The following is a 57,136-nucleotide window of genomic DNA, read 5'->3' as shown; positions in this document are numbered from 1 at the left end:
CGTCGGTAGGGACTCGTATCGCCCTGTCGGGTGGGTGCCATCTCGGGTGAGTGCCGTGTCAGGTGAGCGCCATGGCCTCGAGCTTCATGGTGAAATGCGCGCCCGAGGTGACCGTCGGGTACTTGGCCGGATGCACGGAGTCGAGGCTGGTGATCTCGGCGTCGTGATTGGGCTGGTGGAAGAAGGCGATGGTGTAGCGGGTCTTGTCCCAGTCGCCGTCCGCGGGGTTCGCGACCCGGTGAACGGTGGACTTCCACGTGTCGTTTGTCCAGCGCTGCATGAGGTCTCCGATGTTGACCACGAAGGAGTCCGCCACGATCGGCGCGGCGTCCCACTCGGTCCCGTTCCAGACCTCCAGGCCATCCACCGACGGATCTCCATGCAGCAGTGTCAGACTGCCGAAGTCGGTGTGGGCGCCGCCGCGCAGCTGGCCGGGGAGCGGCTCTCGTGACATCGGCGGATAGTGATAGAGCGCGACCTGGCTGTCGTGTCGGTCGGTGAACGCGCGGAAGAAGTCTCGGGGCCGATCGAGGGCGAGTGCGAACACCTCCATGATGGTGTCGGCCAGCTGGTCCATTGCGCAGTAGTAGTTCGAGATGGTCTCTCTCAGCGCGGTATCGGGCTCTGATGCGCCCCACACCGGCGAGCGCCAATCGATGATGTCGACCCGACGTGCGGTGTATCCCTCGCGAAGGTCGGCCGGCGCGAGGTCTCCCTGCGACTGGCCCAGGGACATGTTGGCGAACTCCTCGTATCCCGAACCCCGACCGGGATTGCGGTACGAACGCTTCACATCGGTTGGGGAGTCGAAGAATTCGCGAGCGGCTGCAGTCGCGGCGGTGACGAGCTCGGTGGGTACGCCGTGTCCTGTGACGACCAGGAACCCGGTGTTCGTGCAAGCGGCCCGGACCTTGTCGACGACGCCTTGGGTGTCGGTGTTCGACCGAAATGGGGTCAGGTCGATGATCGGTACGGTGCGTGCCATACGGGGGCTCCTCTCGGACGCCGACGTCGCTGTGTCGGCAGGGTCGGTTCTGGAATGTGGTCCTGTGGCGATGTGAACGCTGTCGGCGGTGGTCGCCCGGCACGCGACAGCCAGTAAGCTGAGGAGAGCGGGCCAGTAAGATGCATATAAGCAGTCACCGACTGTTCACGGCAATCAGATTGAGCTTCATGTATTACGAAGAGGTTTCGCAGGTGTCAAAGTCGCGTGTTCACGGGGATCGGTTCGACGGTGTGGACGGACCGACTGCCGCACGGGATGATTCCGACCTGGCGCGCGCCATCGGGGCGCGGATCCGTGAGTTGCGCGTGGCGCAGGGGATGTCCATGCGCACCCTGGCTCCGCTCGCCGATCTGAAGCAGCCATTTCTGAGTCAGCTGGAACGTGGTGTGTCGTCGCCGTCGATGCTGAGTCTGTACAAGCTGGCAAAGGCCCTGGGGGTGGCGCCGGGCGACCTCCTCCCAGATGAGCCGGTTACGCCCGGCGCTGTGGTCTTTCGTTCTGGTGAGGGCCATCCCATCCACAGCGTCGATGGTGCGGTGTCGTCGGCAGGCCGTCTACTGTTCACCGATGCCGACCACGAACTGGAGATCTCGGAGTTCGACATCCTGCCGGAACAGAACAACTCCGAGTGGTTCGACCACATCGCCGAGGCGGCGACCTACGTGATGACCGGGGAGCTGCGGGTGGAGGTCGAGAACGGCGGGGAGTGGGTGTTGGGTCGCCGTGACGTGATTTTCTGTCGCGCCGGTTCGCGTTCGCGCTGGACTGCACTGGATCCCGCGGGCACGAGTCTGCTGCATGTGATAGCTCGTCGTCGTGAGCGCTGAGGTCGTCGGTTCTGTCGAGTCGTTGGTGCGGTGGGGCCTCTGCGTCGAGGGTCGTGAGCGCTGCGGGTGTGCCGGCAACAAGGTTTGACCCGAAGGAAACCTCCCTGTAACTCGACACCCGCAATCTGAATGCTGTCGGCAATAATCTGAATGCCGATGTGCATCGAGATCGGGAGGGCCCGGCCGATCGGTGTGCGACCAGCTACGTCCATGAGGCAACCTGTTGAACCCCGGTCGTGATCGACCGAGCGCATCTCGTACCGATCACACGCGTGCGGCATGAACGGGTCTTCCTGGCATTCGTCAATGAGGAAGAGATGAACCGACGAAACTTTCTGCGCGGCATCATGAACGCGGCCTGTGGCGTTGTCGCCCTCGGGACGGTCATGACTGTGGCCGCGTGCTCGACAACCGGTGGCACGGCTGCCCCGACCATGCAGCTGAACTGGGTCTACGACTTCGCGGCCGCCGGCCCTGTGCTGGCAGAGGTCGACAAGTACTTTGCGAAGACCGGTGCGGGCGACGTCCAACTGCAACCGGGTGGCAGCAACATCGCTCCCGACCCCATCGTCGCCAGCGGCAAAGCACTCGTCGGGGTGTCCTCGCCCGAGGTCACCGCGGCGGCGAACAAGGGTGGCGCGAACCTGAAGATCGTGGCCGCGACCCTGCAATCGAACCCGTACACCGTGCTGTCCCTGGCAGGCGACCCGATCCGCCGCCCCCAGGATCTGGTGGGTAAGACCATCGCGGTCGAGCCCACCGCCATGACGCCGTGGCGGGGATTCCTCGCGGTCAACGGGATCGATCCCGAATCGGTCAAAACCGTTCCGCCGAACTATGATCTGTCGTTGCTGACGACCGGAAAAGTGGATGGATACCTGGCGTTCGTGACCAACGATGAGGTCACGCTGAAGACCAAGGGCGTCGACTATGTCTCGATGCCGTTCGACAAGAACGGCTATCCGTCGGTGGGCGAGACGATCATGGTGGACGAGAGCAGCCTGACGTCGCGTCGTGATGAGGTCAAGAAACTCATCCACGCGGTGATCCTGGGATGGCAGGCAGCTGCGGCAGATCCGTCCGGTACGGCGTCGGTGATCGTCGACCACTACGGTGAGAGTCTGGGCTTGACCCTCGACGACCAAACGGCGAAGCTCCAGGCCATGGCCCCGCTCATCATTGTTCCGGGGACCACGAACAGGGTCCTGCAGGTCACCCCCGACCGTGCCTCGGCGACCGTGGAATCTCTTCGGAAGGCCGGCGTTCCGGTTGACGTCGACGGCCTGTTCGACCTGAGTATCGTCGACGAGATCTACGCGGAGAATCCGGAGATCGCGCAATGACCGCGATCCAGTCGCACGTCGACGCCGATGGGGCAGACCTCACGATGACCGAGGGGCTCCGATTCGATTCTGTGTCAAAGGAATACGGGCATGGTAAGAGAACGATGCAGGCGCTCGACGACGTCACGATCACGGTTCCGGATGGATCGTTCACAACACTGCTCGGTCCATCCGGGTGCGGCAAGTCCACCCTGCTGCGAATGGCTGCGGGGCTCGAACAGCCCACGGCCGGAACGGTCTCGGTGGGCGGCGAGTCCCCGGCTGCCCTCGCCAGGTCGGGGCGGCTCGGCGTCAGTTTCCAGGACGCGTCGCTGCTGCCCTGGCGCTCGGTGGAACGCAACGTCGCGCTTCCGCTCGAGCGCCGTCGCGACAAGTCGCACACCGCCAAACGTATAGCGGAGTTGCTCGATCTGGTCGGACTCGAGCAGTTCGCCGGAGCGCGGCCCTACGAGCTGTCCGGCGGGATGCAGCAGCGAGTGTCCATTGCTCGGGCCCTGGCCGCAGATCCGGACCTGCTCCTCCTCGACGAGCCCTTCGGCGCGCTGGACGAGTTCACTCGATTGCGTCTCAATCTCGAACTGCAACGTATCTGGGAAGGAAAGCGATTCACCACATTGTTGGTGACCCACTCGATCACGGAGGCGGTGATCCTCTCGACGCAGATCGTGGTCCTGTCGCCACGGCCGGGACGTATCGCAGAGACCATCGACGTCGACCTCCCGTGGCCGCGGACGGCCGAGACCATGGATACGCCGGAATTCAACGGCCATGCAAAGTACTTGCGTGATCTGCTGTTGGGACTGCATCGATGACCGTCGAGATCCCAGTTGCACGTATCCGGATCAGGCCGGTGCCCGCCGTCTCGGCGTCCTCGATCGTGAGTGTGCTGCTGCCAGTGGCGGTCGGCTGCCTTGGCTGGGCCCTCGCCTGCGCGGTGTTCGGCACCGCCACGGTTCCGAGCCCGTCGATGATCGTGACCCAGATCCGTGCCGACGGCGTGGCCTTCTACGCGACGAACCTGCAGTCCACGGCGACGTCGGCCGGCATCGGATACGCGATCGGTGTGGTCGTCGCGATCACCCTGGGGATCGTAGCCGGACGTGTCCGCATGCTCACCCGACCGTTGCTGAACACGGCAATGCTGGCGTACACGGTCCCCGTGGTGGCACTGTCGGTGGTGCTGACCACCATCTTCTCGGGACTCATCCCTCGGATCACCGTTGCTGCCGTGTACGTTCTCTTCACCACCACGTTGGCAACGGTCACCGGACTGGCCGCCGCCAGCCGATCCTCGGTCGAGGTGGCCGCGGTCGCCGGACTTGGCCCCATCAGCACATTTCGAAAGATCTATCTGCCCTCGGCCGTCCCCAACGTGGCCACGGGAATGGCACTCGCGGTCCCCGCGGCAGTACTCGGCGCAGTGATCGCCGAGATGATGGGCGGCACCACAGGCGTCGGAGTCGCGTTGGTGACCTCGCAGCGTGCCGGCCTCACCACGCGCACCTGGGCGATGGCCCTGGCGACTGCGGTCGCCGTCGGCGCGGTCTTCGCGCTCGCCCGATCCGTGTCGGACCGGGTCTCCGGTCGATCACCGAAGATCACCACACCTCTACGTCTTCCGGAGCCGACGATCGGCAGAAAGTGCGTGTCGCTGGGATTGTCGACCGGTGCCATTCTCGCGGTCTGGTACGGGGTCCTCGCCGGCCCCTTTGTCCCGGAGTTCATTCGGCGAACCCCGGCTGACATCATCGAATACTTCCGCACTGCAACGGATTCCACACGGACCACGCTGTGGGAGGAGACTGTGGCCACTCTGATGCACGCGGGACTCGGGTTCGTCATCGGCACCGTTGCCGCACTGGCCGTTGCTGTGCTGTTCACCGTGGTCGGCGGTACCCGATCAGCGCTGCTGCCACTGGCGGTGTTCGGGCAGGCGACGCCGTTCGTGGTGATCCTCCCGCTGGTCATCACCGTTCTGGGACGAGGGTCGGCCACGGCCGCGGTCGCCGCAGCCCTCGTCGGCTTCTTCCCGATGCTGATCACCCTCGACGCGGCGTTGTCCCGGACACCCCGAAGTGCTCTGGATCTGATGCAGGCCAACGGGTTCGGAGATGTGTCGTCGGTCCTGCGAACACGGATACCCTTCGCGGTTCCGGCGCTGATCTCCGCCGCGCGCATCGCGGTCCCGGCATCACTGGCAGGCGCTGTATTGGCCGAGTATCTGGCGTTGGACAACGGGCTCGGACACCTCATGGTGGAAGCCGGCACCGCCTTCGACTATGACCAGCTGTGGGCGGCGGTGGTCGTGCTGACCTGCTGTTCGCTGATCCTCGGCGGTATGTCGAGGGTCGTCGAGCGCATGGTGTGTCACCGGCTGGGACTGTCTGCAGCGGAGTTCTGACCGTCGGCTCGGCGGTGTCCTGGACGGCGGCTTCCCGCGTACCGATTCCGTTCCCGATTGGCGGCGCCGATGATCGGGAACGGAATGGGGAGCTCGAATTCTGCTCCTGTGTGGGTGCGGCCCGCCTACGACGTCAGTGCGAACAGGTTGATCTTGTACCCGGTGACCATCGGCGTCCAACCGATCAGGCGCATGACGTAGCGGTGTTTGGCCGGCCACGTCGCGGCGACAGCGGGTTGGGGTTGGGCGAAGATCCGGGACTGCTGAAGGTGTAATCCACAGTGTTCCAGCGTCGTCGGATCATCACACTCCCACTTCATCCGTGCCGAAACCGCTTTGAAGACCGGATTGCGGTCCTGCGACCGCATCATCAGTCGGCCACCGGTGTCGAGGGCGAGTGGGCTGTCGGGGAAGCGTCGGGCCCATGAGCGCAGCACGTCGAAGACCTCGGACTCCGAGAAGTACAGCAGCACTGCCTCACTGACCAGCATGAGGGGGCCGCCGCGTTCGGTGACCTGCTCGTGCCAGGACGGATCGAACAGCGAGGCGGCGATCATCGTGTAGCGGTCGGAATCGTCGAAAAACCTGCGGCGCAACGTCATCGTGTCATCGACGTCGAGATCGAACCACCGCAACCGGCCGTTGTCGAGACGGTCGAAACGGGTGGAGAGTCCGCAACCGAGGTCGACGACGGTGCCCTCGGGGTGCCGCTGGAGGAACTCGCGGATGTAACCGTCGAAGATCGATGCACGCAGCACGGAACCGCCGAGTGACGGTCCGCGGAACTTGGTGAAGTCGTAGTCGATGGAGTCGACCAGCTCGACCGCTTTGGTGTCCTTGAGGACGCCTCCACCGGACTCGGCAGCGTCGCGGGCGCGGCCGTAGAGGGGGATGAGGAGCGTTTCCTGGATCTCACCGAGTTCGGGTGCGGCCATACCGGCAGAGCCTAACTTAGGTTGACCTAATTCGAAAGGGGGGACGTGGGCCGCCGGGGGTGATGCGGGGAGGCGTCGTTGCCGAGCCCGGCCGGATCGTCGCAGGTCTGGCAGATCTGGTGATGGTCGACTGATCCGCTTCTGCGCGACGAAATCACTGGACAAGCCGACCAGATGCCCATACCGTGGGCACGCCCGCACAACAACGAGCACGGAGAGGAGGTGGCGCACATGATCGTCGAAACGACGCGTCGAGATGGCAACGAATTCGGTTGTCGGCGTGAGCTGTCGACGTATCGACTGTCGCCTGACCATCGTCCCGTCCGCGGAATGTCCCGCGGCCGCGCCACCCGAGAGGTACCGATTCCGATCGGCTGATCTCACCGAGGGTCGATCCTCGACGGGTGGCTGGTTCCCTGCCATCGTCTCGAGGAGTGATCATGACCGTCTTCGTCACCAACGCCGGACTCCAGATCCTGGCGCGCGTCACCTGGCGTCGCGCCGCGATCCTGCTGACCACCGATGTCGCCCGCAACATGGAGGGCACACCGCTTGTGCGGGTGGTGCATTCACCCACGCTGACGCTCCCGATCCATCGGGTCGTCGCGATCAAGCACAACGCGTACCGGCCGTATGCCGGCAAGACGATGGAGTCACACGCGTCCAGCCAGACGATCCTGCGGCGTGACCAGTGGATCTGCGCCTACTGCGAGGGTCCGGCCGACACCGTCGACCACATCGTTCCGCAATCGCGGGGTGGTGCCAGCACATTCGGCAACCAGGTCGCCGCCTGCCGCTCCTGCAACGGGTTCAAGGCCGACCGCACCCCGCGCGAGGCCGGGATGGCGATGCGGCACGCGCCGTTCGTCCACGATCCGTGGGCAGCCGATCAGAAAGAGGTATGGGAACTGTTCGCCCTCGGGGCGCGCACCCCATGAGGTGAGCGGGATCGGCCCGCCGCAGACGGAAGGAGTTGTGGGATGACCGCATTCGACCTCCGTCCGTTGCCTGTCCCGCTCACCGCGCTGCTGCTGCCGACCCTCGACGTCGACTGGACACAGGCCCGCTGTGCGGCGCCCGGTGAGAACCCCGACGACTGGTTCCCGTTCCCCACAGACGATTCCGGCTATGCGGAGAGGGAGTGTGCCTCGTGCCCGATTCATGAGGAATGCCTGATGTGGGGCCGCAGCAACCGGATGACCGGTATCTGGGGCGGCGTGCGGTTGCAGAACGGCCGGGGGTGACGGGCGTGGGGAGCCCGTCACTCCCGCCAGCGCAGGAGTTCGAGGGCCACCGCGACGTCGACCATGTTCTCGGCGAGAGGTCGGGGGAGCAGCTCGTCGGCTCGGGCGAGTCGTCGGATGATGGTGTTGCGGTGCGTGTACAGCAGTTCGGCGGTGCGTGAGGTGTTGCACTGCACCGAGATCCACGTGTGGATGGTGGTGCGCAGATCGTCGTCGGCGGTGGCGAGATCACCGAGGATGTCATCGACGAACTCCTCGGTGGCGGCTGAGTCGCGGATCAGCAGTGAGACCAGGCGGATGTCGTCGTAGGTGACGAGTTGTCGGCGTCGGACGCCGAGCTGCGCGTGCAGTCGTTGGGTCGCGACGGCCTGGAAATGCGCCGAGCGGAACCCGTCGACGCCGTCGCCGGACCGTCCGAGTGACACCCGGACCTCGGGCAGGTCGCCGAGGTCGGGCGTACCCACGTCATGCGTGGGCAGCCAGATCCACCACGATGTCGCGCTGGCCGCGACGGTGAGCCGGGTGGTCACACGGGCCGAGCGGGCCAGGACGTCGCAGGCCGCCTCCAGCATCTCCGTCGCGTCGGGGACCATGCTCCACACCACCGCGGCGACCTGCGGACCGGACAGCCGGTACCCGAGTTGCGCCTCAGCGCGGGCGTGCGGGATGGGCGCCCCCTCGAGGACCAGCGAGACGGCCTGCCGGCGTTCGGCGTGGCTGCCTCGGGTGAGTTCTTCACGTTCGGCGCGCATCCGTTCGGACATGGCGTTGACGGTGTCGTCGATGAACGTCGAGATCGACAGCGACGACACGTCGAGGAGTTCGCGAAGTATCACCGGGTCGTCGGTGAGGTGGAAGGCGATGTCCATCCAGCGGCGCCAGGCCACCGCCTGTGTGGTCCGGAAAGCGTCGAGGGATGCCTCGTCGAGGCCGCGTCGAACCAGGTCACGGGCGCCGGTCAGGATCTCCGCGGTGATGGCGATGGGGACGCGCTCGCCCGGGTGGGCGGCGGTGTAGGTGGCCCAGCGCATCACGTTGGCCATGTTGGTGCGGCGGATGCCGTCGGCGAGCACGGGGTCCTCGGCCACTGCCCGGATGCGGTCGCCGCTGAGGGACGCCTCGTGGATCTCCTTGACCCAGTCGGCGGGCGGATCGAGGATGAGTTCGGCGCCGCGGCGGATCAGGTCGCGCACGGCAGGCGACGTCGTCGGCCAGGGAGTGGTCATATGGGGCAGACTGTAACAGCGAATCGTCTCATTGTGGGCAGAGTGCACATGGTGTGATGGGCGCAACAGTGGCATTCTGGAACCTGACAACGCCGGATGTCATATTCGGCCGAATTCCGAGGAGACATCAGTGACCGAAACCGCCACCACCGTCGATGCACTGGACGTGCTGATCGTCGGCGCCGGGATCTCCGGGATCGGAGCAGCCCACTATCTGACCACCCAGCTGCCGGGGACATCGTTCGCGATCCTGGAGGGCCGCGACCGTATGGGCGGCACCTGGAACCTCTTCAAGTACCCGGGGATCCGGTCTGACTCCGACCTGCACACCTTCGGGTTCGCGTTCAAGCCGTGGACCGACAAGCAGTCGATCGCCGACGCCTCGCGCATCCTGGACTATCTGCAGGAGGCGATCGGCGAGGACGGCATCGGCGACAAGATCCGGTACCAGCACAAGGTGATCTCGGCGAACTGGTCGTCGGCGGAGTGCCGCTGGACCGTTGACGTCGAGCGCGGCGACACCGGCGAGACCACGCAGATCAAGGCGCGCTGGCTGTTCTCCGGTGCCGGCTACTACAACTACGACGAGGGCTACACCCCCGAGTTCGAGGGCCGCGACCGTTTCACCGGGCAGGTCATCCATCCTCAGCACTGGCCCGAGGATCTCGACTACGCCGGCAAGAAGGTGGTGGTGATCGGATCCGGTGCCACCGCGGTCACGTTGCTGCCGGCGATGGCCGAGAAGGCCGACCACGTCACCATGCTGCAGCGCACACCGAGCTACATCCTGCCGCTGCCCAAGCACGATCCGGTGGCCAACATCGGTCGCGCCGTGCTCGGCGACGAGCGCGGCTACGCGCTCGCACGGTGGAAGAACATCCTGCAGCAGCGCGTGCTGTTCGAGGCGTGCCAGCGATTCCCGAAGACCGCTCGTCGGGTCATCCGCGGTGTCAACAAGAAGCTGCTGCCGGAGGGCTTCGACGTCGACACCCACTTCAACCCGCCGTACAACCCGTGGGATCAGCGTCTGTGCGCCGTGCCCGACGGCGACCTGTTCCGCACCATCCGGCAGGGCAAGGCGTCGGTGGTGACGGACCGGATCAAGACCTTCACCGAGAAGGGCATCCTGCTCGAGAGCGGCCAGGAACTCGAAGCCGACATCATCGTCACCGCAACGGGTCTCAACCTCCAGCTGTTCGGCGGGGTGAAACTCAACCTCGACGGTGAGCCGATCGCGATCAACGAGTCGATCGTCTACCGCGGCTTCATGCTCAGCGGTATCCCGAACTTTGCGTTGGCCATCGGGTACACCAACTCGTCGTGGACGCTGAAGGTCGGCCTGCTGTGCGAGCACTTCGTCCGGCTGCTCGCCTACATGGATGCGCGTGGCTACCCGGCGGTGCGGCCGATTGCCGACTCCACCATGGAGACCCGCCCGCTCCTCGACTTTGGCGCCGGCTACGTCCAGCGCTCGATGGATTGGCTTCCGCGGCAGGGTGTTTCCGAGCCGTGGTCGATGTCGATGAGCTACTATAAGGACCGCAAGTCGTTCGCCATGGACGTTGCCGACCCGAACCTCGAGTTCACCAAGCAGCTGCCTGCCGCCGACGTGCAGGAGAAGGCGGACGCCGTCTCCGCATAGGCAAAGAAGTGGTTGCGTTCTGGTCCGGAAGCCGAGCCGAAACGCAACCACTTCTCGGCCATGTCACGGCGGCATCTTGTCGATAGTCGCCCGAGTGAACTCGAGGGCCTTGGCGCAGAGGGTGGGGAGGGGTGGGGTAGGTCTGTTCAGGTCGGAATACGAGCTCGTGATGTTTGCGTTTCCTGATCGAACAAAGGTGGTGCACACGTCAGGGCCTAACGATCCGATCGCGACTGTCCGCCCGCGGAATTGCTGATCTGGGAACCAATAGAATGTAGTAGCTAACCTCTCCTTATACTCGGTTATAGGAGGTGCGTTGCCGACTGATTGCGAAATTGAAGGTGTACGGGAGGGGCCGAAATACCATCGACAACCGCGCGCGGTCTGGAAGTTTGCCACCGCAACATCGCGAACTGTGCTGGGCAGGGCACCGAATGAGCTTACTGTGGTCTCGGCCACGGCCGTGCAGGGCTCGTACTCTGTGCCGTCATTGTTCGTATTCCAGCGATTTGGAAAGGTTGTTTGGAATGGAAGAAAATTCCCTTGGGTGTCGGTCTGTCGGATCGGAGGAGTTGGCGTCGGCTGGGCTAAAGTGGCAGAGATGGATTCCTGTGAAACTGCGGTTCCATATACTTCGCAGCCCGATAGGAGGACTGGAATAAAAGCAGAAACTGCAAATAGGGCCGGACCGGACTTACCCTTGGAGGATCGCACCATTGTTCTTGTCTGCAGTTTCGAGTGTAGTGTCGGCATCTTGACAATCGCTACTCAAACGCATGAGCTCGTTTGACTTATTCGATATTGAGAGTCGCCAGTGGCTGGTGATTTGCATGGCCTTGATGTGCATCTCCCTGCCTTCGACGCACTCGCCGAAGTAATTGTTGATAGCCACGTCGCTAATCAGATCTGCTGCGGCTCGCAACTGGTCCGCCCCCTCGGCCGCAACACTCGCTCGCCACCTCCACTCGGGCGACGTGAACCTCACAACTCCGCCACCGTCCGTACTGCCGTCGAGCGGCGCGGTGCCCCCTGGCCCGAGTGGACCGCCTTCGTGGTCCATGGGCACGGTGTTGCCCGGCAACGACAAGAAATCGGTCACCTTTTCCCCCTGGTGCTCCCCGTAAGTGTGAGCATCGTAACTGCAGATGAGTGTGTTCGGCAGCACAAGGAGGCAACTTGTGGATGGTGGGATGGACGACGTGACTGAATCAGACGCCGGTGGTCCGATCGTTGCCTTTGATATCGGCGGGTCCAAGACGCATGCGATGCGCGCGTCGGCGTCGAGCGTCGTCTCCGAGGTGATCGTGGGGAGCGCGAACATCTCGTCCATGGGCGACGGCGAAGCCGGCAAGCAACTCGACCAGGCCATCGCAGGGATGGGCGGGGCCGGCGGGGTGGACGTGGTGGTGGCGGGCTCGGCGGGGATCGACGCACCGTCGGCCGCCGCGCGATTGGAGCGGTTGCTGGCCGAACGGTTCACCACTGCGCAGATCCGCGTCGTCAACGACACCCAGCTGATCCTCGGCGCCGCCGGCCTCGACGACGGGATCGCGCTGATCTCCGGGACCGGCGCCGTCGCGTGGGGACGTCGCGGCGAGGCAACCGGACGGGCCGGCGGCTGGGGTCACCTCCTCGGCGACGAGGGCAGCGGCTACTGGGTGGCCCGCGAAGCCATCCGGCTCACGCTCGCCGACCACGACGCCGGTCGCCCACAATCCGAGTTGGCCGGTCTGCTGCTGGCCGAATGCGACCTCGGCGCCGTGGTCGACTTCCTCGACGCCTTCTACACCCGGACTCCCCGATACTGGGCGCAACGCGCACACCTGGTGTTCGAGCAGGCAGCAGCCGGTGAACCACGCTGTACCGACATCGTCGACAGGTCCTCCGATGCGCTGGCCGGGCTGGTCATCCGTGTCGCGCAGATCCTCGACATCGACGGCCCCGTGGTGTGTGGCGGAGGCCAAGTCGTCCATCAGGACATGCTGCAGAGCCGCCTTCGGGAACGGCTCGCGGCGGCAGGCATCAGCGACGTGCGAGCGCTCGGGGCCGAACCCGTTCAGGGCGCGGTGCGGCTGGGCCGGGCGATCCTCGGCCGGTCCGGAGCATGACGATGACCCGGCCGGTCACGGTGTCGGCGGCGTGCGTGGTCAGCGGCGGCCAGGTACTACGGCCGGGATGGTTCACGATCGTCGACGGCCACATCGGAGACGTGGGCGCAGGATCACCGCCGACTCCGGCCGACCACGACTACCCGCGGCACACCGTGGTTCCCGGGTTCGTCGACATGCACGTGCACGGAGGCGGCGGGGCCTCGTTCACCGACGGCCCGCACCAGGTGGTCGACTTCCACCGGGCCCGGGGCACGACGACGCTGGTCGCGAGTCTGGTGAGCGCACCGATCCCGACCCTCCTCGACCAGATCCGGGAGCTACGCACCCACGTCGTCGACGGGACCGTGGCGGGTATCCACCTGGAAGGGCCATGGTTGGCCGCCGAACGGTGCGGCGCACATGATCCGGACGTGCTGGTCGCGCCGTCCGCGAACGCGGTGGACGACTTGCTCGCCGCCGGGGGAGGGGCAATCCGAATGGTCACGCTCGCACCCGAACTCGACGGCGCGCTCGCGGCGATCGCCCGCCTGGTGGCAGCCGGGGTGGTGGTGGGGGTAGGGCGCACCGATGCCACCTACGAGCAGACCGCCGCGGCGATCGAGGCAGGCGCGACGGTGGCCACGCACCTGTTCAATGCGATGCCGTCACTCCACCACCGCGAACCCGGGCCGGTGTTGGCATTGCTCGACGACGCCCGGGTGACGGTGGAACTCATCGCCGACGGTGTGCATGTGCGGCCCGAGATGGTGGCGCATGTGGTGCGCGTCGTCGGAGCGGAACGGGTTGCGCTCGTCACTGATGCGATGTCGGCGGCAGGGATGGCCGACGGTGACTATCGTCTGGGGCCGGTGGATGTCGAGGTGTCGGGCGGGGTGGCACGAGTTCAGGGCTCCGACGTGATTGCCGGGAGTACTGCGACGCCGGCCGGTGTATTTCGACGTGCGGCAGGTGGATTCGGATGTGGTGGCGGGGCGACCGATACGTCGTTGGTCGCTGCGGTGGAGATGTGTGCGCGAACACCGGCGCGCGCGTTGGGCATCAATGGGGTCGGAGATCTTCTGCCTGGATATCGGGCGGATTGTGTTGTGCTGGATGAGGATTTGATGGTTCGGCGGGTGGTACGCGGCGGAGTGTGAACCTTCGTCCTGCTCGACCATCGGTGTGGGGTTGTTGCGGATGGTGTTGTGGTGGAGGAGGTTTCGACTCGGGTCCTCGCCCTTCGGGCTCGGTCCCGGCTCAACCATCGTTCGTGGTGCGGAGGTCTTGGCCGCGAGTCGGATCAGTGAGTGGTGTTGTGGTGGAGGAGGTTTCGACTCGGGTCCTCGCCCTTCGGGCTCGGTCCCGGCTCAACCATCGTGGATCGGGTATCGCTTTGCGAGGACGTGTGCTCGACCATCGTTGGTGGCGTGTGGCTTTAGGAGGATGCCTACTCAGCCATCGTTGGTCGGTATCGCTTTGTGGGGATGCGTGCTCGACCAGGGGTGACATGGCGAATGCCGGCCGGGTTGTGCCCGTCAGATGACGAGGCGGGTGCCCACGTGTGTGGGCACCCGCCTTGTCTCACCTACCGGAAGATCAGGATGCCGGCGTCGTGGTGGTGGTCGTATCGAGGGTCGTTTCCTCCGTGGTGGTCTCGGTGGTCGTCTCCTCGGTGGTGGTCTCCGTCGTCGTGGTGGTCTCCGGAGTGGTGGTCTCCACCGTCGTCTCGGTGGTGGTGGTCGACGTGGTGGTCGTGGCCAGTGTCTGCCAGGTGGCGGAGGTGACCTCGACCGTCGTCGAACTGCTGCCCTCGGTGAGCGTCAACTTCCACACACCGTCGGAACCGGTGTAGGAGCTGACCGAGGATTGCGACAGCGAACTCTGCGACACCGAACGGGATGCACTGTCGCTACAGGTCAGCGACACCGATCCGGTGCTCTCCTCCGACGGTGCACGGCAGGTCACCGAACGGGAGCCGCTGGTGAAGCTGAAGCTACCGATCGAATCACCGCTGCCGGAGAACACCGTCGGCGACGCCTGCGCCGACGAGGAACTGCTCGCGGACGTGCTGCTGTCGGACGGGCTCGAGGCATCCGAGCTGACCGGATTGCTGCCCTCGACAGGAGCACCGGCAGAGGCGGACGGGTCGGAAGAGTCGGACGAGTTCTCACTCTCGGCGAGGGGCACGTTGTTGCGGGCCTCGGCCTCCTGCTCCACCTGCGGGGCCACCTCGGGCGAACCGGCCCGGGCCAGACCATTGGTCTGCGCCTCGGAGTCGTCATCGACCTGCAGGGGCACGTTGAGTGCGGCCGGGGTCGGCAGCGCCTCGGTGAGCGGCGCCTGACCGGACAGGTCGAGCAGCCCGCCGACGGTCCGCTCGAACAGCTGGCGGGTGTCGAGGTTGACCAGGGTCAGCGAGGTCTGGTTGGCCGGTGCCTGCGCCGGTGCCTGGTTGATGACGGTGGTCGTGTTGTTCACGACGGTCACGTTCTGTGTGTTGTAGGCGACCCGGGTGATGTAGTTGACCTGGTAGCCGGGCCACGGCTGCCCACGGGTGCGGAACCCGCCGACCGGTGCAGCCGATGGCGGCGCCAACGGATTGCCGCACGCGCACCGCACGCGCGGGACACCCGCGCCGTCGACGAGGACCGCGGTCCCCGCCTGCAACACGTCCTGGTACGCGTGGGCCGAACCGCCCTGATACGAGTAGTTGGTGACCCATGTGTCGGCGGTCAGCACCACCGGGGTGAGGGTGTCCAGGTAGTACGGGATGGCGCCGGTGCTGATCCCGAACACACTGGCCCACGCCCGCGCCTGCGACGGATTGTTGGCCAGGTAGTTGCCGAGCGCCGCGGTGTCGCAGGTGTTGGAACCGCCGGCGTAGAGGCCGGGGGTGGTGCCGCTGACCACCCGGGTGCCCTGATCGGGGGCGCCGGTCTGCGAACTCAACCGCAGGCCGTTGTCCAGCGGCTTGTTCGACAACGACGCATTGGGGGTGAACGGGTTCTCGCCCGCCGATTCGGCCGAGGTGAGCGAGAGGAACGGCAGATCGAAGCCGTCCTTCTTGGTCTTCAGCACGATCACCACCACCGATGCGAACACCAGCGCCAGCACCGCGACGATCGCGGCGAGGATCAGCGTGAGGTTCCGCCGGTTGCGGGGCTGGTGCTCCGGGGGCAGCGCGCCGAACGGCACGGACGGCGGCGGGTAGGACGGCGGCCCGGGTGGGTTATAGGACATGGGGATCTCGGCTCCTGCGGCTGATCGGCGGGTCTTCCCGAGCCCCAAGTATCGGGAGCGTCGTCATGCGCGATCAAGCACGGGCCACGAATTCAGCCGTCCAACAGAGAAATCCACCCGAACGGACGACACCGGGGTAACGAACACCGCGACCACCACGATCTACCATGGCAAACTCTCGCCACGCGTCCCGGAGCGTCAGCCGACAACCGGAAACTATCCGGCGCGCAGGGCCGACATCGTCGTCTGCCCGTCGAGCGCCTCCCGGATGATATCGGCATGTCCACTGTGGTGGGCGATCTCGCGCAGCAGGTGCAGCGCCATCTTCCGTACCGACCACCACTCGCGCTCGGGCTGCCAGGGCGCGGTCGCCTGGGGGATCAACTCGTCGAGGCTGCCCACCTCGAGGATCACCTTGTCGAACTCCTCGGACGACTTCTCGAAGGCGGTGACCCAGTCGGCCAGGGTCTCGCCGTCGAGCAACTCGTAGGCACCACCCATCCGAGAGGGGTCGAAGACCGCGTTCTCGTCGCGCTCGACGATGATCGTCGCATTGTCCGCCTGCACCTGGGCCACATGCTTGACCAGGCCACCCAGAGTGAGCTCACTGACCGTGCTGCGCCGCCGCGCCTGCTCGTCATCGAGGCCGCGGACGGTGATCAGGAACATCGCCCGCTGGTCGGTGAGCAGCGTCAGCAGGTCGGCCTTCTCGCCGGTGACATCGGTCGGGAGGGTGACGTGGGTGTAGGTGCCGGCCATGGGGATTCCCTTTCCTCTGTGACTGTGCACCCAGACTAAGGATCGATGAGGACAGATTCGGTCCGCAATCGTCCGTCGAACACCGGCGACTCGGGTTCGAGACAATAAATGAAAAAGTTGCTACCGTGCATATGCCGCTCGGTATGGGCCGACGGCAACACTCACCCAGGGGGAATCTGATGAACATTCGACGCATGGTGATGATCGGCGCAGCCACGCTGGGTCTGGGCGTCGCCGGACTCGTCGCGGCGCCGGCCGCGCAGGCGTTCACCGTGGCACCGGCACCGGGTGGGGGATCGGTGACCCTCGATCGCGGCGAGGCCGCAGCCGTCGGTAATGCGAATGTCGCCGGCCTCGTCGACGGTGTGCTGCCGGGATACCGCGCCGACGACGGCGAATCGATCGGTCGTGGCCTCGATCGCTACGCCGACTGGGCCGCGCGCACCCCGAACAGTGCGGTGCGGGTGACCGTCACCGGTGTGCCCGCCGACCCGAGTGTCGGCCTGACCGCACTGCGCGGTCGCTGACCCGGGCAGTCGGCGCCGGTCGACGCAGTCGGTCGGCCGGCGCCGGCGCCGTTTCGGTGGTGACGCCCCGGGACTACTGCCGGCGCAGGATGAATCGCTGGATCTTGCCGCTCGGGGTCTTCGGCAGGGCATCGACGAAGTGCACCGTGCGCGGGTAGGCGTGCGCGGCGAATCCGGTCTTGACCAGCTGCTGCAGCTCGGCTTCGAGGGCGTCGTCCCCGACCACCCCGTCGGCGACCACCACGAAGGCCTCCAGGACCTCTCCGCGCAGGTCGTCGGGCCGGCCGACGACGGCCACGTCGACCACCGACGGGTGCGTGATCAGCACGCTCTCCACGTCGAACGGTCCGATCCGGTAGCCGGCCATGATGATCACGTCGTCGTCGCGGGCGGAGAAGTAGAAGTTGCCGTCGTCGTCGACGCGGCCGGTGTCGCCGGTGAGGTACCAGCGCCGGTCCTCGGTGAACCGGGCCGCGGTCTTCTCCGGCGCATCGAGATATCCGGCGAACCACATCAGCGGGCTGGCGGGGACGTCGATCGCGATCTGGCCGTCGACGATCCCGGCCGCGAAGCCCGGCATCGGCTGCCCCATCGAACTGGGGATCAGCGGGCGGCGCACCTCGTCGGCCCAGTGGTTGTTGATGAACATGCCGTGCTCGGTCTGGCCGTAGTGGTCGCGCACCTCGGTTCCCAATGCCTGCTTGGCCCAGTCGATCACGTCCGGGGTCAGCGGCTCGCCGGCCGACGACGCACGCCGCAGACCGAATCCGTCGACGGCGCTGCTCTTGCTCAGCGACCGGTACACGGTGGGGGCGGCGGCGAAGTTGGTGACGCCCAGCTCGGTGAGCACCTTGGCGGTGGTCTCCGGTGTGAAACCGGCCTGCAGCAGGACATTCGGGCGACCGATCGCCAGCGGCCCGAGGATGCCGTAGTACAGCCCGTACGCCCACCCCGGATCGGCGGCGTTCCAGAACACGTCGTCGGCGGAGACGTCGAGGCCGTAACGCATGTAGGTGACGAACGACGCCAGCGCCTTCACCGGCACCGGCACACCCTTCGGCGCGCCGGTGGTGCCGCTGGTGAACAGCAGGATCAGTGCGCCGTCGCCGCCGACGGCCACCGACCGGTCGATCGGGTCACTTTGTGCGACAAGCGAATCGAACTGCTCACCGGCGACGACGGTGGTGAGGCCGTCGATCGGCTCGAGCTTGGCGGCCTGACTGGGTTCGGTCACCACGACGGTGGCGTCACCGCCGCGCAACCGCATCTCGATGGCCGGGGTGGCGAACGCGGTGAACAGCGGGATGTACACCGCGCCGAGGCGTGCCAGCGCCAGCAGGGTGACCACCAGTTCGGTGCGCTTGCCCATCAGCACACCCACCCGCGAGCCGCGCTCCACACCGAGACCGGCGAGTGCGGTGGCCAGCCGCCGCGACTGGGCGGCGAGCTCCCCGTAGGTGACATTCGTGGTGGTCAGCTCGTCGCCGTCGACACCCACCGTCACGAAGGCGACGCTGTCGGGGTCATGACGGTCGACGAGCAGTGTGGCCGCATCGGCCTCCGGGCTGCCGAAGATCTCGAGCCACGCCTGGACGTCGGCGTCGGCGCCGTGCTGGGCGGGAGCGGTCTGTGTCATGGTCGCACCTATGTCTCACGAGTAAGCTGAATCACATTCGACGACCATTCTGGACCCGTCATGTGACCTGTGGCACCCCCCAAAGAGGGGGAAGCGGGCGAACCGGGAGAATGGCGGGGAACAGGAAGGAGCCGGCGATGACCGAATCCCTGGCCGCGCCGGTCACCGACGCCCTGCTCCGCGTGCAACGCTCCAGCGGTGTCTCGCTCGCCTTTGCCGGGATGGTGCAGAACGGCCGCGGCGTGCGGCTCAGCCGGTTCGTCGGACCGACGGTCGGGGCGCTCGACGGGGTCGCGGTGGAACTCGGCCACGGACTCGGCGGCAAGGTGGTCACGCTCAACCGGCCGATGGTGGTCGACGACTACCTGCGCACCCCGCGGATCACCCACCGGTACAACTCGGTGATCGCCGCCGAGGGACTCCGGGCGATGGCCGCGACACCCGTCGTCGTCGACCGCGCACCGATCGCGGTGCTGTATCTGGCCGTGCACACCGACGACCCGATCGGTGACCGTGCCCTCGACGCCCTCGCCGTCGAATCCCGGGCGCTCGAGCAGCGGATCGTCGCGTCGCGGGCGAGTGTCGCCGCGGCCGGTGCGGACGCCGACGCCGATTCCCTGCGTATCCGCCTGACCGAGGCCTATGCGCAGCTGCGCGACCTCGCCCGGTCGGTCGACGACGAGGCGCTGGCCACCCAGATCACCCAGATCACCCGGACACTGCTCGACGACGAGGCCCAGGCCACCGCCGTCGCCGTGGAACTGACCCGCCGCGAACAGGATGTACTGGCCTTGGCCGCGCTCGGCTACACCAATGCGCGGATCGCGGAGAACCTCGGGATCGGGGTGCACACCGCGAAGGGCTACATGAAGGACGTGCTGCGCAAACTCGGCGCGGCCGGTCGGCTCGAGGCGGTCGTGATCGCGCGGCGCGCCGGGCTGCTGCCCTGACGTCTGCGCTGCTCCGGGCGGTTTCTGGGGTCGGGCGGACCGACTACTGTGCGAGGCGTTCGGTGTAGACGAGTTTCGCCAGCTCCACCCGATTGCGGACGCGGGTGATGGTGAAGATGCGACTCACATACTTCTTCACCGAGTCCACCTCGATGCGCAGCGCGGCCGCGATCTCCTCGTTGGTCAGGCCGTCGGCGAGCAGTTCGGCCAGTTCCTGCTGACGTGGAGACAGCCGTTCACGCCACGACAGGACGGGACCGCCGGGGAGGGTCTTGGCGAACGTCGAGAGCTGCCCGGCGAGCAGCCCCAGCGCGCGGACCTGCTGCGGCGGGACCTCACGGCCGGCCGAGTCGAAGATCCCGATCAGCGCATGCGCGTCGTCGGCCAGACCCAGATGCATCACCGCGGCGCTGTGCAGTTGGCGCCGGTAGAGGAACCGATCCATGTACTCGACGGCGGTGGACGGCAGGCTGCGCAGCTGCGTGTGCGTGATGGCACGTGCGGTGCTCAGTGCGGCAAACGACTCCGGTGCCGAGAACATGTCGGTGCGGTACCAGCCGGAGTGGTACTCGTCGAGGATCGGGGTGATCCGGCCGGTCACCACCGGGTCGGGGTCGGCGAAGGCGTTCCGGAAGGTGTGCCCGGCCAGGAACGTGGTGTTGGGGAAGCCGTAGTGGGTGTGCAGCGCATCCATCAGCAGATGCTTGAACCGCGTGAGGTCGCGGGCCTGCGCACAGTGATCGAGAACGGCGAAGACGCGCTCGTACTCGACGCCGGGCAGCGGTTCGGCGGTCGCCGGTGTCATCGGCCGCCTCCCTCCTGTCGTCACAGCTGGTAGGGACTGTGATCTGGATCATGGTGTGTACTCCATAGAACTCACCCGGCCCCGCGCGCGCAAGGTTGGCCGACGTTGCATCGGCCGGCAGTCCGCCAAAACTGTCCACTTTGGTGCACTGTGGCACCGGTCACACCGGATCTAGTGTCGATGACATTCCACCGATCACCCGATGACCAGGAGAAATGCACGATGAGCAGGCTTCGCTTCGGCTACTTCATGGCCCCCTTCCACGTTCCCGGCCGCAACCCCACCGCCGCCCTCGAGCGGGACCTCGAGATGGCCGAACTCCTGGATCGCCTCGGCTACGACGAGGTCTGGTACGGCGAGCACCACTCCGCGGGCAGCGAGATCATCGCCTCGCCGGAGATCATGATCGCCGCCGCCGCCCAGCGTGCCCCGCGGATTCACTTCGGCACCGGCGTCACCTCGCTCTCGTACCACAACCCGCTGTGGGCGGCCGACCGCATCATGCAGCTCGACCACCTCACCCGCGGCCGCACCATCTTCGGTATCGGTCCCGGATCACTGCCCACCGACTCGGCGATGATCGGCCTCGACCCCACCGAGACCCGCGAACTGCTCAGCGACAACCTCGACATCGTCGTCAGGCTGCTGCGCGGGGAGACCGTCAGCGCCAAGACCCGCACGCACGAACTGTTCGACGCCAAGCTGCAACTCGCGCCGTACTCACCGGGCGGGGTGCCGATCGCGCTCGCCGCGGTCGCCTCACCGACCGGTCCGCGTCTGGCCGGCAAGTACGGTCTGGGTCTGATCTCGCTGGGCGCGACGCTGTCGGCGGACGGCTTCGACGCGCTGGCCCTGCACTGGAACGTGATGGAGGAGCGGGCTGCGGCCAACGACACCACCGTCGACCGGTCGCAGTGGCGTCTGGCCGGACCGTTCCACCTCGCCGAGACCGAGGAGCAGGCCCGCAAGCAGGTCGCCTACGGCATCGAGGAGTGGTTCGACTACTTCCAGCACGTCGCGGCGTTCCCGCAGATGGCGGTGTCGGGCAGTCGCCTCGACGAGATGATCGACTTCATCAACACCTCCGGTGTCGGCGTGATCGGCACTCCCGAACAGGCCCGCGCACAGGTGCAGCGCCTGTGGGATCAGTCCGGTGGCTTCGGCTGCATGCTGCAGATGGGCCACGACTGGGCCAACCCCGAGGACACCAAGCGCTCCGCGCAGCTGTTCGCCGACGAGGTCTTCCCGCACTTCCAGGAGCAGGCACAGCCGACCCTGGATGCGGCGGCCGCGGCCCGTGCGGTGCGCGAAGGACATGCCAAGAAGCAGCTGGAGGCCGTCGACCACATGACGCGCAAGTACCAGCAGGAAGTCTCTGCAAAGGCCTGAAACGATGAGTTCTCCTCTCGCACAATCGGATACCCTCGCCACCGCATTCCGTGAGGCGATGTCCAACGTGTGTGCCCCGGTCGCCGTCATCACCACCTTCGACGGCGACCGGCCGCACGGCACCACCGTCAGCGCATTCATGTCGCTGTCGGTGGGGCCGCCGATGGTGGCGGTCGCGTTGGACCACGGCTCGGATGTGCTGCGCCTGATCCGCGATCACGGCAGGTTCGGGGTCAACGTGCTGGGTTCGGCACAGTCGGAACTGGCCCTGAACTTCGCCCGCAAAGGCGACGACAAGTTCGCCGCGGTACCGTGGCGCGCCCGCGCCGGACTGCCGTCCCTCGACGGCACCACCGGCTGGGTGGCCTGTGTCGCAGCAGATTTCGTGTCCGGCGGTGATCACACCGTGGTCTTCGGCGAGGTCGCCGACGTCGCCCACGACACCGTCGAACCGCTCACCTATCACCGTCGGACCTTCGGAACGAATCGAGCACACCCATGATCGTCGTCATCGAATCGGGGACGGCCCGCGTCTCCGAACCCCACGACTACACCCGGATCGGCCTCGCCGACAACATCGCCCCGACCGATGCTGCTGCGGCACTGGCCCATTCCGGCCTCGGTGGCGTCGACGGCGATCAGGTGCGACTGCACATCCCGTCCCTCGCCCGTGCCCTGCGGTCGGCGAACGCGTACTCCGAGCGGTGGTTCGGGTCGCTGATCGGTTGCGCAGCGGTATGGGGCTGGTTGCGCTCCGGCGACGACCTGGTGCGTGCTGCCACCGATTGAGGCGAGAACCCCGCGCGTGCTGGGCGGCCAGACCGCCGTGCGGTGTGCGTCGGGTCCGGCCATCGGGTGACAGTCGGCCGGCGGCAGGTGTGATCGGAACTGCCGGGCATCGGCGTCGGACACCGTCATACTTGTCCAGATGCACCCCAGGGAGCCCCGATGACGCCTGTTCTCGATTCGACTCGGTCGAGCGCGTTCCCCGGAACCGCCGTGTGGCCGATCCGGACCGCTGCCGACAGGGTCACACCGTCACCGCGCGCGGCAGATGCCCCCGGCGAGGGGCGATGAAGCTCTCGCAGACACAGGCGAGGCAGCGGCTCGACGCTCATGACCATGCGGTGCTGGCGACGGTACATCCGCGGCGCGGGGTGGATGCGGTCCCGGTGGTCTATGCCGTGGACGGCGAGTACCTGGGGATCCCGGTCGACCGGGTCAAACCCAAATCGTCGACCCGACTCCAGCGGGAGCGCAACCTGGAGGCCGATCCCCGGGCGACCCTGCTCGTCGAGCAGTGGGACGCCCACGACTGGTCCCGGTTGTGGTGGGTGCGGGCCGAACTGCGTTGGGCCGGACCCGACCACTCTCGCGCCGATGCCCTCGGCGCCGCACTGGCCCGCCGATATCCCCAATACGCCGACCAGCCGTTCGCCGCGGTCCTGGTCTTTCACGTCGAGGCGGTGACCGGCTGGAGCGGCAGCGGCCCCTGAACGCGCCCACAGTGGATCGCTCCGTGGAAAGCGTTGGGGGCAGACGGTGTCGGCGGGTCGGCTGCTGGGTGCTCCGCGCATGTCGTCGATGGCACCGGGACCCTACTGCCGGCGCGGATCTGGGCCAGGTTCGACGTCGAACACCGGGCGGACGTGCCATCACAGGAGTCTGCGACCACCTCGCCCGACGGTTCCTCGCCACGACTGCCGCCATCCGGCACGCGACCGCACCGCAGGCCAGAGCACACGCTCATCGACCTTCTGAGACCACTGGCCCAGGCATCGGTCATTTAGGCTGGGAGCCACACAACAGGCGGCGCGGGAGGATGCGGAGGGTATGGGCAAGAAGGACGGCGGCAAGAAGTCAGCGGTGAAAGCGGCCGGCCCGAAAGGCGCGGGGTCGAAAGAGACCGGGATGAAGGACATCGGCGCCACCCCGGCCGGGGCCACCGAGATCGGGCCGAAGAAGGCCGCCGAAAAGAAGGGCGGCGCCAAATCCGGCGGCGGGAAGCGCGATGCCGTCAAGGATGCGCGCACGGCCACTGTCGAGGCCGTCCCGAGGACCGTGGCGAAGAAGGACGCAGGCCCCAAGGCGGCGCCGGCCGTGACGGCCGATGTCACACTCGGAAAGAAGGATGCCGCGGTCAAGCGGCTCGAGTCCGAGATCGGACGCCTCGCCGACGAGCTCGCCCAGGTCGAGCGGGCTGCGCGCAAACGGGTCAAGAAGGCCGAGAACGACGTCGCCGCATTGCGGAACGAAGTGCGCAAGCTGCTCGGCCGGATCCCCGGGGTGGGAGACAGGCTCGACGAGCCGTCCGCCGACGAACGCCCTGCCGACGAGTTGTCGGTGGCCGGCGATGCGCCCGCGGAGAACACCGTTCCGGTGCCTCTCACGGGTTCGGAGAAACCCGAGACCCGTACGCCTGAGATCGAGAAGGCGGATTCGCAGAAGTCGGGGGCCGAGACGGCGAGAACCACGCCCGCTGTGGATGCCGTTCCCGAGCCGACCATTGCTGAGGCGGTCATGGTCGAGTCGGCCGTGATCGAATCGACGGGGCCGGGGACGACCGGGCCCGAATTGCCCGTGAAGCCTGCCAAGCCCGCGAAACCCGTTGCCGTATTCGATCCCGTGGAGATTCCCACCGAGACCACTCCGGAGGAATCGCCGGCGCGCAAGGCCACCGCGTCGTGGCCCACGAGCGCGCCGCCTGCGACTGTCCCCACGAAGAACTCCGCACCGATGAAGAGCCCTGTGCCGGTGGAGAAGTCGGCGTCGGTGGAGAAGTCCGGGCCGGCAAAGAAGCCCGGGCCGGTGGAGAAGTCGGCGCCGGTGAAGAAGAGCGCACCGGCAAAGAAGTCCGCCCCGGTGGACAAGAGCACCCCGGCGGCGTCGAAAACCGCTCCGGCACACAGGGTCGCACCCGCGCCGGCGCGTGGCGGACCGACGGTCGCGCAGCTGCGCGCCGAGGCAAAGGGCAAGGGCATCAGGGGCTATTCGTCGATGACCAAGGCGCAACTGCTCGCCGCCCTGGCCTGAGCGCCGCCTGAACCCGCGGGTGGACCGATCTGGTGTCAGACTCCGGAGATGCTGTAGCTGTGCATCTTTCGGTACAGCGAACTGCGTGACAAACCCAGCGCCGCTGCCGCGCGGACACGGTTGCCGTCGTATTCGGTGAGTGCGGCGACGATCGCGTCGCGCTCGGCGGACTCCAGCGTGGTGAGCGTGCGGGTGGTGTTGGACCGGCAGAAACCCGGAAGGTCCTCGGGCTGGATCTCGCCGACGGGGCGCCGGCGTAACGCCTCGCTCAACGCCTGCCGCAACTGAGTGATGTTGCCGGGCCAGCCGTAGCTCGCGATCACCCGCATCGCCTTGGGGCTCAGGCGCGTGATTCTCTGTGGTGAAACATCTTTCACGATCTGCGCGACGATCGACTCCAGATCCGCGCTGCGCAGACGCAACGGTGGCACCGTCACCGAGCGGTCGAGCCGATCGAGCAGGACGGCTGCTGGAGAGTCGGCCGCGGTGTCACCCGATCCCATTGTCACCGCCACCCGGTATCCGGCGGTGAGGGCGTCGTCGACCATGCCGCACAGGGTGGCCGCGGTGTCGGTTCCGACCTGATCCGGTCGCCGGACCACCAGCAGCGCCGGACCGTCGACGGTGGGGTCCGGCGACACCACCTGCTCACCGCGCCCCAATCGTGGGGCGTCGACGACGACCACCGGCGTGTCGCCGTGGACCTCACGGAACGCCTCGGCGATCAGCGACAGCCGGCCAGATCCCGGTTCACCGAGGGCGAGCAGTCCGTCACCGGATTCGAAGGCCTCGACGGCCTCGGCTCGGGCGGTTCGCCACGCCGGGCTGCGTGTCGTGGCCGCCGACCGGGTGTCGCGCTCTCGCTTAGACTCGGGTGCTGAGATGTCCGGAATCGACAGTGGTGCAGTCGAACCCGGGATCACGATCTCGTCCTCGTCGAGCAGGAGCACCATCCCCACGGTATCGCCGTTACAGGTGATCCCGGTGGAACGCAGCCGGATTCGGCGTCCGTCATCGAGCGTCAGATGGCGTGCGGCACGCTCGGAACGGGTCATCAGGAACTGCGCGAACTCGGCAACGGTGTTCTGCTGGTCAGGCGAGAGAAGCTCGCGTGCAGCCTCGTTGACCATCGTGGTGTCGGCGCCGCGCATACCGTGCGTCCCACTGCCGACCGCCATCACCGGCTGGTGGGGCCGGGCGTCGGCGCGCAGATAGGTCTCGAACAGTGCTCGGGTGGCCTGGCTGCGGTCGAGCAGGAGATTGCGCCCGATCTCCCCGGCGGCCGAGCGGATCAGGGCATCCATCAACGGATTCCACGTGTCGGCGAGCATGCTCGCGTCCAAGACGCCCACGACACGTCCGCTCACCGGATCGAAGACCGGGGCACCCGTGCAGGCGAACTGGATGAGCTTCTGGTTGAAGTGTTCACAGCCGATCACCCGGACCGGGGCGCCGACCTCGAAGACCGTGCCGACCCCGTTGGTGCCCACACCGCTCTCCACGAAGCAGAACCCGCGCTGGAAGTCGACACGGTCGAGGACCCGTCCCACTGCGGCCGAACAGTCCCGGCGGTCGACGATCCGGGCCTTGGCGTCGGTGAGGGCGATCGTCACCGGGACATCGCTCATGTCCTCGGTGAGCCGCTCGATCACCGGTTGCGCACAGCGCGCCAGGCGGGAGTCGAAGTCGATGTCGTCGTGGTAGTCGACGTGGTAGCGGTCGGCGTTGACCCCGGCATCGTGGCTGCGTTCCCACGATGCGGCCACCACATCGTCGACCCCGGCGGCACCGGCCGGGCCGTACTCCAGGAAGTCCGCGCGGGCTGCGGCGATGCGGAGCTGGCGCTCGCGCAGGTCGGTCATCGTCGCGGGCCTCCTTTCTCGGGCGCCGGTGGATATGTGACATACGGCAGAGGTGTGACATGGGACACATAGCCGATTATGCAGCGATTTCGGCGGAAACGACACTGTGCGGAGGGTCAGGTGTGGTGTCCCAAAATGGGACACCGGGACCTCCTGGGACAGCGCCGAGAATTCTCCGCAGTGAGCGCCGTCACACCACGGCGCCATCACCAACACAGCGTCACCACAACCCAGGAGGTCATCATGGCAACCACCACACTCGACGCCGCGGTCATCGGAACGGGCGTCGCCGGCCTGTACCAGCTCCACATGCTGCGCGAACAGGGACTCGACGTCCGCGCCTACGACAAGGCGTCGGGCGTCGGCGGCACCTGGTACTGGAACCGCTATCCGGGCGCACGCTTCGATTCCGAGGCGTACATCTACCAGTACCTGTTCAACGAGGAACTCTACAAGGGGTGGAGCTGGAGTCAGCGATTCCCCGGCCAGCCGGAGATCGAACAGTGGCTCAACTACGTCGCCGACTCGCTCGACCTGCGCCGTGACATCTCGCTGGAGACCGAGATCGTCAGCGCCGTCTTCGACGAAGACGCCAACCGCTGGACGCTGACCACCGCCGACGGCGACACGATCGACGCGCAGTTCCTGATCACATGCTGCGGCATGCTGTCGGCACCGATGCACGACCTGTTCCCGGGCCAGGGTGACTTCGACGGTCAGCTGGTGCACACCGCGCGGTGGCCCAAAGAAGGTATCGACTTCGCCGGTAAGAGGGTCGGCGTGATCGGCAACGGCGCCACCGGTATCCAGGTGATCCAGTCGATCGCCGCGGAGGTCGACGAGCTCACCGTGTTCATCCGCACCCCGCAGTACGCACTGCCGATGAAGAACCCGAGTTACGGTCAGACGGAAGTCGATTGGTACAAGTCCAGGTTCGGCGAACTCAAGGAGACCCTGCCGACCACGTTCACCGGGTTCGAGTACGACTTCACCGACGCCTGGGCCGACCTGACACCCGAGCAGCGTCGGGCGAAGCTCGAGGCCGACTACGACAACGGCTCGCTGAAGCTGTGGTTGGCATCGTTCGCGGAGATCTTCGCCGACGAGGAGATCAGCGAAGAGGTGTCGGAGTTCGTCCGCGAGAAGATGCGGGCGCGGCTGCAGGACCCCGACCTGTGCGAGCTGCTGATCCCCACCGACTACGGCTTCGGTACCCACCGTGTGCCGCTGGAGACCAACTACCTCGAGGTGTACCACCGCGACAACGTGACCGCGGTTCCGGTGCGCGACAACCCGATCGCCCGCATCGTCGAGAACGGCATCATCCTCGCCGACGGCACCCTGCACGAGCTCGACGTGATCATCATGGCCACCGGATTCGACGCCGGTACGGGTGCGCTCACCCGGATCGACATCCGCGGTCGAGGTGGCCGCTCGCTCAAGGAGGACTGGTCGCGTGACATCCGCACCACCATGGGCCTGATGGTGCACGGTTATCCCAACATGCTGACCACCGCGGTGCCGCTCGCACCGTCGGCGGCGCTGTGCAACATGACCACCTGCCTGCAGCAGCAGACCGAGTGGATCAACGAGGCCATCCGGTACATGGGCGAACACGGCAAGACCGTCATCGAGCCGACCGCCGCGGGTGAGGACGCCTGGGTGGCACACCATGACGAACTCGCCGATGCCAACCTCATCTCGCGCACCAACTCCTGGTACGTCGGGTCGAATGTGCCCGGCAAGCCGCGCCGGGTGCTGTCCTACGTCGGCGGCGTGGGCGCCTACCGCGAGGCCACGCTCGAGGCGGCGGCGGCCGGCTACAAGGGGTTCTCGCTGACCTGATCGGACTATGATCCACATCACATTCTCGAAAGGATGAAACCGATGACCAGCACTTTCTCTCGTCTCGACACGTCCGCCTTCGGTGCCGCGGCCGATCAGATCCTCGAATCCGCGGTCGGCGGCGACGCCCCGGTGCCCGGTGTGGTCGCCGCGGTCACCGACCGCCACGAGACGATCTACGCCCATGCGGCCGGTGTCCGCCGGCTCGGCGGTGCGGCCGCGCTGACCGTCGACGACGTGTTCGCGATCTTCTCCACCACCAAGGCGATCACGGCGACCGCCGTCCTGCAGCTCGTCGAAGAGGGGTTGCTCGACCTCGACCGCCCGGCCGGTGACTACGCACCGGAGATCGGCACCCTCAAGGTGATCGAGGGTTTCGACGACGCGGGCGAACCGATCCTGCGTGCACCGCGATCGGTGCCGACGACTCGTCAACTCCTCACCCACACGGGTGGATTCGGCTACGACTTCTTCGACGCGGTCTATGCGCGGCTGGCGGAGGAGAAGGGGCAGCCGAGTGTCATCAGCGCCACCAAGGCCGCGTTGATGACCCCGCTGCTGTTCGACCCGGGCGAGAAGTGGCAGTACGGAACCAACATCGACTGGGCCGGCCAGGTGGTGGAGGCGGTGCGCGGCAAGCGACTCGGCGAGGTGTTCGCCGAACGCATCTTCGCGCCCCTGGGTATCGAGAACATGAGTTTCATCCTGCGCGAGGACTTCCGGACACGACTCGCAGAGATCCATGCGCGCAATGCCGACGGATCGCTGACGCCGATGGACCTCGAACTGCCGTCGCCGCCCGAGGTGGACTTCGGCGGTCACGGTCTGTACGGAACCGTCGGCGACTACCTGAAGTTCATCCGCATGTGGCTGAACGACGGTGCGGGAGAACATGGTCGCGTGTTGCGCGCCGACACTGTCGAGATGGCGGTGCAGAACCATCTCGGCGATCTGCCGGTGACCATGCTGCCCGGAGTGATCCCGTCGTTGTCGAACGACGCGGAATTCTTTCCCGGGCAGTCGAAGTCGTGGTCTCTGCCGTTCATGATCAACAATGAGCAGGCGCCCACCGGGCGTCCCGCCGGCGCACTGGGCTGGGCCGGCCTCGCCAATCTCTTCTACTGGATCGACCGGGCGAACGGTTACGGCGGGTACTGGGCCACCCAGATCCTGCCCTTCGGTGACCCGACGTCGTTCACCAAGTACATGGAGTTCGAGACGGCGTTCTACCAGAATCTGAATGGCTGATCGTCCGGTGGAACACACAGTGATCCGATGGATCTCGAAAGGAGCCGGATTCTGACATGTCCGGATCGATGAAGACCTTCACCATGCTCGACATCGGCAAGACCGCGGTGATCGAGAAGCCCATACCCACCCCCGGGCCCACCGAGGCGCTGGTCAAGACGACCGCCTCGCTGATCTGCACCTCCGACGTCCACACGGTCAAGGGTGCGTTGCCGGTGGAGAACGGCCGCACCCTGGGACACGAGTCGGTGGGGGTGATCGCCGCGCTCGGATCCGCGGTCACCGGATTCACCGAGGGGCAGCGGGTGGCCGTCAACGCGGTCACCCCGTGCTTCGAATGTTCCTACTGTCAGCGAGGATTCACCAGCCAGTGTGGTGGACTGCTCGGTGGCTACAAGTACACCGCCCAGGTGGACGGGAACATGGCCGAGTATTTCCTGGTGCCTGCGGCGACGGGCAATCTCGCGCCGATCCCCGACGACCTGGCCGACGAGGCGGCGGTCTATGCGTGCGACATGCTCAGCACCGGGATCATGGGTGCCGAGCATGCGCAGATAGAGATCGGTGACACCGTCGTCGTCTTCGCGCAGGGAGCGGTGGGGCTGTGTGCCACCATCGGCGCGCGGTTGCTCGGCGCAGGCCGGATCATCACCGTCGAATCCCGGCCGGAGCGGCAGGCCCTGTCGCGGCAGTACGGCGCCGACGACGTCGTAGACTTCACCGAGGGTGATCCGGTGGAGCAGATCATGGATCTGACCGGCGGTGTCGGCGCCGATGCGGCGATCGAGGCGCTGGGATTCCCGCAGACCTTCGAGGCCGCGCTGGCGTGTCTGAAGGCCGGTGGGACGCTGTCCAACATCGGGTATCACGGGGAGAATCCGGCACCGTTGCAGCTGGATCTGATGGCCTTCGGACTCGGCATGGGAGACAAGACCATCCGCACCGGTCTGTGTACCGGCGGCAGCGATCGGATGCGGCGGCTGTTCACGCTGATGACCACCGGCAAGGTCGATCCGGCCGCGATGACCACGCATCGCTTCGGATTCGACGACGTCGAGCACGCGTTCACGATGATGGCCGACAAGCAGGACGACATCATCAAACCGCTGATCACGTTCTGATCCGTCACGCGCGACCCGCCCACCGCACTCTCGTGCGGTGGGTGAGTTGTGTTGTTACGAATTGTGTTGGAGCGCAGTCGTTTACGTCGTCGAGGCTCATTTGGAAGCCGGGGTTGTGTGCTTCCCGGAAACTGGGGGAAGGTGCGCTTCCCCGAAACCAGGGGAAGGTGAGTTTCCCCGAGGTTCGGGACCTTCCCCGTGTTGTGGCCAGGGGAAGGTGGTGAAACCAGGGGAAGGGCCACTTTCCCCTAGTTTCGGGACCGGGAGCCGGGACCGGGAGCAGGAGCCGGGAGCCGGGGGCCGGGAGCTGGGAACGCGGCCGGGGGCCGGGAGCGGGGACGCGGGCGTGGGCGGTGCGGTGAAGGCGGGGAAGGTCCACCTTCCCCTGGTTTCTGGAGCCGGGGCGACGGCGCGGCCCGACGGCGCGGCTCGCCTGCCCCTCGACGCTAGGGTGGGGCGGTGGACGTTCGGTTGGAACAGTTGCGGCAGGTGATCGACGGGCCGCTGCCGGAGATCGCGGTCCGCTTCTCCCGCTTCCTCGCCCCGGACTGGCCCCATCGCGCGCTGGTGATCTTCACCCGCGAGTGCACCGGCCGACCCCGCAAGGTGGCCGGCGACAGGGAGATCGTCGACCGGGTGACCATTGCCGAACTCGACGCCGTCAGGGAGACCGTCGGCAGCGGCGAGGTGGTGACCGCGACCGTCGAGATCGGCGGCGCCGCCCACACCGTCCGGGCCGTCCGCGACGAGACCGACACCCTGCTCGTCGTCGTCGCGAAACCCTCACGCGCGACCACCCCGCCGTCCGACGAGGTGCTGCGTGCGTGGTTCGCGATCGTGGCCACCTCCATCCGCCAGCAGGTGGCGCAGGCCAGCCCGGACTACCTCGCCGAGTCGCGGGCGGCGTCGAGCGAACGGGCCCGCACCATCGCCCAGCTCACCGAGACCCACGAGGACACGCTCGCGTCGATCCTCGGCACCTTGCGGTCGCGCGACCTCGACGATCGGACAGCTCGGGCCGCGGCCGCCGAGACCGCGTCGTCGGCGTTGATCGCGCTGCGCTCGGTGGGCGCCTCCGACCGGGAACTGGCCACCGAGGTGCCGACCGCGGCCTTCGCACGGCTGCAGGCCGAACTCGAACCGGTGCTGCGGCACCTGCCGGGCGAGGTGGACTATGTGCGGCCCGAACCCGACGGGCGCGCACTGCCCGGCGAGATCGCCCATGGGGCGCGGGCCATCGTGCGTGCGGTGGCGGTGGCCTTCGCGGCCCAGCCGGCCGTCTCACGACTACGGATCGCATGGGGATTCGACGGCACCGACCTCGTCGTCGACATCCGCGATCATGGCGCCGGGGTACTCGACGGCGCCGCGCTGACCAGGCAATTGGCCGGGCGGTTGCAGACCCTCGACGGCCGGCTCGAGGTGGAGAGCCTGCCGGGCTGGGGGAGTCGGGTGTGCGCGCGGCTGCCCCTCGAGGCCCCCGAGGAACGGCCCGACGAGAACCTGCTGTCCACCCTCAACCCCCGCGAACTCGAGGTCCTCGGACACCTCGCGCTGGGGCGGCGCAACAAACAGATCGCCGGGGATCTCGGTGTCAGCGAGAGCACCATCAAATTCCATGTGACCGCGATCCTGCAGAAACTGCGGGTCTCCAACCGTGGTGAGGCCGGACTGCTCGCGGCAAAGGCCGGGATCACCGCCGCATAGCGAGCAGCCTCGGCCGGCACGTGACGCGCGGCCCCGGAAGGCACGTGATGAGCGGCCCCGGACATCACTCGATGAGCGGCCCCCGCCGCGGGCCTGTACTTTCGGCTAGGCAGAACCATCCATTCGGATGGATGCATGAATTCGGCGGGCCCACGAGACTGGGACGCGTACCGGACTGTCGTGCGACAGTCCAGAGTTGTCACCGAGAGGATTGAGAAGCGGATATGTCGCAGCAGACGGTCAAGGGAGTCATCTCGCGGAGCAAGGGTGCGCCGACCGAAGTCGTCGACGTCGTCATCCCCGAGCCCGGTCCTCGCGATGTGATCGTGAAGATCCAGGCGTGCGGCGTCTGCCACACCGACCTCGCCTACAAGCAGGGTGGAATCAACGACGAGTACCCGTTCCTCCTCGGCCACGAGGCGTCGGGCATCGTCGAGACCGTCGGGTCCGACGTCACCCACGTCGCGGCGGGCGACTTCGTCGTCCTCAACTGGCGTGCGGTGTGTGGCGAGTGCCGGGCCTGCAAGCGTGGCCGCCCGTGGTACTGCTTCGACACCTTCAACGCCAGCAAGCCGATGACGCTCACCGACGGCACCGAGCTCACCCCGGCGCTGGGTATCGGCGCCTTTGCCGAGAAGACCCTGATCCACGAATTGCAGTGCACCAAGGTCAATCCCGAGACCGACCCGGCCGTCGCCGGCCTGCTCGGCTGTGGTGTGATGGCCGGCCTGGGTGCCGCGATGAACACCGGCAACGTCGGCCGCGGCGACTCGGTGGCCGTGATCGGCTGTGGCGGTGTCGGTGACGCCGCGATCGCCGGCGCCAAGCTGGCCGGGGCCACCACGATCATCGCGATCGACCGTGACCCGGCAAAGCTGGAGTGGGCCCAGGATCTCGGTGCCACCCACACCATCAACGGTGCCGAGGTGGACGATGTGATCACCGCGGTGCAGGACCTCACCGACGGCAACGGTGCCGACGTCGTCGTCGACGCGGTGGGTCGTCCGGAGACCTACAAGCAGGCCTTCTACGCCCGTGACCTCGCCGGTGTCGTCGTGCTGGTGGGTGTGCCCACCCCGGAGATGACCCTGGAGATGCCGCTGGTCGACTTCTTCTCCCGCGGCGGCGCGCTGAAGTCGTCCTGGTACGGCGACTGCCTGCCCGAGCGCGACTTCCCGATGCTGATCGACCTGTACGAGCAGGGTCGTCTGCCGCTGGACAAGTTCGTCACCGAGCGCGTCGGCCTCACCGACGTGGAAGCCGCCTTCGAGGCGATGGAGGCCGGCAAGGTGCTGCGTTCGGTCGTCGAGGTGAAGGCGTGAGCGACCTGCGGATCGAGAACGTCGTCACGTCCGGCACGTTCTCGCTCGACGGCGGCACGTGGGACGTCGACAACAACGTTTGGCTGGTCGGCAACGACGACGAGGTGGTGATCGTCGACGCCGCGCACTCGGCCGCGCCGATCCTCGCCGCCGTCGGCGACCGCACCGTCACCGCGATCGTGCTGACCCACGGACACAACGACCACATCACCGTGGCGCCCGAACTGTCGAAGGCCACCGGGGCGCCGGTGCTGCTGCACCCGGGTGACGACATGCTGTGGCAGGAGACCCATCCCGGCGTCGAGCACGGCGACCTGGCCGACGGCCAGCAGATCGCGGTGGCCGGCACGACCCTGACGGTGATCAACACCCCCGGCCACTCGCCGGGATCATCGGTCATCCACGTGCCAGAGGCCGGCGTGCTGTTCAGCGGCGACACCCTGTTCCAGGGCGGGCCGGGTGCCACCGGACGCTCGTTCTCGAGCTTCCCGACGATCATCGAGTCGATCCGCGACAAGATCTTCGCGCTCGACCCGGAGACCAAGGTCTACACCGGGCACGGCGACGGCACCACCATCGCCACCGAGGCCCCGCATCTCGAGGAATGGATCAAACGCGGCCACTGAAATGCCCTTCCGAACGGACATATCGGTCAATGAATCGGACATGTCCGGCATCTGATCGGACATGGTGGACACACGGACGCCCCGGCCTCGGCCGGGGCGTTCGCGCGTGCAGGACCAGCAAGTATGCGGGATCTCGCGCCGCTGCGGGAGGTCTGCGTGGGATGGCTCACAGTAACTTCACAGCTATTGGTTGATTCTGCAAGCTCTGCGATATTTAGGCAATGCTCACCTCACTTGATAAGGCCGCGCCCTGGGCGATCGGCATCTTCCGCATCGTCGTCGGATTCCTCTTCTTCTGCCACGGGACGTCCACCCTGCTGGCCTGGCCCGTGGCTCCCTACAGCGGACAGACCGCCGACTTCGGCGCATGGCCGTCGTGGTGGGCGGGCGCGATCCAGCTGGTGGGCGGCGTGCTCATCATGGCCGGCATCGGTACCCGCGCCGCGGCGTTCATCGGGTCCGGATCGATGGCCGTGGCCTACTTCTGGAAGCACCAGGGCGACGGACTGCTGCCGATCCAGAACGACGGCGACTCCGCCGCACTCTTCTGCTGGTCGCTGCTGCTGCTGGTGTTCATCGGATCGGGTCGCCTCGCGCTCGGATCGCTGCTGAACTCCCGCACCGAATCTGCTGCCCCGGAGCCGGTCCCGACCGGCTCCCGGTCCGAGGCCCCCACCCCGGAAACCGTCTGACCGCAGGGTTTGTGACGGGCGGCGTCTACGCGGTGCGGTCGTGGGGATAATATTTTCACAGTGAAGCACATCAGTACTGCGGACACGGAGCCCCAACCCGTACCGCGTAGCCGCATCGTCGTCGCCTCGATGGTGGGCACCAGCATCGAGTTCTTCGACTTCTACATCTACGCGACCGCCGCGGTGCTGGTGTTCCCCACACTGTTCTTCCCGGCCGGTGACGACACCGCCGCGCTGCTCTCGTCGTTCGCGACCTTCGGGCTGGCCTTCGTGGCACGCCCCATCGGATCGATCCTGTTCGGGCACTTCGGCGACCGCGTCGGACGTAAGGCGACGCTGGTCGGATCACTGCTCACGATGGGCATCGCCACCTTCGTGATCGGTCTGCTCCCGACCTTCGACTCGGTCGGCTATCTCGCTCCCGCCTTGCTGGCGCTGATGCGGTTCTGCCAGGGCCTCGGGCTCGGTGGCGAATGGTCGGGGGCCGCGCTGCTGGCCACCGAGACCGCCGAGAAGGGCAAGCGTGCCTGGGCGGCGATGTGGCCGCAGCTGGGCGCACCCATCGGCTTCTTCTTCGCCAACGGAACCTTCCTGCTGCTGATGGTCGGCCTGGACTTCGACGCCAAGAACGCCGCGACCAACCACGCCTTCCTCACCTGGGGCTGGCGCGTGCCGTTCCTGGCCAGCGCGATCATGGTGATCGTCGGCCTCTACGTGCGGCTCAAGCTCACCGAGACCCCGGTCTTCGCCCGCGCCGTGGAAGAGGGCAAGAAGGTCAAGGCGCCGGTCGCCGAGGTGGTCAAGACCAGCTGGCGGCCGCTCATCGCGGGCACCTTCATCATGCTGGCGACCTACACGCTGTTCTACATCGTCACCACGTGGACCGTGTCGTACGGCACCGGCAAGGTCGCCGACGCGACCGGTCCGAAGCTGTCGATCAGCTACGTCGACTTCCTCACCCTGCAGCTGGTCGCGGTCCTGTTCTTCGCCCTGTGTGTTCCGATCGCCGGGTGGCTGGCCGACCGGTACGGCCGGAGATCGGTGCTGCTGGTGATCACCACGGCGATCGTGATCTTCGGACTGTGCTTCGGCTGGCTGCTGAACCCCTCGTCGGTGACCCAGGGATCGATGCTGTTCTTCCTCATCCTGGGAATGGGGCTGATGGGACTGACCTTCGGTCCGATGAGCGCCATCCTGCCCGAGCTGTTCCCGACCAACGTCCGCTACACCGGTTCGGGGATCGCCTACAACGTGTCGTCGATCCTGGGTGCGGCGGTGGCGCCGTTCATCGCGACCTGGCTGGTGGCCGACTACGGCGTCTTCTGGGTGGGCGTCTACCTGGCGATCGCCGGCGTGCTGACGCTGATCGCCCTGTGGTCGGTCAAGGAGACCCGCACGCTGGACCTGACCGAGGTCTGATCCGTCCCCGGCCGGGTCGGCGCGGTCTGGTGTACCCCGTCTGACACGTGCCCCCGGCCGCCGGGACGGCATTAGGCTTGGTCGGTGACGACGACATCGCCGCTGCGGCGCCTGATGCCGCCCGCGCTCGCGGGATATCAGCGGTCCTGGCTGCGTGCGGACCTCCTCGCGGGGGTGACGCTGGCCGCCGTCGCGATCCCGGAATGTATGGGATACAGCTCCATCGCGCACGTCCCGGTGTCGGCGGGGCTGTACACGATCATCCTGCCCGCAGTGGTGTTCGCCCTCGTCGGGTCGTCGCGTCTGATGGTGGTGGGCGCCGACTCGGCCACGGCGGCACTGCTGGCGTCGGGTATCGCCGGCCTCGGAGTGGTGGGGCTGCAACCGGATTCGACGCAGTGGCTGCAATGGGCCTGCCTGATCGCGATCGTCACCGGCGGGATGCTCGCGATCGCGCGGGTGCTGCGCCTGGGTTTCCTCGGCGACTTCCTCTCGACGGCGGTGCTGATCGGCTTTCTCGCCGGTACCGGTCTGACCGTCCTGACCGGGCAGATCCCCGGCCTGCTCGGGATCCCCGGCACCGACGGGCAGCTGTGGACACGCTGGTGGAATATCGTCACCCACCTCGGTGACATTCGCTGGGGTGCCGTCGCTTTCGGTGCCATCTCGCTGGCCGTGCTGATCGTGGGTGCGCGATTCGCACCGCGCGTCCCGGTTGCGGTGATCGTGGTGGTCGCCTCGATCGCGATGGTGTCGGCGTTCGGCTGGTCGGATGGGGTGCCCGTGGTCGGGGAGGTGTCCGGTGGACTGCCCGGCTTCGGGTGGCCGGAGGGCCTGGCCGTCACCGACGTCGGCAAGGCGGCCACCGTCGCGCTCGGCTGTGCTCTGGTGATCATCACCCAGAGCGCGGCAACCGCACGCAGTTTCGCACAGCGTCACGGTCGCAGCGCCGACATCAACCGCGACATCCTCGGGTTGTCGGGGGCCAACCTGATCGCCGGTTTCGGTGGGACGTTCGTGGTCAACGGCAGCCCCACCAAGACCGAGCTGCTCGACTCCGAGCGCGGACGCACGCAGGTGGCCAACCTGGTGATGGCGGCGATCACCCTGATGGTGGTGGTGTTCGCCGGGAGTGCGCTCCAGAATCTGCCCCATGCCGTGCTGTCGGCGATCGTCGCACTGATCGCGGTACGTCTCATCGACCTCGACGGCGCACGCCGCCTGTGGCGGATGCGGCGCATCGAATTCGGCATCGCCGCCGTGACCGCGGTGATCGTGGTGATCTTCGGTGTGCAGATCGGTATCGTCGCGGCCATGGCGGTCTCGCTGCTCGAACTGGTCCGGCGTCAGTACCGTCCGGAACGATTCGTCCTCGGCGTCGGCTCCGGCGGAACCCGGCGATACGAGACCGCCGTCCCCGGACAACAGTCCCTGCCCGGACTCATCGTGTTCCGCTACGACGCCGACCTGTTCTACGCCAACGCCGGTCGCTTCGCCGACGACGTGATGGACCTGGTCCGCACCGCCCCGGATCGGGTGAAGTGGCTGGTCCTCGACGCCTCGGCGATGAGCGACGTCGACTACTCGGCGTCGACGGTGCTGAAGGACCTGATCGACTACATCCACTCCTACGGAGCACATTTCGTCCTGGCCGGTGTCGACCCGGAACTGCAGCGCACCCTCGAGGTGGAGGGGCTGCTGGCCGACCTCGACCCCGACCACGTCTTCGTCACCGTGGGTGCGGCATTGCGTGCCTACCTCGTCGCCCACCCGGAGGCCACGCCCCCCGGCTGGGAACCCATGGACCCGGGGCCGGGCCGCACATCATGAGATTCGGACGGGTGGTGGAGGTGTCGACGGCGGTCGGCGCGACACGATCACGAAATGCCAAGGCCGAACTGCTCGGTCGGCTGCTCGCGGAGTCCGGCGACGAGATCGGCGTGGTGGTGTCCTGGTTGTCGGGGGAGATACCGCAGGGCCGGCTCGGAGTGGGTTGGCGCACACTGCAATCGCTCGCGGCCACGCCCTCGGGCGGCGGCCCGGACGCACCCGATGCCCTGACCGTCGCCGGCGTCGACGTCGCCTTCACCGGGCTCGCCGCGGCGAGCGGCGCCGGATCGACTGCGGTGCGCTCGGAACTCCTGCACCGATTGTTCTCGCGTGCCACCGAATCCGAACAGAACTTCCTCTTCCGGCTGATGTCGGGGGAGCTGCGGCAGGGCGCCTCGGCTGGGGTGATGTCGGAGGCGATCATCGCGGTGTCGGGGCAGCCCGCCACGCTGGTGCGGCGCGCACACATGCTGACCGGGTCGCTGTCGGCGACCGCCCGTCTCGCGGTGGCCGGCCGGACTGCGCTGGAGACCGTCGGACTACAGGTCGGGCGGGCGATCTCGCCGATGCTGGCCACCCCCGCCGACGGTCTCGCCGATGCACTCACCGCACTGGGACCCGAACTCGTCGTCGACCAGAAACTCGACGGGGCGCGCATCCAGGTGCATCGTGACGGCGATGACGTCGCGGTCTTCACCCGGACCCTGAACGACGTCACCGAGCGTGTTCCGGATCTGGTTGCGGCGGTACGGGATCTGCCGGTGCGGTCGGTGATCCTGGACGGGGAGACACTCACCCTGGCCGACGACGGACGGCCGCGACCCTTCCAGGACACGATGAGCAGATTCGGGTCGATGCAGGACGCCGGCGACACGCCCCGGGTACTCCGGCCGTTCTTCTTCGACTGTCTGCACCTCGACGGTGACGACCTCATCGACCGCCCGCTCGCCGAGCGGCTCGACGCGTTGGATTCGATTGCGCCGCAACTACGTATCTCCTCGATCCGCAATCCCGACCCGGACACCGCGCAGGCCTACCTCGAGGCCACCATCGCCGCCGGCCACGAGGGCGTGATGGTCAAGTCGCTGACCGGCCCCTACGCCGCGGGTCGTCGGGGCAAGGCCTGGCAGAAGGTCAAACCCGTGCACACGCTGGACCTGGTGGTGCTGGCGTGCGAGTGGGGATCGGGCCGGCGGACCGGGCTGCTGTCGAATCTGCACCTGGGCGCCCGCGATCCCGACGGGGGACCGCCGGTGATGGTCGGCAAGACCTTCAAGGGGATGACCGACGCACTGCTGGCATGGCAGACCGCCGAGTTCCCCCGACACGAGGATCACCGTGACGCGCACGCGGTGTATCTGCGGCCCGAGATCGTCGTCGAGATCGAACTCGATGGTGCGCAACGGAGTTCACGGTATCCGGGTGGGGTGGCCCTGCGCTTCGCGCGGGTGGTGCGGTACCGGCCGGACAAGACCCCCGCCGAGGCCGACACGATCGACGCGGTCCGCGCCCTGCTGCGGTGACCGAACCCGCCCGGATCAGCGCAGGGGCAGCTCGGCGACGATGGCACCGGGCGAGGCGGACCCGCCCGGCGGTTCGACCGTGAACGCCAGCGCCGTCGCGTCACCGAGATGCGGGATCACCGCCGTGGTCGACGGGGCCACGTCCTTGTCGGTCATGGTGCCCGCCGAGGTGGCACCGTTCGGACCGAGCAGCCACATCTGATACACCGACCCCGGCTGAGGGGGCGGCACATCGTTCATCACCAGGACTCCGGCATCGGCGGTGTCGGAGTAGGTCAACGTCGCCTGCCCGCCGGCGACCGCGCCGGAGGCCGACCGCACGTCGCCCGCGGTGAACACCTGCTGGGCGGTGGCCGGTTCGGTCGGGGCCTGCTGTGTCGACAGGCCGCTGCCGATCGCCCAACCGAGGCCACCGACGGCGATCGCCACCGCCGCGGCGGCGACCGCATAGGCGAGGCGGCGCGGGTTCCGGCGACTGCGGTCCTGCCGTGGGACCAGCGGGATCGGCTCGGGAGGTGCGGGCTCGGTGTCGACGGCGGGGGAATCGTCGGCGGAATCGGTGCCGATGGCCTCGAGGAGCCGAACACGCAGCGTCGCAGGAGGTTCGGTGACAGTGGTGGTGCTCACCGTGGCCATCGCCTCGCGGGTGTGGCGAACCAGGTCGTCGAACTCGAGACGGGTCTGCGCATCGGCGAGGGCACGCCTGCGGCGGACCGAGTCGAGCTCGGCCGGCGACAGTCCGTGCAGGCCGAGGATCGGGGCGAGATCGAGTAGTTCATCGTCAGACATGGTTGTCCCCCAAGCAGTTACGGAGGCGGTTGAGGCCGTCGCGGATCCGGCTCTTCACCGTGGGCAAGGCCACGGACAGATGTTCGGAGACCTCGCGATACGTCAGGCCCCGGTAGTAGGCCAGGCCGATCGATTCACGTTGGACCTCGGTCAGACTCTCGAGGCAACCGCGGACTTCCTCGCGCGTCTCTCTGCTCTCGGCGGCCGCGGTCACCACGTCGAAGTCGGGCATGTGTTCATCGGCGGCGAATCCCAGGTCGCGTCGGGTGGCGGCCGTCTCCGAGCGGACCCGGTCGACGGCGCGTCGGTGAGCGAGAGTGATGATCCAGGACAGTGCCGAACCCAAGCGGGGATCGTAGGTGTCGGCCGATCGCCACACCTGCAGGTAGACCTCCTGGGTGGTCTCCTCGCTGTATCCGGGATCGCGCAGAACCCGCAAGACCATCCCGTAGACACGGTGGCTGGTCTGGTCGTACACCTCGGCGAAGGCCGCGCGGTCGCCGCCGGCGACCCGCCCGAGGAGTTCGGCGAGACCATCGGTACCCGGTGCCGGCGCGGGGCGGGTCTGTGAGCTCATTGCCGATCACCCTAACCGGCGCCGCGACCCCCATCAACGGCCGGTGTCGGGAGCCCGTCCCGGTTTCTGCACGGTCCATCACCGGACCTCCGGCGTCCGGGGTGGACGCGGCAGGAAATACGACGTGCGTTCCTGGTACTCGCGATAACCCGGCCGGCTGCCCATCGACTCCTCGAGCAGCCGCGCCCCGGTGGCGTAGACCAGGAAATACGTCATCGCGACCGGTGACAGTACGGACAGGAGCCCGGGGGCGCCGATCACCGACGTCCCGGTGGTCATGGCGCCGGCGCTCGCGGTGAACAACCAAATGCCCCACCACACCGACGCGTCCCCGAAGTAGTTCGGGTGCCGTGTCCACGCCCACAGGCCACGATCCATGATGCGTCCACGATTGGCCGGGTCCGCCTTGAACGCACGCAGCTGGGCATCGCCGATCGCCTCGAACAACAGGCCGAGCACGTATAACGCGATACCGATCGCGGCGACGATCCATGCGAACCCGGGAGTGGGCCCGGCGACCGCCGACACCATGAGGGGGATCGAGACGAACCACTGCGCTACACCCTGGATGGCGAACACCCGGCGGATGACCACCGTCAGTCGGGGTCCGTCGGGGCCGTACCCGCCGGTGCGTGTCAGCAGTTCGGCGTATCGCGGATCCTCGCCCTTACCGGCAGACTTGACCGTCATGTGCCATGCCAGGCGCAGACCCCACACGCTCACCCCGACGGCGAGGACCCAGCGTCGAATCGGGTCGCCGCCCCCGAGGATCAGTGACAACCACGCGATCCCGACGAAGCCGAGACCCCAGGCGACGTCGACGACGTTGACGCGGCCGAGGCGCCGCCCGACCGCGCACGTGATCGCCTGCAGCACCGCGACGAAGAGCAGTGACCACCCGGCCAGCGCGGCGAATCCGGCCCACCCGGTCACCGGACACCCCCGAACCGCGCGTCGTCGGGACCGTCGGAGGGACGATGGAAGACCAAGTGCTGCACATCGAGGTATCCGGCCCGGAATCCCGCCTCGGAGTAGGCCAGGTAGAAGTCCCACATGCGTGCGAACGTCGCATCGAATCCCAGCGGCGCCAGGTGGGTACGCCGGGCGAGGAACCGTTCCCGCCACAGCCGCAGGGTCTCCGCGTAGTGCATGCCGAATGCCGAGGAGTCGGCCAGGCGGAGGGAGGTGTGCTCGGCAGCCGCTGTCCGGAGCGCCCGTAGCGACGGGATCTGGCCACCCGGAAACACGTACTTGTGCACCCACGTGTAGGTGCTCCGCGAGGCGAGCATGCGGTCATGCGGCATGGTGATGGCCTGGATCGCCACCCGGCCACCCGGTGCCAACACCCGGTCGATGGTGGAGAAATAGGTGGGCCAGTACTTCTGGCCCACGGCCTCGATCATCTCCACCGAGACCACCGCATCATAGGTGTCGTCGACGTGGCGATAGTCGAGCAGATCGATGCGCACCTGGTCGGCGAGGCCCGCCCGCGCGACGCGTTCTCGCGCGAGGTCGCGCTGCTCCACCGACAACGTGACCGAGCGGACCGTGGCACCACGCTGCGCTGCGCGCAGGCACAGCTCGCCCCACCCGGTGCCGATCTCGAGCAGCCGGGTCCCGGGGCCGACCCCGGCGAGGTCGAGGAGACGATCGATCTTCCGGTGTTGGGCATCGGCGAGGTCGTTCCAGACCGGACGGCCGGGTTCGGCGGTGGGTGCGGGGGTGAACAGGGCCGCCGAGTAGGTCATCGTCTCGTCGAGGAACAGCTCGAACAGGTCGTTGGACAGGTCGTAGTGGCGAGAGATGTTGGATCGGGTGTTGGCGGTCGTGTTCTCCTCGTCGGCGGGGTGTCGCGGCAGTACCGCACGACGCAGGATCTGCAGGGGGCGTGGGACCACGTGCGCGATGTGCTCGGCGAACGGGGTGAGTACGCCGACCAGGTCGTCGGTGGTCCAGTCCCCGGCCATGTAGGCCTCGCCGACACCGATCAACCCCAGCGATCCGATCCGCCGGAACAGATCGGCCGGACGTCGGATGATCATGCGTGGCTGGACGACGTGGGAGAACCGTCCGCTGCGGGTTCCGTCCGGGTACTCGATCCGCACGTCGACCCCGGCGCTCGCCCGGGCGAACAGCCAGGCGGCCACGGCTTCTCGGGTCCGGGCCGACCACCTGTCGGGGACCGCGGCGACGTCGGGCCAGCGGTCGGCGTCGATCGGAGGTGTCTCGGCAACGGGTACGCCCGGTGGGTGGGGCTGTGCATGCCCGACGCCGAGCCGGTGGTGACGTGATGAACTCATGACTGTCCCTTTGCGATGTCGGCGGCTGTCCGGTCGGTGATGGTGCGGTCGGTTGCCGGGCCGTCGGTGGTGGCGGAGTGCCCCGTCGTCGAGTGCCGGGGCGGACGTGGATGGAGGGGAAGGCGTCGTGCCCACAAACGGATGCCGTGCAGACGGATCCGTGCGGCCACCACCAGCGGGGCCATCGGGGTGCGCACCTGTGCGGCGAGGACGGTGCGGATTCCGACCGGTCGTCCCTGACCGGTGAGGGTGGCCACGAACGGTGACTGCCCGACCCGATCGAGGATGATCGACACCGCGACCCGGCCGCCCCTCGGTTCCGGTACCCGCAGCCGGTACCGGCCCGAGACGTCGTTGAACGGGGAGACGTAGAACTCCTTGTCGACCATCGCACGTCCGTCGGCATCGGGGTGCACCACGTAGCAGTGCCTGCCGCCGTAGGTGTTGTGGACCTCGGCGACGACGTGGGCCAGGGTGCCGTCGCGGCGATGACACCAGAACACACTCAGCGGATTGAAGACGTAGCCGCCCACCCGGGGCGACAGCAGCGCGACGATCCGGCCGTCGGCGGGTTCGATCCCTGTGTCGCGGACGAACTCGTCGATACGGCTGCGCAGTGTGTCGGAGGGCCTGGCGGGTTGCGGGAAATGGTCGCCGGCACGGAAGTCGGCGAGCAACCCCAGTCCTCGCGGCATCGCCGGTGGTGCGTCGACGTCGATCAGCCACGAGGTACCGGAGTAGCTGAACGCGTGTCGGATGGGCGATCGCCGTTCATGGGTGATCCGTGTGCGTACCACCAGCGCGGTGGTGGGCGGGGCCGGTGCGTGCGTGGTGGTCACGACATCTCCAGGGAGCTCTCGGATTCGGCCGGAAGGACGGTCCTCGCGGAGCCGGCCGGAAGGATCGTGTCGGTCAGGATCCGGTGCGCTGCAGCCGCTCCGGAGGCGGCGCCGTCCTCGTGGAAACCCCACCCGTGGTAGGCGCCCGCGAAGCGGACGGCGGGCGAGTCGATCGTCGGTAGACATGCTTGTGCGGCAACCGATCTGGTGGTGTAGACCGGGTGCTCGTAGGTCATCTCCGCGTGCACCGTGCCGGGATCGACCAGATCGGTCCGGCCGAGCGTCACCAGCATCCGGGGGCTGCGGACCTCCAGGCGCATGAGGCGCGTCAGATCGTAGGTGACCGCGACACCGGACCCGTCGAGCACCCCGGACCCGGTCTGCGTGCGGGCGGGGGCGTCGGTGCGGATCTGGTCGGTGCGGATCTGGTAGTTCCATGCCGCCCGCGCCCGGGCGGAGTGCGGCAACAGCGACGTGTCACTGTGCAGCACAGCTGATTTGGCGCTGTAGTCGATCGCGCCGAGTACCCGTCGCTGGGCGTCGGTGGGTGCGGCGAGCATGTCGAGCGCCTGATGGGGGTGGGTGGCGACGACGACGGCGTCGAAATGCCCGGTGCCGAAGCCTCCGGCGGTGATCTCGACACCGGCGCCCTGATCGACGATGCGGCGGACGGGGGCGGAGAGGACGACTCGACCGCCGTGGTCACGGACACGATCGGCGACCGCCTCCACGTAGGTGATCGATCCGCCCTCGACGGTCCGCCACGTGGGCGACCCGAAGACTGACAGCATCCCGTGATGCTCGAGGAAGGTGAAGAGATATCGCGCCGGATAGCCCGCGGCGGTATCGGAATCGCACGACCACACCGCGGCCACCAGCGGTAGCAGGAAGTTGTCGAGGAAGTACGTCGAGAAGCGGTGGCGGGCGACGAACGCGTCGAGCGGTTCGTCGGACCCGGTGGAGTCGAGGACCCGTCGTGCGGCCCGGTGGAAGCGCACGATCTCGCCGAGCATCAGCAGGTAGCGGCCGCGAACCAGATTTCTCGGGGTGGGGAACAGGCCACGGGCACCGAGGGCGCCCGCGTACTCGAGACCGGAGATCTCCGAGTGCACCGACATCGACATGTCGGTTTCCCTGCTGGGGATCTTCAGATCGTCGAACAGACGGAGGAGGGTCGGGTAGGTCCGGTCGTTGTGCACGATGAACCCGGAATCCACCGAGACCTCGCGGCCGTCCGGCGTCGCGATCCGGTGGGTGTGGGCGTGACCGCCGAGTCGGCTGTCGGCCTCGAACAGCGTCACCCGTGCGTGTTCGCAGAGGTCGTGGGCTGCGGTGAGTCCGGCGACCCCACTGCCCACGACGGCGATCGACGGCGGGCGCAGCGCGTTGAACGATGTCGTCATGCCCGCTATTCGGAACGGTCACGGATCCGGATGGGTGAGGTCCCGTCGCGGCGCGTCCTACGGCCGGGGCGTACGGCGAGATGCGTTCACACCGACACCGCGGCACCACCCGCGCCGACCTGATCGCTCGGGACGATGTCGGCGCCGAGCGGCAGCAGGGCGATCGGCACCATCTTGAAGCTCGCGATCCCCAGGGGGATACCGATGATCGTGATGCACATGGCGATGCCGGTGGTGATGTGTCCGATGGCCAGCCAGATCCCGGCGAACAACAGCCAGATGATGTTGCCGATCATCGACATCGCCCCGGCCTCGGGTTTGCGGACGACGGACCGGCCGAACGGCCAGAGAGCGTAGTTCGCCATCCGGAAGGAGGCGATGCCGAACGGGATGGTGATGATCAGGATGCAGCAGATGATCCCGGCGACGACGTAGCCGAGCGCCATCCACAATCCGCAGAGGAGGAGCCAGATGACGTTGAGAATGGTGCGCATGCCGTCGATTGTCCGCTCTTTGGGGCGTCAGGTGTGCGTTACGGCGCGGCGGGTTAACGTTACGAGCCATGGCCCCCGATGCCGATCAGGTCCGGACGACACTGTGGTGGCTCGTCACCACCTTCGTGCTCGTCGTCCGACTGCTCGCCACCATCGCGACCGTCCTGCTCACCATCTTCTGGGTGATCGCCGCCGTCCGTGACTCGTTCGGCAACGTCTTCTTGTGGCCGGCGGTCGGCAGCGCGGTCGCCCTGCTGGTCAGTACCTATCTGTACAGCCATCTGCGGGCACGCTATCCGCGCCGCAACGGCTGGATTCCCTGACCGTCAGAACCGCACCTCCGGAGGCTGCTGTTGCCCCTCGGGTGCGCGGTAGAACTCACGGTTGCCGACCTTGGCCATCCCGGCGAAGAACATCCACGGGATGGTCTGGACCAGCTGATTGAGGCGCGACACCGCATCGTTGTAGAACTGTCGGGCGAACGACAGTTTGTTCTCGGTGTCGGACAGCTCGGTCTGCAGGGCGACGAAATTCGACGACGCCTTGAGATCCGGATAGTTCTCGGCCACCGCGAACAGCCGGCCGAGTGCGCCGTCGAGGCGCCCCTCGGCGGCGGCCTTCTCCTCGACGCTGCCGCCCTGCGCCGCCCGCGCCACCCCGGCACGTGCGGCGGTCACCTCCTCGAACACGCCGCGCTCGTGGGTGGCGTACCCCTTGACGGTGTTCACCAGATTGGGGATGAGATCGGCGCGGCGGGTCAGCTGGACGTCGATGCCGCCGAGCGCCTCCTGGGCGGTGATGTCGGCGCGGCGCAGTTTGTTGAATCCGACGGCGGCGAGTGCGAGGGCCACGACGAACACGATGACGACGATGACGACGATGACGGTCAGGAGCATCGGAGGACTTTCTGTGACGGGGGAATCCGGGTGATGTGCGAGTCGGTGCGGGGCATGGGCATCGGTGTGGGTGGCGGTAGGGGCGCCGGCGGGGTCCGGTGGGGGCATCTCACCAGGAGCCGCCGCCCCCGCCTCCTCCACCGCCACCCCCGCCTCCGCCGCCGCTGCTCGACGACGAGGAGGACTGGCTGGCCGAGTACGCCGACAACGCCGAGGACAGGCTCGACTCGAAGCTGTCGATCCCGCCGCCCCCACCGAACAGGCCATGCGAGGAGCCCGATCCGGAGGAGACCAGCCAGACCGGTTGCGGCGGTTCGGCACCGGTGGCGATCCGGTACTTGCGTGCCCATGCGTCGGCGCAGTCGAATGCCACCGCATACGGGATGTAGTCGGTGTAGAGCTCACGCCGGGCACTGAAGTCGAGGCGCTCCACATTCGACGGCGTCGACAGCAGACGTTCGAATCCGCCTGCGCGTGACCACACGTCGCGTCCGAGCGGGGTCCGGCGGGTACCGACCCCGGACACGAACAGTCCGGCGCCGCCGACGGCGAATGCGGCGAAAGGCAACAGCCACAACGAGAACGGCGCCAGGAACACCGCGGCGATCGCGGCCGCGACGGCGAGCACCACCAGCCATCGGCCGGTCTTCTCCGATCGGCTGTGGGCCAGGACCCCGCTCCCGACCGCCCACGTCGCCGCGGCACCGGCCGCCGCACCCTTGGCGGTGTTGAGCTGTCGGCCCGCCGACACCGAGCCGTCGGCGTGGAAACTCGATCCCTTCCCGCCCAGACCCAATGCCGTGGCCACCGCCTGGCTGACCGGGTCGGCGGTGCTCCAGGTGACGGCGTCGATCTGGGAGGTGATGGTCCAGTCGTCGCCGGACCGCTGCAGCCGCACCAGATCCCGGTCGGCCATGTGCAGCAGCGTCGCCACCAGACCGCGGGCGGGGGCGGCCTCGCGGGTCACGTAGTAGGTCTGCACCGGCCCGAGGAAGCCTGCGGTCTGCCCGGGATCGCGTGGCGGCTCGTACATCACCGGGAGCAGCGGCGTCGCCTCACGGCTGCGCAGCACCCAGTAGACGCCGAGGGCAAAGGTGAGCGCCGACACCAGCAGGAGCACGATCACGACGGTCGGTGAGCGGCCCAGCACCAGGTCGAGCGGCTGCGGCCACGGCGCGGTGATCTGTGGGGGAGCGGCGCCGGCGAGGTCGGCGCGGAAGGACACACCGATCATCGGCGGCAGCGGGCCCGTGGTGACGACGCGGGTCGTCGGACCCTGTTCGGTCACCACACATTCCTCGCGGGTACCGATGCTGCACGCCGCCGACACCGGTTCGGACGGCAGCGTGACGGTGGTCGTCGACCGCTGGATGGGCATCTGCCAGCCGTCGGCGACGATCCGCCACAGGAAATGCGAGCCGCCCTCCCCGGTCCGGCTGCCCGACGACGACTGGTCGGAGGTGCCGGGGGCGAGCGCCCCGCGCACCGTGTAGGTGATCACATAGGTGTGCACCCCCTGCGGCACGTAGCGGCCGGGGTCGCCGATCTTCGCCACCACGAACCGGTGGCCCTGTTTGTCGTCGATCTCCACCGGGACCGGTCCGCCGTCATAGGTGACCTCGATGTTCTCCGGCTCGTAGCGGACCCTCGCATCGGCCGGGTCGGTGATGTCCCAGAACCGGAAGATCCCGTGGCGGCCCGACGGGAATGCGGTGGTCACCGTCTCGCGGGCGGTGAGCAGACCGTCGGCGGACACGTCATAGGTGGCGGTGTAGTCGGTGATGGTCACCGGGTCGGCCGACGATTCCGACGCCGACTCCGGGATCGCCCGGAACAGTGGGGCGATCAGTCCGACGAGGGTGAAGATCGCCAGGAACAGTGAGAACACGACGCGTTTCACCCGGGAAGCGTATGTGCGAAATGCCTGGCTGTACATGGTTCGGCCGGCGCGATGTCGATCGAACGATGCACTTGCTCGCCGGGAGCGGGCGAGGGGGTGCCGAACTCCGGTGTGGCCGGGTCGAAACCGGGGGTTGTTGCCGCAATCACACTTTTCACGGCACAATTGACGGCACCGGTGACGGAGAGAGGATGTATGGCCGAAGCTGGACCCTCGTCGCGGATTCGTCGTGCCTACGAGGAATTCCTTGTCGGGGTCAACCCGCCCACTGATGCGGTGCGATCGGTGGTGCGTGATTCCTGGGCCCGCTCACTCAAACGTGGGATAGACCCGGGAGAGGCCGTTCCGGAGGACGACGTCAGCGCGACCATGACGATGGCCGAGTTCGCCCGCTACCGCGACACCCATCCGATCACCTCGATCCGCCCACTCGTGCGATCGCTGATGCTCGACGACATCGCCGACACCGGCGTCGTCGTCGCCCTGACCGATCAGGTCGGCCGGCTGCTGTGGGTGGAAGGCGATTCCGAGGCCCTGGACCGGGCCGGCCGGATCAACTTCGTCGAGGGCTCGGTGTGGAGTGAGGACATCGTCGGCACCAATGCCCCCGGGCTGGCCCTGACCATGGACAAGGGTGTGCAGGTGATCGGCCCCGAGCATTTCGCCGGACCGGTACAGGATTTCAGTTGCGCCGCGGCCCCCGTGCACGATCCGATCACCGGACATGTCATCGGCGTCATCGACGTGACCGGTGGCCGTGAGGTGGCCGCGCCGTTCGCCCTCGCCGCGGTCCGCTCGGTGGTCGCCGCCGTCGAGCGCGAGTTACGTTCGCAGGCAGTCGATCTCGCCGATCCTGCGACATTTGCCGCCGAGGCGCCGGAACCGGCGGGTGCCCGACTGGTGGTGTTGGGCGACAACGGTTATCGCTGGGAGTCGGGGAGCGGGACCGCCCGGCAGCTGTCCCGGCGGCATGCCGAGATCCTGGTGCTGCTGCAGGAGTACCCCGAAGGCCTCAACACCGAGCAGCTGGCGATGCAACTCGCCGGCGACGAGATCGACCCGGTCACCGTTCGCGCCGAGATCTCCCGGCTGCGTCGCGATCTGGGCCCCGACGTGGTGCGGTCGCGGCCGTACCGACTCACCGCCGACCTGGTCTCCGACCTCGCCGACCTGCGCCGCCGCGTCGCCGACGGTGCCGACACCCGCGCGATCATCGACGACCTCGGCCGCGGTGGGCTCCTCGTCGAATCCAGTGCGCCGGGCATCGTCGAGATCTTCGAGGTGGTGCGCGAGGACATCCGGTCCCGGGTGATCGCGGAGGGCGAGGTGGGTGCGTTGCGCACCTGGACGTCGTCGATCCACGGGCGTGACGACCTGCAGGCGTGGCGCCGGCTGGAACACCGACTGCCCGTCGGGCACCCCGACCGCGCCGTCGTGGGCGGACGCATCCGGCTGCTCGACCGTCGTTACGGCGTCTGAGGCCCCGCCCCTGCCGAGGGCGCACCGGCGCCGACGTCCCGCGGTGGGCCCGACCGGGACGATCCGGGTGCTGACCGCCCGGCCGTGGTGAGCGGCATCTGCCGATGACATCCGTCTGGGCGGTGATCGTGCGGTCTGCTCGTGGCGGATTGCCCTGTGGCAGCGAAATCACCGCCATCCGACGGACGACGGGCATGTGGTGTGCAGCGCACAGTGAGAAGCACCGATTCGAGAACCACATCGAATCATCGCCTCCCTCAGACGATCTCTGCAGACCCGAAGGACCCGCCATGAATGCCAAGGACATGATCATCGGCCTCGCGCCGTGGATACTGTTCTCCCTCGTCGCCTCCCACCTCGGCCCCGACGCGGCCGGATGGGCGGGCCTCGCAGCCTTCGCCGCCGCCGCGGGACTCCTCCTGGTCAGCGTGCTGCAGGGCCGTTCGATCAAGATCCTGGACGCGGCCGGTGCCGTCACCTTCGGGATCATCTCCGCGATCGGCTTCACCGGCGGACATGCGATGGACGTGTGGCTCACCGACTACGGCCGTGGCGCCACCACGGTGATCCTCGGTCTGGTCATGCTGGTCTCGGCCTACACGGTGCCGTTCACCGAGCAGTACGCCCGTGAGACCGTCGACCCCCGCTACTGGTCCAGCCCGATCTTCCGTGCGAAGAACAAGGCCATCAGCCTGCTGTGGGCGGGGACGATCTTCGCCATGGCCCTCAGTCACCTGATCGCCGGAGTACTCGCCGGTGCGGACGCGGTGTCGGGCGGTCATCCGGGCAACGTCCTGCTGAACTGGGTGATCCCGATCGTCCTGATCGTCTTCGCGGTCAAGCGGACCCGGCGCATCGCCGACGCCGACACCCCACCCGCACCGGTGCCCGCCGGTCACGCCGGACCGCGTCCCTGACCGGCATCTCTGACCGGGCCACCACCGAAACCGAAAGCGATCGATCGTGAACATCCTGCATCCGACCCACACCGCCTACTCCACGGGTTTCTACTCGGACCCCGGTCGCGACTATTCGGTGCGACTGCTGCTCGGCTACTGCGGCTCCGGGGCGGCCGACGCCGGCGAGGTCCTGCGCACCATCGACACCGTCGGCGCCGGTCACCAGCGTGACTGGTACGAGGCATGGCATCGCGTCGGGCGGCGACTGGCCGCCGACGCCGATGCCGGCGCGGCACGCGGACACCGCATCAGCGCGGCATTCGCCCACCTGCGGGCGGCCACCTATCTGTCCGAGGCCTTCGACGCGCTCGACGGGATCGCCGACGACGCCGAGCGGATGCCGGTCTTCGCCGAGCACCGGGCCGCCTGGGAGAAATTCGTCGACGACGGGCCCTTCGTGGGACGTCGGCTGACGATCCCGTACGAGGACACCACGCTGCCGGGCTGGTTCCTCTCACCCGGCGACGCCGGCGACGAGCCGCGACCCACCCTGGTGGTGGTCAACGGCAGCGACGGGTCGGTGTCGGGTCTGTGGTCGTCGGCCGCGCACGGGGCGTTGCGTCGCGGCTACCGGGTGGTGATGTTCGACGGACCGGGTCAGCAGTCGATGCTCTTCGAGCACGGCGTGACCTTCCGGCCCGACTGGGAGGCGGTGCTGACCCCGGTCACCGACACGGTGCTCGGGCTGACCGGCGTCGACCCGCGACGACTCGCGGTCTACGGCATCAGCCAGGCCGGGTACTGGGTGCCGCGGGCGTTGGCGTTCGAGCACCGGTACGCCGCGGCCGTCGTCGACCCGGGCGTCGTCGAGGTGCAGACGTCGTGGCTGGACAACATCGGCGGCACACTGGGCAAGAAGCTCGCCCAGGGCAAGTACGCCGACTTCGACTCGATGATGTCGATCGGGATGAAGGCGAGCAAGGCCACCAAGCGGATGTGGGACTGGCGTGCCCGCCCGTACGGCTCCGGCAGCTACTCCGACACCATGCGGGCCGTCGCCGAATACACCCTCACCGATGACGTCGCCGCACGTATCGCCACCCCCGTGCTCATCACCGCACCCGAGGACGAACAGTTCTGGCCCGGACAGTCCGAGAGACTGGCCGCCATGCTCGGTGACCGGGCGACGCTGATCGCCTTCACCGCGGCGGAGGGGGCGAGCGGACACTGCGAGCCGATGGCGCGGGCGCTGACCGAGCAGCGGATGTTCGATCGGCTCGACGAGATGCTCGCCCATGCGTCAGGCGCCGATGCCGATGCCTACGCCGATGCCGACCCCGGGGCGGCCGGGGTCGCGGCCGGATGAACGCCTGAATTGCCTGGATTTCATATCTTCGGGCGATACCCGACGACGCCGTCGGCGCCTACCCTTACCCGGCATGACTCGATCCGGCTTTCCCCCGATCCCGCCTGGTCCCACCCCGGGCGGCATGCCACCGGGGCCCGGTCCCATCCCGGGCGGCATGCCACCGGGGCCCGGGCCTCAGCGCCGGTCGGTCCCGATCCGCAAGGTCGCGATGGGCGTCGTCGTGGCGGGGCTGGTGCTGGTGGCCCTCGGGATCGTGACGACCGGAGTCGGTGTGGTCATCACCGGAATGGTCATCGCAGTCATCGGCATCCTCGTCCTCGCGGGGCGTACCCCGGGCAGCCTGGCTGTCGTGCTCGGCCTGACCGCATTCGCGACCGGCATGTCGTATGCGTTCGCGGTGGAAAACACCTACGAGTACGAATTCGGCACCGGACGTAGTTCGAGCTCGTCGGACTTCCAGGTGAACGGCGGCGCGATCGCCATCGCCGTCATCGGGGTGATCCTGGTGATCGTCGGATCGGTCCTGAACAAACGGCGTGTGCGGTGGCCGAGTGACCTCGGACCCGCTCTGGCGGGGGTGGGGAGCGCGGCGCGGCAGGCCGGTGCGGGTCTGGCGCGCTCCACGCAGTCGGCGATCACCGCTGCGCAGCGGGGTATGCAGGGATCGCGCCCGGATCAGACCGTCACCGCTCCGGTTCCGCCGAGTGCACTGCATGATGCGCTGCTGGCGATCCTCGCGCCGTCGGCGCCCGGGCCGCGCCCGGCGGGATACCTGTTGGAGAACCGGCCGGGGCTGATCCGACTGGCATTCGGTGCCGCCGACCGGCCGCCGCTGTTCGTCCTCGAGTTCCGGATCACGGCCGCGGCGACGCCACCACCGCCGGGGCCGCCCGGCTCGCTCCAGCCGCCCTCGTCGTCGGCGCAGGTCTTCACCGTGTTCAGTACGCCGGCGGCGCCGCCGGCCACCGGGATCGTCGCCGGTGAGGTACGCGCCGAGATCCTCGGTCTCATCGATCGGCAACTTCGGCTCCAGCTTCCCGGAGCTCAGGTTCAGGCGGGGGGCTGACCTGCGGTTTTGAGGGCATCCAACGTTGCAAACGTATCTGCAACGTGGCTGCAACCACACCACTCCTACGCTGTGCAACAGATCACATTGGCGGCCACCAACCGCCGGTGACACCCAGATGAATGCACTGAGGAGCTGGAGAAGAGATGACTGTCTACGCAAAGCCGGGCACTGCGGGCTCGGTGATGAGCTTCGAGTCGCGTTACGACAACTGGATCGGCGGCCAGTGGACCCCTCCGGTGAAGGGCCAGTACTTCGAGAACCCGTCCCCGGTGGACGGCAAGACCTTCTGTGAGGTCGCCCGCTCGACCGCCGAGGACATCGACCTCGCGCTCGACGCCGCCCACAAGGCCGCCCCGGTGTGGGGCAAGACCTCGGTCGCCGAGCGTTCGCTGGTGCTGCTGCGCATCGCCGACCGCCTCGAGGAGAACCTCGAGAAGATCGCCGTCGCCGAGACCTGGGACAACGGTAAGGCCGTCCGCGAGACCCTCGCCGCCGACATCCCGCTCGCGATCGATCACTTCCGCTACTTCGCCGGCGCCCTGCGCGCCCAGGAAGGGTCGATCTCCGAGATCGACGAGGACACCGTCGCCTACCACTTCCACGAGCCGCTGGGCGTCGTCGGCCAGATCATCCCGTGGAACTTCCCGATCCTGATGGCCGTGTGGAAGCTCGCCCCCGCGCTCGCCGCAGGCAACGCAGTGGTTCTCAAGCCGGCCGAGCAGACCCCGGCGTCGATCCTCTACGTCATGAGCCTGATCGCCGACCTGCTCCCGGCCGGTGTGATCAACGTGGTCAACGGCTTCGGCGTCGAGGCCGGCAAGCCGCTCGCCTCGAGCAACCGCATCCGCAAGATCGCGTTCACCGGTGAGACCACCACCGGCCGCCTGATCATGCAGTACGCCTCGGAGAACCTGATCCCGGTCACCCTCGAGCTGGGCGGCAAGAGCCCCAACATCTTCTTCTCCGACGTCATGTCGGCCGACGACGGATTCCTCGACCGTGCACTGGAGGGCTTCAGCATGTTCGCCCTCAATCAGGGTGAGGTCTGCACGTGCCCGAGCCGCGCTCTGGTCCAGGAGAGCATCTACGACAGCTTCCTCGAGAAGGCCGTCGACCGTGTCTCGAAGATCAAGCAGGGCAACCCGCTCGACACCGACACCATGATGGGTGCCCAGGCGTCCAACGACCAGTACGAGAAGATCCAGTCGTACCTGGCGATCGGTAAGGAAGAGGGCGCCAAGGTCCTCATCGGTGGCGAGGCCGCCGACCTCGGAGGCGACCTGTCGGGTGGCTACTACATCAAGCCGACCGTCTTCGACGGCCACAACAAGATGCGCATCTTCCAGGAGGAGATCTTCGGCCCGGTGCTGGCCGTGACCACCTTCAAGGACTACGCGGACGCCATTCACATCGCCAACGACACCCTCTACGGTCTCGGTGCCGGCGTCTGGAGCCGCGACGGTGCCACCGCCTACCGCGCCGGCCGCGAGATCCAGGCCGGTCGTGTGTGGACCAACACGTACCACGACTACCCGGCCCACGCCGCCTTCGGTGGTTACAAGCAGTCGGGCATCGGTCGCGAGACCCACCTGATGATGCTCGAGCACTACCAGCAGACCAAGAACCTGCTGGTCGGTTACGCTCAGAACGCGAAGGGCTTCTTCTGATCGGGAGATCCCGCCGCTTCTGAGCCAGCTCGACCGAAAGCAGGTGAACCCCGTGTCAGAACAGAACGTTCCTGATCGGGTGGTCGCCACAGACACCGCCGTGCAGCTCCTGACCAAGTTGTCGGAGCTGCACGGCGGCCTCATGATCCACCAGAGCGGTGGATGCTGTGACGGTTCCGCCCCGATGTGTTATCCCGTCGGCGAGTACCGGGTGGGCCAGCGCGATGTGCTGGTGGGCGAGATCGTCCTCCCGGAACCGCTTCCCGCCGTGCGGGTCTGGATCAACGGCGACCAGTTCGAACTGTGGAAACACACCCAGCTGGTCCTCGACGTCGTCAAGGGCCGGGGCGCAGGATTCAGCCTCGAGGCACCAGAGGGAGTGCGGTTCCTATCTCGCTCACGGGCTTTCAGTGACGACGAGAACGCAGTACTCGCCGCTCACCCGCCCTTGACCGGGGCGACCGCCGGCGTCTGAGGGACCGATAGACCGACAACTGAAGACGAGAACAGCGAGACCACCTGCCATGCAGGTGGTCTCGCTGCTTTCGAGCGCGGTCGGGTGTGGCGCACGAAGGTGTGCGTTCCCATGTCAGAGTCCGAGGCCTTCCAGGATCTCGACCAGTCGGGTCTCGATCGGCCCGACGGGGGTGATGACTTCCCGGATCGGGAGTCTCAACCCAGTGTCTGTCGGGTCGGGGTTCGGCGTGATGTCGATGGGTGGTTCGATGTGGATGGGTGGGTCGAACACCTTGATCACCAGGGCATCGTCGTCGATCATGACGTACCCGTCGTCGGTGGTGCTGTCGAGAGTCACCTTGCCGGGCTGACCAGCCTCAGTGCTGCTGCTGGTGGTGGTGCCGGTGTCGGTGCCGTGGATTTCGGCACGTACTTGTGCCAGGTGTTCCACATACTGTTGTCCAACATCGGGGAGTCGGTTGACCTGTTTTTCGTTCTGGGGTCGGCCGGGTTTGGCGTTGCGTTGCCACCACGTGCGGCCCTCATCCGGACCCGATCTGACTTTCCCGGTGGTGTACTGGCCGGGTAGATCACCCACCATCCGATGATGGGTGGGACACGCCGGTGCCAACTCGATGATGTCGGTGCGGCCACCGTCGGCGAAGTCGTTGACCGCATGATGGATTTCGACGTGTGCCGCGGCCCGATCGCATCCGGGTGCCGAGCAGTGATGGCCGTCGGGTGCGGAAAA

Annotated in this window: 52 protein-coding genes; 33 read left to right on the top strand and 19 right to left on the bottom strand. The window is 67.4% G+C overall.

Going from position 1 to position 57,136, the window contains the following annotated elements; genetic code table 11:
* Positions 1-58: 58 nt before the first annotated feature.
* Entirely contained in the window at positions 59-985 is a 927-nt protein-coding gene (locus tag GD1_RS08470; protein ID WP_059036699.1) for an isopenicillin N synthase family dioxygenase, read from the bottom strand.
* A gap of 140 nt (positions 986-1,125) precedes the next feature.
* On the opposite strand from GD1_RS08470, the gene GD1_RS08465 reads away from it, so the two are divergent.
* The 4 genes from GD1_RS08465 (at position 1,126) to GD1_RS08450 (ending at position 5,577) form a co-directional block, all read left to right on the top strand.
* Positions 1,126-1,833: a helix-turn-helix domain-containing protein gene (locus GD1_RS08465; protein WP_083533976.1), complete on the top strand. Its 708-nt coding sequence runs from the start codon at positions 1,126-1,128 to the stop codon at positions 1,831-1,833.
* A gap of 236 nt (positions 1,834-2,069) precedes the next feature.
* A complete protein-coding gene (locus GD1_RS08460) occupies positions 2,070-3,176 on the top strand; it encodes an ABC transporter substrate-binding protein (protein ID WP_059036697.1) in 1,107 nt (368 codons plus the stop codon).
* A gap of 104 nt (positions 3,177-3,280) precedes the next feature.
* On the top strand, positions 3,281-3,988 hold the full coding sequence (locus GD1_RS08455; protein WP_238403646.1) for an ABC transporter ATP-binding protein: 708 nt from the start codon (positions 3,281-3,283) through the stop codon (positions 3,986-3,988).
* On the top strand, positions 3,985-5,577 hold the full coding sequence (locus tag GD1_RS08450) for an ABC transporter permease (RefSeq protein WP_059036695.1): 1,593 nt from the start codon (positions 3,985-3,987) through the stop codon (positions 5,575-5,577). Before GD1_RS08455 ends, GD1_RS08450 begins: the two co-directional genes overlap by 4 nt.
* Positions 5,578-5,702: 125 nt before the next feature.
* On the opposite strand, the gene GD1_RS08445 is transcribed toward GD1_RS08450, so the two are convergent.
* Positions 5,703-6,512: a class I SAM-dependent methyltransferase gene (locus GD1_RS08445; protein ID WP_059036694.1), complete on the bottom strand. Its 810-nt coding sequence runs from the start codon at positions 6,510-6,512 to the stop codon at positions 5,703-5,705.
* Positions 6,513-6,952: 440 nt separating this feature from the next.
* On the opposite strand from GD1_RS08445, the gene GD1_RS08440 reads away from it, so the two are divergent.
* Positions 6,953-7,450, top strand: coding sequence for an HNH endonuclease (locus GD1_RS08440; protein ID WP_059036693.1), 498 nt, complete (start codon positions 6,953-6,955; stop codon positions 7,448-7,450).
* Between the two features lie 42 nt (positions 7,451-7,492).
* Positions 7,493-7,756: a WhiB family transcriptional regulator gene (locus tag GD1_RS08435; protein WP_059036692.1), complete on the top strand. Its 264-nt coding sequence runs from the start codon at positions 7,493-7,495 to the stop codon at positions 7,754-7,756.
* A gap of 17 nt (positions 7,757-7,773) precedes the next feature.
* On the opposite strand, the gene GD1_RS08430 is transcribed toward GD1_RS08435, so the two are convergent.
* Positions 7,774-8,982: a PucR family transcriptional regulator gene (locus tag GD1_RS08430; RefSeq protein WP_059036691.1), complete on the bottom strand. Its 1,209-nt coding sequence runs from the start codon at positions 8,980-8,982 to the stop codon at positions 7,774-7,776.
* 130 nt (positions 8,983-9,112) lie between these two features.
* Between GD1_RS08430 and GD1_RS08425 the strand changes: the two genes are divergently transcribed.
* Complete coding sequence (locus GD1_RS08425; RefSeq protein WP_059036690.1) at positions 9,113-10,624, top strand: flavin-containing monooxygenase; 1,512 nt, start codon at positions 9,113-9,115, stop codon at positions 10,622-10,624.
* Positions 10,625-10,687: 63 nt separating this feature from the next.
* On the opposite strand, the gene GD1_RS25745 is transcribed toward GD1_RS08425, so the two are convergent.
* Positions 10,688-11,341 carry a DUF3558 family protein gene (locus tag GD1_RS25745; protein WP_162128780.1) on the bottom strand — a complete coding sequence of 218 codons (654 nt, stop codon included), beginning with the start codon at positions 11,339-11,341 and terminating at the stop codon, positions 10,688-10,690.
* Between the two features lie 473 nt (positions 11,342-11,814).
* Between GD1_RS25745 and GD1_RS08415 the strand changes: the two genes are divergently transcribed.
* Positions 11,815-12,732: an N-acetylglucosamine kinase gene (locus GD1_RS08415; protein ID WP_059036688.1), complete on the top strand. Its 918-nt coding sequence runs from the start codon at positions 11,815-11,817 to the stop codon at positions 12,730-12,732.
* A gap of 2 nt (positions 12,733-12,734) precedes the next feature.
* Positions 12,735-13,871 (top strand): N-acetylglucosamine-6-phosphate deacetylase, encoded by a 1,137-nt coding sequence (nagA, locus tag GD1_RS08410; protein WP_373855274.1) that lies wholly within the window; start codon positions 12,735-12,737, stop codon positions 13,869-13,871.
* Between the two features lie 439 nt (positions 13,872-14,310).
* Here the strand turns inward: nagA and GD1_RS08405 are convergent, their stop codons facing one another.
* On the bottom strand, positions 14,311-15,954 hold the full coding sequence (locus tag GD1_RS08405) for a DUF6777 domain-containing protein (protein WP_059036686.1): 1,644 nt from the start codon (positions 15,952-15,954) through the stop codon (positions 14,311-14,313).
* Positions 15,955-16,170: 216 nt separating this feature from the next.
* Complete coding sequence (locus GD1_RS08400) at positions 16,171-16,713, bottom strand: DinB family protein (protein ID WP_059036685.1); 543 nt, start codon at positions 16,711-16,713, stop codon at positions 16,171-16,173.
* A gap of 179 nt (positions 16,714-16,892) precedes the next feature.
* Between GD1_RS08400 and GD1_RS08395 the strand changes: the two genes are divergently transcribed.
* Entirely contained in the window at positions 16,893-17,240 is a 348-nt protein-coding gene (locus GD1_RS08395; protein WP_152972698.1) for a hypothetical protein, read from the top strand.
* A 73-nt stretch (positions 17,241-17,313) separates the two neighbouring features.
* Here GD1_RS08395 and GD1_RS08390 read toward each other — a convergent pair whose 3' ends face one another.
* Complete coding sequence (locus tag GD1_RS08390) at positions 17,314-18,876, bottom strand: AMP-binding protein (RefSeq protein WP_059036684.1); 1,563 nt, start codon at positions 18,874-18,876, stop codon at positions 17,314-17,316.
* Positions 18,877-19,013: 137 nt separating this feature from the next.
* On the opposite strand from GD1_RS08390, the gene GD1_RS08385 reads away from it, so the two are divergent.
* Positions 19,014-19,826 carry a LuxR C-terminal-related transcriptional regulator gene (locus tag GD1_RS08385; RefSeq protein WP_059036683.1) on the top strand — a complete coding sequence of 271 codons (813 nt, stop codon included), beginning with the start codon at positions 19,014-19,016 and terminating at the stop codon, positions 19,824-19,826.
* Between the two features lie 43 nt (positions 19,827-19,869).
* Here GD1_RS08385 and GD1_RS08380 read toward each other — a convergent pair whose 3' ends face one another.
* Positions 19,870-20,631: a helix-turn-helix transcriptional regulator gene (locus tag GD1_RS08380; RefSeq protein ID WP_059036682.1), complete on the bottom strand. Its 762-nt coding sequence runs from the start codon at positions 20,629-20,631 to the stop codon at positions 19,870-19,872.
* Between the two features lie 222 nt (positions 20,632-20,853).
* On the opposite strand from GD1_RS08380, the gene GD1_RS08375 reads away from it, so the two are divergent.
* From GD1_RS08375 to GD1_RS25415, 5 genes are all read left to right on the top strand, one after another.
* Positions 20,854-22,020: an LLM class flavin-dependent oxidoreductase gene (locus tag GD1_RS08375; protein WP_053776955.1), complete on the top strand. Its 1,167-nt coding sequence runs from the start codon at positions 20,854-20,856 to the stop codon at positions 22,018-22,020.
* 4 nt (positions 22,021-22,024) lie between these two features.
* Entirely contained in the window at positions 22,025-22,522 is a 498-nt protein-coding gene (locus tag GD1_RS08370) for a flavin reductase family protein (protein ID WP_020790166.1), read from the top strand.
* Positions 22,519-22,809: a hypothetical protein gene (locus GD1_RS08365; RefSeq protein WP_020790163.1), complete on the top strand. Its 291-nt coding sequence runs from the start codon at positions 22,519-22,521 to the stop codon at positions 22,807-22,809. Before GD1_RS08370 ends, GD1_RS08365 begins: the two co-directional genes overlap by 4 nt.
* Positions 22,810-23,093: 284 nt before the next feature.
* On the top strand, positions 23,094-23,516 hold the full coding sequence (locus GD1_RS08360; RefSeq protein WP_053776956.1) for a pyridoxamine 5'-phosphate oxidase family protein: 423 nt from the start codon (positions 23,094-23,096) through the stop codon (positions 23,514-23,516).
* A 337-nt stretch (positions 23,517-23,853) separates the two neighbouring features.
* The gene (locus tag GD1_RS25415; RefSeq protein ID WP_059036681.1) at positions 23,854-25,053 is read left to right on the top strand and encodes a hypothetical protein; all 1,200 of its coding nucleotides are present in this window, start codon (positions 23,854-23,856) and stop codon (positions 25,051-25,053) included.
* A gap of 35 nt (positions 25,054-25,088) precedes the next feature.
* On the opposite strand, the gene GD1_RS08350 is transcribed toward GD1_RS25415, so the two are convergent.
* On the bottom strand, positions 25,089-26,915 hold the full coding sequence (locus GD1_RS08350) for a sigma-54-dependent Fis family transcriptional regulator (RefSeq protein WP_059036680.1): 1,827 nt from the start codon (positions 26,913-26,915) through the stop codon (positions 25,089-25,091).
* Positions 26,916-27,158: 243 nt separating this feature from the next.
* Here GD1_RS08350 and GD1_RS08345 point away from each other — a divergent pair, with 243 nt between their 5' ends.
* The 10 genes from GD1_RS08345 to GD1_RS08300 all read left to right on the top strand — a co-directional run bounded on the left by GD1_RS08345 (position 27,159) and on the right by GD1_RS08300 (position 40,248).
* Complete coding sequence (locus tag GD1_RS08345; protein WP_174519028.1) at positions 27,159-28,760, top strand: flavin-containing monooxygenase; 1,602 nt, start codon at positions 27,159-27,161, stop codon at positions 28,758-28,760.
* Between the two features lie 42 nt (positions 28,761-28,802).
* Positions 28,803-30,008 (top strand): methyl acetate hydrolase AcmB, encoded by a 1,206-nt coding sequence (acmB, locus tag GD1_RS08340; RefSeq protein WP_059036713.1) that lies wholly within the window; start codon positions 28,803-28,805, stop codon positions 30,006-30,008.
* Between the two features lie 56 nt (positions 30,009-30,064).
* Positions 30,065-31,129 carry an NAD(P)-dependent alcohol dehydrogenase gene (locus GD1_RS08335; RefSeq protein ID WP_020792973.1) on the top strand — a complete coding sequence of 355 codons (1,065 nt, stop codon included), beginning with the start codon at positions 30,065-30,067 and terminating at the stop codon, positions 31,127-31,129.
* A 459-nt stretch (positions 31,130-31,588) separates the two neighbouring features.
* Positions 31,589-32,836: a helix-turn-helix transcriptional regulator gene (locus GD1_RS08330; RefSeq protein ID WP_059036679.1), complete on the top strand. Its 1,248-nt coding sequence runs from the start codon at positions 31,589-31,591 to the stop codon at positions 32,834-32,836.
* A 224-nt stretch (positions 32,837-33,060) separates the two neighbouring features.
* The gene (locus tag GD1_RS08325; RefSeq protein ID WP_059036678.1) at positions 33,061-34,158 is read left to right on the top strand and encodes an S-(hydroxymethyl)mycothiol dehydrogenase; all 1,098 of its coding nucleotides are present in this window, start codon (positions 33,061-33,063) and stop codon (positions 34,156-34,158) included.
* A complete protein-coding gene (locus GD1_RS08320) occupies positions 34,155-34,784 on the top strand; it encodes an MBL fold metallo-hydrolase (protein ID WP_020790453.1) in 630 nt (209 codons plus the stop codon). The genes GD1_RS08325 and GD1_RS08320 overlap by 4 nt, the downstream gene beginning before the upstream one ends.
* Before the next feature lie 221 nt (positions 34,785-35,005).
* Entirely contained in the window at positions 35,006-35,476 is a 471-nt protein-coding gene (locus tag GD1_RS08315) for a DoxX family protein (RefSeq protein ID WP_020790451.1), read from the top strand.
* A 129-nt stretch (positions 35,477-35,605) separates the two neighbouring features.
* Complete coding sequence (locus GD1_RS08310) at positions 35,606-36,895, top strand: MFS transporter (RefSeq protein ID WP_152972701.1); 1,290 nt, start codon at positions 35,606-35,608, stop codon at positions 36,893-36,895.
* 114 nt (positions 36,896-37,009) lie between these two features.
* Positions 37,010-38,725: a SulP family inorganic anion transporter gene (locus tag GD1_RS08305; protein ID WP_059036677.1), complete on the top strand. Its 1,716-nt coding sequence runs from the start codon at positions 37,010-37,012 to the stop codon at positions 38,723-38,725.
* Positions 38,722-40,248: an ATP-dependent DNA ligase gene (locus GD1_RS08300; RefSeq protein WP_059036676.1), complete on the top strand. Its 1,527-nt coding sequence runs from the start codon at positions 38,722-38,724 to the stop codon at positions 40,246-40,248. The genes GD1_RS08305 and GD1_RS08300 overlap by 4 nt, the downstream gene beginning before the upstream one ends.
* Before the next feature lie 15 nt (positions 40,249-40,263).
* On the opposite strand, the gene GD1_RS08295 is transcribed toward GD1_RS08300, so the two are convergent.
* The 7 genes from GD1_RS08295 to GD1_RS08265 all read right to left on the bottom strand — a co-directional run bounded on the left by GD1_RS08295 (position 40,264) and on the right by GD1_RS08265 (position 46,650).
* Positions 40,264-41,037 carry an anti-sigma factor gene (locus GD1_RS08295; RefSeq protein ID WP_059036675.1) on the bottom strand — a complete coding sequence of 258 codons (774 nt, stop codon included), beginning with the start codon at positions 41,035-41,037 and terminating at the stop codon, positions 40,264-40,266.
* Positions 41,030-41,614 carry a sigma-70 family RNA polymerase sigma factor gene (locus GD1_RS08290; protein WP_059036674.1) on the bottom strand — a complete coding sequence of 195 codons (585 nt, stop codon included), beginning with the start codon at positions 41,612-41,614 and terminating at the stop codon, positions 41,030-41,032. Before GD1_RS08290 ends, GD1_RS08295 begins: the two co-directional genes overlap by 8 nt.
* Positions 41,615-41,692: 78 nt before the next feature.
* Entirely contained in the window at positions 41,693-42,547 is an 855-nt protein-coding gene (locus GD1_RS08285) for a DUF1295 domain-containing protein (protein WP_059036673.1), read from the bottom strand.
* Positions 42,544-43,914: a class I SAM-dependent methyltransferase gene (locus GD1_RS08280; RefSeq protein ID WP_083533973.1), complete on the bottom strand. Its 1,371-nt coding sequence runs from the start codon at positions 43,912-43,914 to the stop codon at positions 42,544-42,546. The genes GD1_RS08285 and GD1_RS08280 overlap by 4 nt, the downstream gene beginning before the upstream one ends.
* The gene (locus tag GD1_RS08275) at positions 43,911-44,753 is read right to left on the bottom strand and encodes a DUF1365 domain-containing protein (protein WP_083533971.1); all 843 of its coding nucleotides are present in this window, start codon (positions 44,751-44,753) and stop codon (positions 43,911-43,913) included. The genes GD1_RS08280 and GD1_RS08275 overlap by 4 nt, the downstream gene beginning before the upstream one ends.
* Complete coding sequence (locus GD1_RS08270) at positions 44,750-46,156, bottom strand: NAD(P)/FAD-dependent oxidoreductase (RefSeq protein ID WP_059036672.1); 1,407 nt, start codon at positions 46,154-46,156, stop codon at positions 44,750-44,752. The genes GD1_RS08275 and GD1_RS08270 overlap by 4 nt, the downstream gene beginning before the upstream one ends.
* 86 nt (positions 46,157-46,242) lie before the next feature.
* Positions 46,243-46,650: a YccF domain-containing protein gene (locus tag GD1_RS08265; protein WP_059036671.1), complete on the bottom strand. Its 408-nt coding sequence runs from the start codon at positions 46,648-46,650 to the stop codon at positions 46,243-46,245.
* A 68-nt stretch (positions 46,651-46,718) separates the two neighbouring features.
* Between GD1_RS08265 and GD1_RS08260 the strand changes: the two genes are divergently transcribed.
* On the top strand, positions 46,719-46,973 hold the full coding sequence (locus GD1_RS08260; RefSeq protein WP_020792587.1) for a hypothetical protein: 255 nt from the start codon (positions 46,719-46,721) through the stop codon (positions 46,971-46,973).
* Positions 46,974-46,976: 3 nt separating this feature from the next.
* On the opposite strand, the gene GD1_RS08255 is transcribed toward GD1_RS08260, so the two are convergent.
* Positions 46,977-47,546: a LemA family protein gene (locus GD1_RS08255; RefSeq protein WP_059036670.1), complete on the bottom strand. Its 570-nt coding sequence runs from the start codon at positions 47,544-47,546 to the stop codon at positions 46,977-46,979.
* 109 nt (positions 47,547-47,655) lie between these two features.
* Entirely contained in the window at positions 47,656-49,446 is a 1,791-nt protein-coding gene (locus GD1_RS08250) for a DUF2207 domain-containing protein (RefSeq protein WP_059036711.1), read from the bottom strand.
* Positions 49,447-49,641: 195 nt separating this feature from the next.
* Between GD1_RS08250 and GD1_RS08245 the strand changes: the two genes are divergently transcribed.
* From GD1_RS08245 to GD1_RS08220, 6 genes are all read left to right on the top strand, one after another.
* A complete protein-coding gene (locus GD1_RS08245; RefSeq protein ID WP_053776967.1) occupies positions 49,642-50,925 on the top strand; it encodes a helix-turn-helix domain-containing protein in 1,284 nt (427 codons plus the stop codon).
* Positions 50,926-51,215: 290 nt separating this feature from the next.
* Entirely contained in the window at positions 51,216-51,842 is a 627-nt protein-coding gene (locus GD1_RS08240; RefSeq protein ID WP_053776968.1) for a hypothetical protein, read from the top strand.
* A gap of 46 nt (positions 51,843-51,888) precedes the next feature.
* A complete protein-coding gene (locus GD1_RS08235) occupies positions 51,889-53,190 on the top strand; it encodes an alpha/beta hydrolase family protein (protein WP_053776969.1) in 1,302 nt (433 codons plus the stop codon).
* A gap of 211 nt (positions 53,191-53,401) precedes the next feature.
* Positions 53,402-54,259, top strand: a complete 858-nt coding sequence (locus GD1_RS08230) for a hypothetical protein (RefSeq protein WP_059036669.1) — start codon at positions 53,402-53,404, stop codon at positions 54,257-54,259.
* A 146-nt stretch (positions 54,260-54,405) separates the two neighbouring features.
* The gene (gene adh, locus GD1_RS08225) at positions 54,406-55,929 is read left to right on the top strand and encodes an aldehyde dehydrogenase (protein ID WP_059036668.1); all 1,524 of its coding nucleotides are present in this window, start codon (positions 54,406-54,408) and stop codon (positions 55,927-55,929) included.
* A 52-nt stretch (positions 55,930-55,981) separates the two neighbouring features.
* Positions 55,982-56,404, top strand: coding sequence for a DUF779 domain-containing protein (locus GD1_RS08220; RefSeq protein WP_020792178.1), 423 nt, complete (start codon positions 55,982-55,984; stop codon positions 56,402-56,404).
* A 114-nt stretch (positions 56,405-56,518) separates the two neighbouring features.
* Here GD1_RS08220 and GD1_RS24995 read toward each other — a convergent pair.
* On the bottom strand, positions 56,519-57,136 hold a 618-nt coding region (locus tag GD1_RS24995), incomplete at its 5' end, for an HNH endonuclease signature motif containing protein (protein ID WP_169798184.1).

This window comes from Gordonia desulfuricans NBRC 100010 (genome assembly GCF_001485495.1).
Classification (GTDB): Bacteria; Actinomycetota; Actinomycetes; order Mycobacteriales; family Mycobacteriaceae; genus Gordonia; species Gordonia desulfuricans.
The sequence above is the reverse complement of the archived record's forward strand: the minus strand, read 5'-3'. Positions and strand labels throughout refer to the sequence as shown.

What these genes read in the sequence shown, in the direction of transcription:
- GD1_RS08470 (WP_059036699.1), bottom strand. Translation starts at nt 985, where the DNA reads ATGGCACGCACCGTACCGATCATCGACCTGACCCCATTTCGGTCGAAC.
- GD1_RS08465 (WP_083533976.1), top strand. Translation starts at nt 1,126, where the DNA reads ATGCATATAAGCAGTCACCGACTGTTCACGGCAATCAGATTGAGCTTC.
- GD1_RS08455 (WP_238403646.1), top strand. Translation starts at nt 3,281, where the DNA reads ATGCAGGCGCTCGACGACGTCACGATCACGGTTCCGGATGGATCGTTC.
- GD1_RS08450 (WP_059036695.1), top strand. Translation starts at nt 3,985, where the DNA reads ATGACCGTCGAGATCCCAGTTGCACGTATCCGGATCAGGCCGGTGCCC.
- GD1_RS08445 (WP_059036694.1), bottom strand. Translation starts at nt 6,512, where the DNA reads ATGGCCGCACCCGAACTCGGTGAGATCCAGGAAACGCTCCTCATCCCC.
- GD1_RS08440 (WP_059036693.1), top strand. Translation starts at nt 6,953, where the DNA reads ATGACCGTCTTCGTCACCAACGCCGGACTCCAGATCCTGGCGCGCGTC.
- GD1_RS08435 (WP_059036692.1), top strand. Translation starts at nt 7,493, where the DNA reads ATGACCGCATTCGACCTCCGTCCGTTGCCTGTCCCGCTCACCGCGCTG.
- GD1_RS08430 (WP_059036691.1), bottom strand. Translation starts at nt 8,982, where the DNA reads ATGACCACTCCCTGGCCGACGACGTCGCCTGCCGTGCGCGACCTGATC.
- GD1_RS25745 (WP_162128780.1), bottom strand. Translation starts at nt 11,341, where the DNA reads ATGGTGCGATCCTCCAAGGGTAAGTCCGGTCCGGCCCTATTTGCAGTT.
- GD1_RS08415 (WP_059036688.1), top strand. Translation starts at nt 11,815, where the DNA reads ATGGACGACGTGACTGAATCAGACGCCGGTGGTCCGATCGTTGCCTTT.
- nagA (WP_373855274.1), top strand. Translation starts at nt 12,735, where the DNA reads ATGACCCGGCCGGTCACGGTGTCGGCGGCGTGCGTGGTCAGCGGCGGC.
- GD1_RS08405 (WP_059036686.1), bottom strand. Translation starts at nt 15,954, where the DNA reads ATGTCCTATAACCCACCCGGGCCGCCGTCCTACCCGCCGCCGTCCGTG.
- GD1_RS08400 (WP_059036685.1), bottom strand. Translation starts at nt 16,713, where the DNA reads ATGGCCGGCACCTACACCCACGTCACCCTCCCGACCGATGTCACCGGC.
- GD1_RS08395 (WP_152972698.1), top strand. Translation starts at nt 16,893, where the DNA reads ATGAACATTCGACGCATGGTGATGATCGGCGCAGCCACGCTGGGTCTG.
- GD1_RS08390 (WP_059036684.1), bottom strand. Translation starts at nt 18,876, where the DNA reads ATGACACAGACCGCTCCCGCCCAGCACGGCGCCGACGCCGACGTCCAG.
- GD1_RS08385 (WP_059036683.1), top strand. Translation starts at nt 19,014, where the DNA reads ATGACCGAATCCCTGGCCGCGCCGGTCACCGACGCCCTGCTCCGCGTG.
- GD1_RS08380 (WP_059036682.1), bottom strand. Translation starts at nt 20,631, where the DNA reads ATGACACCGGCGACCGCCGAACCGCTGCCCGGCGTCGAGTACGAGCGC.
- GD1_RS08375 (WP_053776955.1), top strand. Translation starts at nt 20,854, where the DNA reads ATGAGCAGGCTTCGCTTCGGCTACTTCATGGCCCCCTTCCACGTTCCC.
- GD1_RS08370 (WP_020790166.1), top strand. Translation starts at nt 22,025, where the DNA reads ATGAGTTCTCCTCTCGCACAATCGGATACCCTCGCCACCGCATTCCGT.
- GD1_RS08365 (WP_020790163.1), top strand. Translation starts at nt 22,519, where the DNA reads ATGATCGTCGTCATCGAATCGGGGACGGCCCGCGTCTCCGAACCCCAC.
- GD1_RS08360 (WP_053776956.1), top strand. Translation starts at nt 23,094, where the DNA reads ATGAAGCTCTCGCAGACACAGGCGAGGCAGCGGCTCGACGCTCATGAC.
- GD1_RS25415 (WP_059036681.1), top strand. Translation starts at nt 23,854, where the DNA reads ATGGGCAAGAAGGACGGCGGCAAGAAGTCAGCGGTGAAAGCGGCCGGC.
- GD1_RS08350 (WP_059036680.1), bottom strand. Translation starts at nt 26,915, where the DNA reads ATGACCGACCTGCGCGAGCGCCAGCTCCGCATCGCCGCAGCCCGCGCG.
- GD1_RS08345 (WP_174519028.1), top strand. Translation starts at nt 27,159, where the DNA reads ATGGCAACCACCACACTCGACGCCGCGGTCATCGGAACGGGCGTCGCC.
- acmB (WP_059036713.1), top strand. Translation starts at nt 28,803, where the DNA reads ATGACCAGCACTTTCTCTCGTCTCGACACGTCCGCCTTCGGTGCCGCG.
- GD1_RS08335 (WP_020792973.1), top strand. Translation starts at nt 30,065, where the DNA reads ATGTCCGGATCGATGAAGACCTTCACCATGCTCGACATCGGCAAGACC.
- GD1_RS08325 (WP_059036678.1), top strand. Translation starts at nt 33,061, where the DNA reads ATGTCGCAGCAGACGGTCAAGGGAGTCATCTCGCGGAGCAAGGGTGCG.
- GD1_RS08315 (WP_020790451.1), top strand. Translation starts at nt 35,006, where the DNA reads ATGCTCACCTCACTTGATAAGGCCGCGCCCTGGGCGATCGGCATCTTC.
- GD1_RS08310 (WP_152972701.1), top strand. Translation starts at nt 35,606, where the DNA reads ATGGTGGGCACCAGCATCGAGTTCTTCGACTTCTACATCTACGCGACC.
- GD1_RS08305 (WP_059036677.1), top strand. Translation starts at nt 37,010, where the DNA reads ATGCCGCCCGCGCTCGCGGGATATCAGCGGTCCTGGCTGCGTGCGGAC.
- GD1_RS08300 (WP_059036676.1), top strand. Translation starts at nt 38,722, where the DNA reads ATGAGATTCGGACGGGTGGTGGAGGTGTCGACGGCGGTCGGCGCGACA.
- GD1_RS08295 (WP_059036675.1), bottom strand. Translation starts at nt 41,037, where the DNA reads ATGTCTGACGATGAACTACTCGATCTCGCCCCGATCCTCGGCCTGCAC.
- GD1_RS08290 (WP_059036674.1), bottom strand. Translation starts at nt 41,614, where the DNA reads ATGAGCTCACAGACCCGCCCCGCGCCGGCACCGGGTACCGATGGTCTC.
- GD1_RS08280 (WP_083533973.1), bottom strand. Translation starts at nt 43,914, where the DNA reads ATGAGTTCATCACGTCACCACCGGCTCGGCGTCGGGCATGCACAGCCC.
- GD1_RS08270 (WP_059036672.1), bottom strand. Translation starts at nt 46,156, where the DNA reads ATGACGACATCGTTCAACGCGCTGCGCCCGCCGTCGATCGCCGTCGTG.
- GD1_RS08265 (WP_059036671.1), bottom strand. Translation starts at nt 46,650, where the DNA reads ATGCGCACCATTCTCAACGTCATCTGGCTCCTCCTCTGCGGATTGTGG.
- GD1_RS08260 (WP_020792587.1), top strand. Translation starts at nt 46,719, where the DNA reads ATGGCCCCCGATGCCGATCAGGTCCGGACGACACTGTGGTGGCTCGTC.
- GD1_RS08255 (WP_059036670.1), bottom strand. Translation starts at nt 47,546, where the DNA reads ATGCTCCTGACCGTCATCGTCGTCATCGTCGTCATCGTGTTCGTCGTG.
- GD1_RS08245 (WP_053776967.1), top strand. Translation starts at nt 49,642, where the DNA reads ATGGCCGAAGCTGGACCCTCGTCGCGGATTCGTCGTGCCTACGAGGAA.
- GD1_RS08240 (WP_053776968.1), top strand. Translation starts at nt 51,216, where the DNA reads ATGAATGCCAAGGACATGATCATCGGCCTCGCGCCGTGGATACTGTTC.
- GD1_RS08230 (WP_059036669.1), top strand. Translation starts at nt 53,402, where the DNA reads ATGGGCGTCGTCGTGGCGGGGCTGGTGCTGGTGGCCCTCGGGATCGTG.
- adh (WP_059036668.1), top strand. Translation starts at nt 54,406, where the DNA reads ATGACTGTCTACGCAAAGCCGGGCACTGCGGGCTCGGTGATGAGCTTC.